The organism is Janthinobacterium sp. EB271-G4-3-2, assembly GCF_020858035.1.
Lineage (GTDB): Bacteria > Pseudomonadota > Gammaproteobacteria > Burkholderiales > Burkholderiaceae_D > Janthinobacterium > Janthinobacterium aestuarii.
Genome location: NZ_JACYMG010000020.1, coordinates 1 through 57,671, shown reverse-complemented (window position 1 = coordinate 57,671; position 57,671 = coordinate 1). Strand labels below are relative to the sequence as shown.

General features: G+C 62.6%; 41 protein-coding genes, 1 tRNA gene, 1 pseudogene and 1 riboswitch (1 of these 44 running past the window's edge). Of the genes and pseudogenes, 20 read left to right on the top strand and 23 right to left on the bottom strand.

Annotated elements, in window-relative coordinates:
- Positions 1-380 carry the end of a phosphoethanolamine transferase gene (locus tag IGS55_RS27240; RefSeq protein ID WP_230519321.1) on the top strand. 1,546 nt of this gene lie to the left of the window's left edge, so 380 of the gene's 1,926 nt are visible here — the last part of the coding sequence; its start codon lies beyond the left edge, outside the window; the stop codon is at positions 378-380.
- A gap of 9 nt (positions 381-389) precedes the next feature.
- On the opposite strand, the gene IGS55_RS27235 is transcribed toward IGS55_RS27240, so the two are convergent.
- The gene (locus tag IGS55_RS27235; protein ID WP_230519320.1) at positions 390-1,973 is read right to left on the bottom strand and encodes a MutS-related protein; all 1,584 of its coding nucleotides are present in this window, start codon (positions 1,971-1,973) and stop codon (positions 390-392) included.
- Positions 1,974-2,220: 247 nt separating this feature from the next.
- On the opposite strand from IGS55_RS27235, the gene IGS55_RS27230 reads away from it, so the two are divergent.
- The 8 genes from IGS55_RS27230 to IGS55_RS27195 all read left to right on the top strand — a co-directional run bounded on the left by IGS55_RS27230 (position 2,221) and on the right by IGS55_RS27195 (position 11,150).
- Positions 2,221-3,486, top strand: a complete 1,266-nt coding sequence (locus tag IGS55_RS27230) for an efflux RND transporter periplasmic adaptor subunit (RefSeq protein ID WP_230519319.1) — start codon at positions 2,221-2,223, stop codon at positions 3,484-3,486.
- A gap of 34 nt (positions 3,487-3,520) precedes the next feature.
- On the top strand, positions 3,521-4,237 hold the full coding sequence (locus IGS55_RS27225; protein WP_230519318.1) for an ABC transporter ATP-binding protein: 717 nt from the start codon (positions 3,521-3,523) through the stop codon (positions 4,235-4,237).
- Positions 4,238-4,246: 9 nt separating this feature from the next.
- Positions 4,247-5,569, top strand: a complete 1,323-nt coding sequence (locus tag IGS55_RS27220) for an ABC transporter permease (protein WP_230519317.1) — start codon at positions 4,247-4,249, stop codon at positions 5,567-5,569.
- 28 nt (positions 5,570-5,597) lie between these two features.
- Positions 5,598-6,836 (top strand): ABC transporter permease, encoded by a 1,239-nt coding sequence (locus tag IGS55_RS27215; RefSeq protein WP_230519316.1) that lies wholly within the window; start codon positions 5,598-5,600, stop codon positions 6,834-6,836.
- Between the two features lie 28 nt (positions 6,837-6,864).
- A complete protein-coding gene (locus IGS55_RS27210) occupies positions 6,865-8,217 on the top strand; it encodes a sigma-54-dependent transcriptional regulator (RefSeq protein WP_230519315.1) in 1,353 nt (450 codons plus the stop codon).
- A gap of 14 nt (positions 8,218-8,231) precedes the next feature.
- Positions 8,232-9,548 carry a sensor histidine kinase gene (locus tag IGS55_RS27205; protein ID WP_230519314.1) on the top strand — a complete coding sequence of 439 codons (1,317 nt, stop codon included), beginning with the start codon at positions 8,232-8,234 and terminating at the stop codon, positions 9,546-9,548.
- 238 nt (positions 9,549-9,786) lie between these two features.
- The gene (locus IGS55_RS27200) at positions 9,787-10,311 is read left to right on the top strand and encodes an FxDxF family PEP-CTERM protein (protein WP_128141064.1); all 525 of its coding nucleotides are present in this window, start codon (positions 9,787-9,789) and stop codon (positions 10,309-10,311) included.
- 59 nt (positions 10,312-10,370) lie between these two features.
- Positions 10,371-11,150, top strand: coding sequence for a spermidine synthase (locus IGS55_RS27195; RefSeq protein ID WP_230519313.1), 780 nt, complete (start codon positions 10,371-10,373; stop codon positions 11,148-11,150).
- A gap of 29 nt (positions 11,151-11,179) precedes the next feature.
- Here the strand turns inward: IGS55_RS27195 and IGS55_RS27190 are convergent, their stop codons facing one another.
- Complete coding sequence (locus IGS55_RS27190) at positions 11,180-11,785, bottom strand: hypothetical protein (RefSeq protein ID WP_230519312.1); 606 nt, start codon at positions 11,783-11,785, stop codon at positions 11,180-11,182.
- 31 nt (positions 11,786-11,816) lie between these two features.
- A complete protein-coding gene (pdxR, locus tag IGS55_RS27185) occupies positions 11,817-13,337 on the bottom strand; it encodes a MocR-like pyridoxine biosynthesis transcription factor PdxR (protein WP_230519311.1) in 1,521 nt (506 codons plus the stop codon).
- Positions 13,338-13,442: 105 nt separating this feature from the next.
- Here pdxR and IGS55_RS27180 point away from each other — a divergent pair, with 105 nt between their 5' ends.
- Positions 13,443-14,099, top strand: a complete 657-nt coding sequence (locus IGS55_RS27180; RefSeq protein WP_230519310.1) for a pyridoxamine 5'-phosphate oxidase family protein — start codon at positions 13,443-13,445, stop codon at positions 14,097-14,099.
- 88 nt (positions 14,100-14,187) lie between these two features.
- Positions 14,188-15,015, top strand: a complete 828-nt coding sequence (locus tag IGS55_RS27175; RefSeq protein ID WP_230519309.1) for a class I SAM-dependent methyltransferase — start codon at positions 14,188-14,190, stop codon at positions 15,013-15,015.
- 68 nt (positions 15,016-15,083) lie between these two features.
- Here IGS55_RS27175 and IGS55_RS27170 read toward each other — a convergent pair whose 3' ends face one another.
- From IGS55_RS27170 to IGS55_RS27150, 5 genes are all read right to left on the bottom strand, one after another.
- The gene (locus tag IGS55_RS27170) at positions 15,084-15,275 is read right to left on the bottom strand and encodes a hypothetical protein (RefSeq protein WP_230519308.1); all 192 of its coding nucleotides are present in this window, start codon (positions 15,273-15,275) and stop codon (positions 15,084-15,086) included.
- Between the two features lie 88 nt (positions 15,276-15,363).
- Entirely contained in the window at positions 15,364-15,558 is a 195-nt protein-coding gene (locus IGS55_RS27165; RefSeq protein ID WP_230519307.1) for a hypothetical protein, read from the bottom strand.
- Positions 15,559-15,827: 269 nt separating this feature from the next.
- Positions 15,828-17,465 carry a serine hydrolase gene (locus IGS55_RS27160; protein WP_230519306.1) on the bottom strand — a complete coding sequence of 546 codons (1,638 nt, stop codon included), beginning with the start codon at positions 17,463-17,465 and terminating at the stop codon, positions 15,828-15,830.
- A 22-nt stretch (positions 17,466-17,487) separates the two neighbouring features.
- A complete protein-coding gene (locus tag IGS55_RS27155) occupies positions 17,488-19,347 on the bottom strand; it encodes a M1 family metallopeptidase (protein ID WP_230519305.1) in 1,860 nt (619 codons plus the stop codon).
- Positions 19,348-19,465: 118 nt separating this feature from the next.
- Positions 19,466-21,859, bottom strand: a complete 2,394-nt coding sequence (locus IGS55_RS27150) for a M1 family aminopeptidase (RefSeq protein WP_230519304.1) — start codon at positions 21,857-21,859, stop codon at positions 19,466-19,468.
- 145 nt (positions 21,860-22,004) lie between these two features.
- A riboswitch (yybP-ykoY riboswitch) is annotated at positions 22,005-22,174 on the top strand.
- Positions 22,175-22,195: 21 nt separating this feature from the next.
- On the opposite strand from IGS55_RS27150, the gene IGS55_RS27145 reads away from it, so the two are divergent.
- The gene (locus IGS55_RS27145; protein WP_230519303.1) at positions 22,196-22,771 is read left to right on the top strand and encodes a TMEM165/GDT1 family protein; all 576 of its coding nucleotides are present in this window, start codon (positions 22,196-22,198) and stop codon (positions 22,769-22,771) included.
- 113 nt (positions 22,772-22,884) lie between these two features.
- Positions 22,885-23,106: a hypothetical protein gene (locus tag IGS55_RS27140; RefSeq protein WP_230519302.1), complete on the top strand. Its 222-nt coding sequence runs from the start codon at positions 22,885-22,887 to the stop codon at positions 23,104-23,106.
- Here IGS55_RS27140 and IGS55_RS27135 read toward each other — a convergent pair.
- Together IGS55_RS27135 and IGS55_RS27130 are read right to left on the bottom strand one after the other, a co-directional pair.
- Positions 23,103-31,730, bottom strand: coding sequence for a GH36-type glycosyl hydrolase domain-containing protein (locus tag IGS55_RS27135; protein WP_442908220.1), 8,628 nt, complete (start codon positions 31,728-31,730; stop codon positions 23,103-23,105). The two genes, IGS55_RS27140 and IGS55_RS27135, sit on opposite strands and share 4 nt — an antisense overlap.
- Positions 31,731-32,123: 393 nt before the next feature.
- Positions 32,124-34,151, bottom strand: a complete 2,028-nt coding sequence (locus tag IGS55_RS27130) for an aminotransferase class V-fold PLP-dependent enzyme (protein WP_230519301.1) — start codon at positions 34,149-34,151, stop codon at positions 32,124-32,126.
- Positions 34,152-34,302: 151 nt separating this feature from the next.
- On the opposite strand from IGS55_RS27130, the gene IGS55_RS27125 reads away from it, so the two are divergent.
- Positions 34,303-34,800 carry an Lrp/AsnC family transcriptional regulator gene (locus IGS55_RS27125; RefSeq protein WP_230519300.1) on the top strand — a complete coding sequence of 166 codons (498 nt, stop codon included), beginning with the start codon at positions 34,303-34,305 and terminating at the stop codon, positions 34,798-34,800.
- Between the two features lie 15 nt (positions 34,801-34,815).
- Here IGS55_RS27125 and IGS55_RS27120 read toward each other — a convergent pair whose 3' ends face one another.
- The gene (locus tag IGS55_RS27120; protein ID WP_230519299.1) at positions 34,816-35,328 is read right to left on the bottom strand and encodes a thioredoxin family protein; all 513 of its coding nucleotides are present in this window, start codon (positions 35,326-35,328) and stop codon (positions 34,816-34,818) included.
- Positions 35,329-35,477: 149 nt separating this feature from the next.
- Between IGS55_RS27120 and IGS55_RS27115 the strand changes: the two genes are divergently transcribed.
- From IGS55_RS27115 to IGS55_RS27090, 6 genes are all read left to right on the top strand, one after another.
- A complete protein-coding gene (locus IGS55_RS27115) occupies positions 35,478-35,774 on the top strand; it encodes a DUF3349 domain-containing protein (RefSeq protein ID WP_230519298.1) in 297 nt (98 codons plus the stop codon).
- A gap of 79 nt (positions 35,775-35,853) precedes the next feature.
- Positions 35,854-37,020: an HPP family protein gene (locus tag IGS55_RS27110; RefSeq protein WP_230519297.1), complete on the top strand. Its 1,167-nt coding sequence runs from the start codon at positions 35,854-35,856 to the stop codon at positions 37,018-37,020.
- Positions 37,017-38,114 (top strand): M48 family metallopeptidase, encoded by a 1,098-nt coding sequence (locus IGS55_RS27105; RefSeq protein WP_230519296.1) that lies wholly within the window; start codon positions 37,017-37,019, stop codon positions 38,112-38,114. The genes IGS55_RS27110 and IGS55_RS27105 overlap by 4 nt, the downstream gene beginning before the upstream one ends.
- Before the next feature lie 134 nt (positions 38,115-38,248).
- A complete protein-coding gene (locus tag IGS55_RS27100) occupies positions 38,249-40,069 on the top strand; it encodes a DUF885 domain-containing protein (RefSeq protein WP_230519295.1) in 1,821 nt (606 codons plus the stop codon).
- A gap of 158 nt (positions 40,070-40,227) precedes the next feature.
- Positions 40,228-41,328 carry an SRPBCC family protein gene (locus tag IGS55_RS27095; RefSeq protein ID WP_230519294.1) on the top strand — a complete coding sequence of 367 codons (1,101 nt, stop codon included), beginning with the start codon at positions 40,228-40,230 and terminating at the stop codon, positions 41,326-41,328.
- Positions 41,325-42,500 (top strand): zinc-dependent alcohol dehydrogenase, encoded by a 1,176-nt coding sequence (locus tag IGS55_RS27090; protein ID WP_230519293.1) that lies wholly within the window; start codon positions 41,325-41,327, stop codon positions 42,498-42,500. The genes IGS55_RS27095 and IGS55_RS27090 overlap by 4 nt, the downstream gene beginning before the upstream one ends.
- A gap of 58 nt (positions 42,501-42,558) precedes the next feature.
- On the opposite strand, the gene IGS55_RS27085 is transcribed toward IGS55_RS27090, so the two are convergent.
- The 12 genes and pseudogenes from IGS55_RS27085 to IGS55_RS27030 all read right to left on the bottom strand — a co-directional run.
- The gene (locus tag IGS55_RS27085; protein ID WP_230519322.1) at positions 42,559-43,398 is read right to left on the bottom strand and encodes an HDOD domain-containing protein; all 840 of its coding nucleotides are present in this window, start codon (positions 43,396-43,398) and stop codon (positions 42,559-42,561) included.
- Between the two features lie 76 nt (positions 43,399-43,474).
- Positions 43,475-44,107 (bottom strand): ArsR family transcriptional regulator, encoded by a 633-nt coding sequence (locus IGS55_RS27080; protein ID WP_230537309.1) that lies wholly within the window; start codon positions 44,105-44,107, stop codon positions 43,475-43,477.
- A 1,028-nt stretch (positions 44,108-45,135) separates the two neighbouring features.
- Positions 45,136-49,377 (bottom strand): DNA-directed RNA polymerase subunit beta', encoded by a 4,242-nt coding sequence (gene rpoC, locus IGS55_RS27075; protein ID WP_034753138.1) that lies wholly within the window; start codon positions 49,375-49,377, stop codon positions 45,136-45,138.
- A 109-nt stretch (positions 49,378-49,486) separates the two neighbouring features.
- Positions 49,487-53,593, bottom strand: coding sequence for a DNA-directed RNA polymerase subunit beta (gene rpoB, locus IGS55_RS27070; RefSeq protein ID WP_230519291.1), 4,107 nt, complete (start codon positions 53,591-53,593; stop codon positions 49,487-49,489).
- Between the two features lie 244 nt (positions 53,594-53,837).
- Entirely contained in the window at positions 53,838-54,209 is a 372-nt protein-coding gene (gene rplL / locus IGS55_RS27065; protein WP_128141044.1) for a 50S ribosomal protein L7/L12, read from the bottom strand.
- Positions 54,210-54,276: 67 nt separating this feature from the next.
- Complete coding sequence (rplJ, locus tag IGS55_RS27060) at positions 54,277-54,816, bottom strand: 50S ribosomal protein L10 (RefSeq protein WP_034753621.1); 540 nt, start codon at positions 54,814-54,816, stop codon at positions 54,277-54,279.
- A 320-nt stretch (positions 54,817-55,136) separates the two neighbouring features.
- Complete coding sequence (gene rplA, locus IGS55_RS27055) at positions 55,137-55,832, bottom strand: 50S ribosomal protein L1 (RefSeq protein WP_034753134.1); 696 nt, start codon at positions 55,830-55,832, stop codon at positions 55,137-55,139.
- A complete protein-coding gene (gene rplK / locus IGS55_RS27050) occupies positions 55,832-56,266 on the bottom strand; it encodes a 50S ribosomal protein L11 (protein WP_034783246.1) in 435 nt (144 codons plus the stop codon). Before rplK ends, rplA begins: the two co-directional genes overlap by 1 nt.
- A 116-nt stretch (positions 56,267-56,382) precedes the next feature.
- Positions 56,383-57,009, bottom strand: coding sequence for a transcription termination/antitermination protein NusG (gene nusG / locus IGS55_RS27045; protein ID WP_034753130.1), 627 nt, complete (start codon positions 57,007-57,009; stop codon positions 56,383-56,385).
- On the bottom strand, positions 57,009-57,392 hold the full coding sequence (gene secE / locus IGS55_RS27040; protein WP_010394308.1) for a preprotein translocase subunit SecE: 384 nt from the start codon (positions 57,390-57,392) through the stop codon (positions 57,009-57,011). The genes nusG and secE overlap by 1 nt, the downstream gene beginning before the upstream one ends.
- Positions 57,393-57,424: 32 nt before the next feature.
- A tRNA-Trp gene (locus IGS55_RS27035) sits at positions 57,425-57,500 on the bottom strand.
- Positions 57,501-57,566: 66 nt separating this feature from the next.
- Positions 57,567-57,671, bottom strand: a pseudogene (locus tag IGS55_RS27030) (elongation factor Tu); the annotation flags it as partial.

The following is a 57,671-nucleotide window of genomic DNA, read 5'->3' as shown; positions in this document are numbered from 1 at the left end:
TGGCCGACCATGGCCAGACCCTGTACGACGGCACCTGCCGCCTGGCCTTCCATGGCCACAACACGCAGTTCGAATTCCACGTGCCCGCCTTCGTCTGGTATTCGCCGCAATTCAAGCAGCACTATCCGGACAAGGTAACGCAGCTGCGGCGCCATCAAAAGGCGCGCCTGTCGACGGAAAACATGTTTCATACGCTGCTCGACCTGGGCGACATCCGCTTCGCCGGCGAACAACCCGAATGGAGCATCGCCAGCGCCCGCTTCAAGCAGCACAAGCGCTACGTCGACAGCTACGGCTGGACCAACTACGACAACGCCATCATCCGCGGCGATTGCCGCGAAGTGATCGACAAGAGCACGCCGGAGAAGCAGGACAAATAAGGGCGGCCATCACGCCCGTTCCAGCACGCCGCCGCAATCGGCCGGCTGCGCCATGTGCGTGCTGAGCCAGTCAAACACGCGCCCCGCCTTGTCCGCGATACCGGCGTCAAAACCGCGCTGCGCGAGCAGCGCGATGCCATTCGTGGCCTGCAGCACGCCGGGCGCCAGCAGCAGCGCGTCCCCGTCATCGCGGCGCACGCACCACGGCGCCAGACAGTCTTCCAGCAGCGGCCCCAATACCAGGTTGTGCGACGAGACGATCACCAGGTGATCTGCAGCCAGGCTGTGCAGCACGGCGGCGGCCGCCGCCACCGACTCGAGGTGGTTGGTGCCGCGGAAAATCTCGTCGATCAGGAACAGGGCCGGCGCGCCCTCTTCGGCCAGCGCCAGCAATTCGCGCGCGCGCCGCAATTCGGCGATATACAAACTTTCACCGCCATCGAGCGAATCCTCGTTCTGCATGCTCGAATACAGGGGCAGCATGGGCACCCGGGCCGCCTGCGCATAGCAAAAGCCAAACGCGCGCGCGCTGATCAGATTGAGGCCCACGCCGCGCAGCAGGGTACTTTTTCCCACCGCATTCTGCCCCGAAATAAAGGCGCCGCGGCCATCGAGCCGCAGCGACAGGGGCATGGCGCCTGCCAGCAGCGGATGCACCATGGCATCGAGCGACAACTGCCGCGCATCGCTAGCCTGCGCCCAGCAAAACTCTGCGCGGCCGCGCAGGTGGCGCGCCAGGGCCAGGTCCGCTTCCAGGTCCGCCAGCAGCAGGAAACTCTGGCGCAGGAAGGCGCGTTCGCGCCGCACCACGCGCAGGCTGTGAAAATAGCGCCGGATATTGCCCAGCATGAGCCAGTCGTCATATTCGCTCAGCAGGGGAATCATCTTGATCCAGCGCACCGGCGTGATCTGGCGGTTGATCACGCCGGCGGCCCGCCCGCCTTCTCGCAGCGCCGCCGTGAACGCGGTATCGAGCGCGCCCAGGCGGCCATGCACCAGCAGCATCTGCTGCAAGGTAAAGACGCTGCGCTCCCACGGTTTGCAACGGTCGTGAAAACGCATCTGCAAGGCCATCAGCCAGAGCCAGACGGGCACCGCGACGGCCCACGCCAGCGGCGCGACCAGCCAGGCGGCCAGAAGCGAGATCAGTAGTGCCAGGGTCGGCAGCAGCAGCCAGCGGCTCCACCACGGCGGCGCTGGCTGCGGTGCGCCGCACAGCAGCGCCGCCACTTCCATGTCTGCCGTGCGCAGCGGCTGCATCGCCTGCTCGATCGCCGCCTGCTGTGCCGGCGCGGCCAGCAAGGAAGCGATGCGCGCCCGCGAGGCGGCCCCCGCCGTGCCGCTTGCCAGGCGCTGATGCAATCGCTGCTGGCCAAGAATGCTGGTCTGCGTGGCCAGCTGCGCATGGTAGGCGTCGAGCAACATTTCATCCCACGTCTGGCTATCGAGCTGGGGCAAGCCACCGTCGATGCGCTGCAACATGGCGATGTCGCTGGCGACAAACGGATAATCGAGTTCCGGCGGCTCGGGCAGGCTGGCAAACTGGCGCAGCCAGGGACGCAAGCGGGCAACAAGGGAGGGTGAAGGCGACATCATGCTCCATAGAAGGGGACCGGCATGGCGCCACGCGCCATCACTGCCTGTGCCGCAGATCAGGTCGATTGCCAGAATATCAAGAACCATGCAAAGACGCCGCGGCAATGCGGCGCGCGCGGACACCGCCTGGACAGCGCGGACACGGCGGACAGCCGGACGCCCGAACTTTTTTCCATTCAAATCAATGACTTGAATACTGGCATGGATCGTGCATTGGAAAAGTCATCCTTCACGAGACATGACCATGATCCGCGATACCTCTTCCCAAGACGCCGTACTGTCCGCCCCGCCGGGTCAGCGCCACAAGCAACGCGCCCTGCTGCTCACTGGCGCCGTCATCGTCATCGGCGCCGCCATCGCTGCCGTTGCCGGCTGGCGCAACAGCGAGCATTCCGTCAACAGCAGCCGCCTGCGCATCGCCGACGTCACGCGCGGCACCCTGATCCGCGACGCGGCCGTCACGGGCCGCATCGTCGCCGCCATCAGCCCGACCCTGTATTCGACCACGGTGGCCACCGTCACGCTGAAAGCGAAGGCGGGCGACACGGTGAAAAAGGGCGACATCCTGGCCGTGCTGGAATCGCCGGACCTGTCCGACGCGCTCAAGCGCGAACAATCGAGCGTGCAGCAGCTGGAGGCGGAAGTGGCGCGCCAGCAGATCCTGGCCAAGAAGCAGAAACTGCTGGCGCGCCGTGAAGCCGACACGGCCGAGATCGACCGCCTGTCCGCGCAGCGCACCTTGGAGCGCTATGAAAGCGTGGCGCAGGTGGGCATCATCGCCAAGATCGATTACCAGAAGGCCAAGGACGCCTTGAATTCGGCCGATATCCGCAGCAAGCACGCCTCGCAGGCGGCGGGCCTGGAAAGCGAAGACGTGACCCTGGCGCTCAAGACCAGGGTCAACGAACTGGAACGCCAGCGCCTGGTGCGCGACAACGCCCAGCGCAGGGTTGACGAGCTGACCGTGCGCGCGCCCGTCAACGGCTTCATCGGCACCCTGTCGGTGGCCAACCGCAGCGTGGTGCAAGCCAATACCGCCCTGATGACCCTGGTCGACCTGTCGCAGCTGGAAGTCGAGCTCGAGGTGCCGGAAACGTATGTGGCCGACATCGGCCTGGGCATGCGCGCCGAGATCGAAACGGGTGCCATCCGGGCGACCGGCAAGCTGTCGGCGCTGTCGCCCGAAGTGGTGAAAAACCAGGTGCTGGCGCGCGTACGTTTCGACGGCGAGCAGCCGGCCGGCCTGCGCCAGAACCAGCGCGTGGCGGCGCGCCTGCTGATCGATGAAAAACCGAATGTGCTGATGCTGGCGCGCGGCTCCTTCGTCGAAGCGGAAGGCGGCCGTTTCGCCTACGTCGTACGCGACGGCGTGGCGATGCGCACGCCGATCAAGCTGGGCGCGACCAGCGTGTCGGCCGTGGAAATTCTCGACGGCTTGAAGCTGGGCGACAAGGTCGTCGTCGCCGGCACGGAAAACTTCGAGAACGCGGCCCGCGTCTCGCTCAACTGACACATCATTCAACTTATACCCTGAGAGGCCCTCCATGCTGCGCATGCAAAACCTGAGCAAAGTCTACCGCACCCACATGATCGAAACCCACGCGCTGCGCGGCTTCGACATCCATGTGCGACAAGGTGAATTCGTCACCGTCACGGGGCCGTCCGGCTCGGGCAAGACGAGCTTTCTGAACATCGCCGGCCTGCTCGAGGAATTCACCGACGGCGAATACATACTCGACGGCGTCAACGTCAGGGGCATGGACGACAATGCCCGCTCGCGCCTGCGCAATGAAAAGCTCGGTTTCATCTTCCAGGGCTTCAACCTGATTCCCGACCTGTCGCTGTTCGACAACGTCGACGTGCCGCTGCGCTACCGGGGCTTCAACCGCGCCGAACGCAAGGAACGCATCGAAGACGCGCTGGCCAAGGTCGGCCTGGCGTCGCGCATGAAACACTATCCGGCCGAACTGTCGGGCGGCCAGCAGCAGCGCGTGGCGATCGCGCGCGCGCTGGCAGGCTCGCCCAAGCTGCTGCTGGCCGATGAACCGACGGGCAACCTGGACACGCAGATGGCGCGCGGCGTGATGGAACTGCTGGAAGAAATCAACGCGCAAGGCACCACCATCCTGATGGTCACCCACGATCCGGAACTGGCGCTGCGCAGCCAGCGCAACGTGCACATCATCGACGGCCAGGTGTCGGACCTGGTGCAGCACCGCGCAACGCTGTCGGCCAAGCCGCAGCACGCGGCGACGGCGTAAGGAGAGCCCATGTTCCGCTACTATTTCACCTTGGGCTTGCGCAGCCTGCGCCGCAATCGCGCCCTGACCGCGCTGATGGTGCTGACCCTGGCCGTCGGCGTGGCCGCCAGCGTGTCCACCGTCACCATCCTGCACGCCATGTCGGGCGATCCGCTGCCGCACAAGAGCGACCGCATGTTCGTGCCGATGATCGATATCTTGCCCGTCAAAGGTTACGTGCCCGGCGACAAGCCCGGCTTCTCGCAAGCCCAGATGAGCTATATCGACGCGCGCAATTTCATGGCCAGCAAAGTGGGCGTGCGTCGCACCGTCATGTACGGCGTGGCCGGTCCGGTCGAGCCGGCGCGCAAGGATATCGGTTCCTTCCAGGCCCAGGGCATGGCGCCCACACGCGATTTTTTCAGCATGTTCGACGCCCCCTTCCTGTATGGCCAGCCATGGAGCGAAGCCGACGACGCCAGCGGCGCGGACGTGATCGTGCTGAGCCGCGCGCTGGCCGAAAAGCTGGTCGGCAGCAGCAATCCGGTCGGCCAGCGCGTCACGGTGCTGGGCCGGCCCTACATGGTGACGGGCGTGCTGGCCACCTGGGACGTGGTGCCACGCCCGCACCGCATCATCGGCAGCAAGGGCGCTTTCGGCGCGGAAGACGAATTCTTCATCCCGTTTGCCAGCGCGATTCGCCACGAGACCGAACACGACGGCGGCATGAGCTGCAATGGCGAGCAGACCGCCCCCGGCTTCCAGGGCCGGCTCGGCTCCGGCTGCACTTGGCTGCAGTTCTGGTTCGAAATGGCCGGCAGCGGCGAGCGTGGCCAGTTGCAGCAGTATCTGGATGCCTATGCGGGCGAGCAGCGCAAGCTGGGACGCATGATGCGCAATGCGCCGAACAAGCTGTACGACCTGAACGAATGGATGGCCCATCTGAAGGTGGTCGACAACGACAACAAACTGGCGGCCTGGCTGGCCTTCGGCTTTCTGTTGCTGTGCCTGGTCAACACCATCGGCCTGCTGCTGGCGAAGTTTTCCGTGCGCGCCAGCGAAGTGGGCATCCGCCGCGCACTGGGCGCCACGCGGCGCGACATCTTCCGCCAGTTCCTGATCGAAAGCGGCGTGATCGGCCTGGCTGGCGGCGTACTGGGCTTGCTGCTGGCGTTTGGCGCGCTGGCCGTGGTCAGCAAGCAGTCGGAGGAACTGGGCACCGTCGCGCACATGGACATACCGATGCTGCTGCTGACGTTTGCCATGTCGGTGCTGGCCGCCTTGCTGGCCGGCCTGCTGCCCACCTGGCGCGCGTGCCAGGTGACGCCGGCGATCCAGCTCAAGTCCCAATGACATCCACTTATCCACTATGAGGTCCAGCATGGAAATCCGTCCCATCCTGTCGGCGCTGATGCGCAGCAAAACCGGCGCCATCCTGGTGGCCGTGCAGATCGCGATCAGCCTGGCCATCCTGGCCAATGCCCTGCACATCGTCAACCTGCGCCAGGCCGTCGCCGCGCGGCCCACCGGCGTGGCCGCTGAAAACGACATTTTTTATGTCCATATCCAGAACATGGACCGCGGCAGCCATGAGCGCCAGCTGTCCGAGCAGAAGCGCCAGGCGGCCCTGCTGCGCGCCTTGCCGGGCGTGCTGTCGGTGGCGCAAACGTCGCAGGCGGTGCTGTCGCGCTCCGGCAACTCCACCAGCGTGTCGGCCAAGCGCAGCCAGGTCACGCCCAGCGCCAACATCTCGACCTACGTCACCCCCGATGCCCTGGTCAAGACCTATGGCTTGAAGCTGGTGGAAGGACGCGACTTCCTGCCTGAGGAGGTACCCGAGATCGATGAAGATGTCGACGACCGCTACCCCACGGTGGCCATCGTGACGCTCCCTGCGGCGCAAAAAATCTGGCCCGGCGAAACCAGCTTTGTCGGCAAGACGCTGTACAGGGGCAACGGCGCCGATGATCCCGAACTGCGCGTGGTCGGCGTCGTCGAAAAGCTGCAGACGCAGATGGGCCAGGTCAGGGCCGAAGGTGAGTACTCGATCCTGCTGCCGGCGCGCCTGACGGGCGGGCGCGATTCGCTGCTGTATGCGGTGCGCGCCGAGCCGGGCCAGCGCGACCGCCTGATCAAGGAGGCGGAACAGGCCATCCGCAGCGCCACCAGCGACCGCCTGCTGGTGCGCACCGATACCTTGGAAAAGCACCGCACGTCACGCTACCGGGCCGACCGCGGCCTGTCATGGATGCTGATCGCCGTCTCGACCCTGCTGCTGCTGGTCACCGCCAGCGGCATCGTCGGCATCGCCAGCCTGTGGGTGACGCAGCGCCGCAAACAGATCGGAGTACGCCGTGCACTCGGTGCGCGCCGCATCGACATCCTGCGCTACTTCCTGACCGAGAATTTCATGATCACCAGCGTCGGCGTGGCGTGCGGCGTGCTGCTGGGATTGGGCTTGAACCAGCTGCTGGTCAGCCAGCTGGAAATGGCGCGCCTGCCGCCCGGCTATCTGCTGGCCGGCGCGCTCGTGTTCTGGCTGCTGGGCGTGGGCGCCGTGTACGGCCCGGCATGGCGCGCGGCCAGCATTTCTCCGGCCACTGCCACCCGCAGTACCTGAGCCGGCACCTGAGTGATATGCTGCGCGCATGCCTACCGTACTGATTATTGACGACAATGCCGCCGTGGCCATCGCGCTGGACGTGCTGTTCTCCCTGCACGAGATCGACGCCGTGCGCGCGGCCTCGCCCGAGGAGGGCTTGCAGCTGCTCGAGCGCCACGCCATCGACCTGGTGGTGCAGGACATGAACTTCACGGCCGACACCACGTCGGGCGAGGAAGGCGGCGCGCTGTTCCACGCGATCCGCGCACGCTACCCGGATCTGCCCGTGATCCTGCTGACGGCATGGACCCAGCTCGACGCGGCCGTCGACCTGATCAAGTCCGGCGCGGCCGACTACCTGGCCAAGCCATGGGATGACCGGCGCCTGATCGCCAGCGTGCAGAACCTGCTGGAACTGGGACAAGCCAACCGCGCGCTGCGCCAGCGCGTGGTGGCCGAGCAGCGCCAGCGCCACACCCTGGAACACGACTTCGACCTGCGCGGCATGGTATGGCAAGACCCGGCCACGGAACGAGTCGTGCACCTGGCGTGCCAGGTGGCGCGCGCCGACGTGCCCGTGCTCATCTCGGGGCCGAACGGCAGCGGCAAGGAACGCATCGCCGCCATCGTGCAAGCCAATTCCCAGGTCGCCAGCGGCCCCTTCGTCGTGCTCAATTGCGGCGCCGTGCCCGTGGAGCTGATCGAGGCGGAACTGTTCGGCGCCGAAGCGGGCGCCTACACGGGCATCACGCGCGCGCGCGACGGCAAGTTCGACGCGGCCGACGGCGGCACCCTGTTCCTCGACGAGATCGGCAACCTGCCGCTGGCCGGACAAATGAAACTGCTGCGCGTGCTCGAAACGGGACGCTTCGAGCGCCTCGGCTCGAACCGCGAGCGGCAAGTGAAAGTGCGCGTCATCAGCGCCAGCAACGCGGACCTGCCGGCGATGATCAAGGCCGGCACGTTTCGCGAAGACCTGTTCTACCGCCTGAACGTGATCGAACTGCGCCTGCCGCCGCTGGCCCAGCGCCCGCTGGACATCCTGGTACTGGCGCGGCATTTCCTGGGCGGCGAAAAGACGCTGGACGCGCAGGCGCAGGCGACCTTGCTGGCGCATGGCTGGCCGGGCAATGTGCGTGAACTGAAAAACGTCATGCAGCGCGCCAACCTGCTGACGGCCGGCCCGGTGATCGGCGCGCTGGAAACGGGCTTGCCGCTGGCCGGTGTGGCATCGCCGCGCGCGCCGCAGGATGCCGCCGCGACGGAACCGGACCGCGACAGCGTCACCGCGGCGCTCGCGCGCGCGCACGGCGTGGTGGCGCAGGCGGCGCAGGAACTGGGGCTGTCGCGCCAGGCCCTGTACCGGCGCATGGAACGCCTGGGCATCGCGCGCGGCTGATGGCCTACCGTCCCATGCGCCTCTCCCTGCTCACGCGCTGGACGGCGCTGATCGTCACCTTGCTCGTGCTGGGCATCGTCATCGCCCTGCTGCTCGCGCATTTTTTACCGGGCCAGCCGCTGCTGGTGCTGGCCGGTACCCTGCTATGCGTGCTGCCGGTGGCCGTCATTACCATCCGTGCCCAGCTGCAGGCGATGCTGTCGCTGTTTCGCGCCTTGAGCGGCACGGTGACAAGCTACCAGGACGGCGACTTCGGCTTCAGCCTGCGCTGGCCGCAGGACGATGAACTGGCCGACCTGGTGGCGGCCCACAATGCGCTGGGCGACGTGCTGCGCAAGCAGCGCCTGGACCTGGTGCAGCGCGAACTGCTGCTCGACACCATGGTCCAGAACACGCCGGTGGCCATGCTGCTGGTGGCCGAGGGCAGCGCCATCGTCTACGCCAACCTGGCCGCGCGCCAGTTGCTGCACCAGGGACGCCGGCTCGAAGGGCATCACCTGGCCGACATCGTGCGGCAGGCGGCGCCGGCCCTGGCCGAAGCGCTGGCGCGCCGCAACGACGGCTTGTTTACCAGCGGCGAAGGGGAACAGGAAGAGGTGTATCACCTGGCGCGCCGCAGCTTCAGCCTGAACGGACGCAAGCACGAACTGCTGCTGTTGCGCCAGCTGACCCTGGAACTGCGCCGACAGGAAGTGCAGACCTGGAAAAAAGTCATCCGTGTCATCAGCCATGAACTCAACAACTCGCTGGCGCCACTGGCCTCGCTGGCCCATTCCGGCGCCGAGCTGGTGCGCCGCGGCCAGAGCGAGCGACTGCCGCAAATCCTCGCCACCATCGAGGAGCGCACGCGTCACCTGGAAACCTTCATCCTCGGCTATGCGCGCTTTGCCAAGCTGCCCGCGCCGCGCCTGGCGCCATGCGAATGGCCCTTCTTCCTCGACAGCCTGGCTTCGCAAGCGGCCTTCACGCTCGACGCCTCGCCGCCCGCGCAAGCGGCCTTGTTCGATGCGGCGCAAATGCAGCAAGCGCTGCTGAACCTGCTCAAGAATGCGCTGGAATCGGGCTCGCGGGAAGAGCATATCGGCCTGCACGTCAGCCAGGCGCATGGCCAGCTGCGCATCGAAGTGCGCGACCGCGGGCCGGGCATGAGCGGCGCCGTGCTGGAAAACGCGCTGGTGCCGTTTTATTCCACCAAGCGCAGCGGCACGGGGCTGGGCCTGGCCCTGGCGCGCGAAATCGCCGAAGCCCATGGCGGACGCATCACCCTGGCCAACCGCGAGGGCGGCGGCCTGGCGGTGACCTTGATTCTGCCCTTACTGGACAGCAATTAGTTCCTCGTGTAACGATTTTTAAATCACACCATCCGCGATTATTTTTTGGTGCACCATTGATAATTATATTTTTTAATATTGCAACTTCATGGGTGCCATGCCCGTGTGTTAGAAATAAGCTATTTGAGTTTGCATAATGATATTGAAATAACTAATTGACAACTTGATGCCCCAGCGATAATTTATCAGCGCGGTACGGTTTTTTTGAAACATCAATCGTCTTTTCGCGGGGATCAACATGAAATTAAAATCACTCATCGCAGCGGCAGTACTGAGCGCTGCCTCCATCGGCAGCGCCAGCGCCGCCGACTACATCGTCAACCTCGTCAATACCACGGGCAATCTGTGGACCAGCGGCTTCAACGCGGTACCCAGTCCGCTCGGCGACTTCACCGATACCTTCACGTTCACACCCGATGCGACCTTCGGTTCCACCGCGCAAGCCTTCCTGGCCAACCTGTCCGTCACCGGTTCGGACAGTTCCTCCATCAGCTTCACCAGCGCCAACCTGAATGGCATCGGCCTGACCGGCTTTGGCGGCCCCACCGTCTTTGGCTATGCCCAGGGCGAAATACTGGCGCCTACGACCCTCCTGTTCAATGGCCCGCTGGTCCTCACCGTCATCGGCAACACCAAGGGCGGCAGCTATGGCGGCGTCTTCAACCTGAACCTGGCTCCCGTTCCTGAACCGGAAACCTATGGCATGCTGCTGGCCGGCCTGGGCATACTCGGCTTCCTGGCGCGGCGCCGCAAACAATCTTGAGCGCTCCCCCCAAAAGACGCCACGGCGTCTTTTTCTTTGGCGGCTGCTAAACTGGCGCCATGACGACCGACTTTACCTCCACCAGCCACACCGCTTTCAGCCACCCGGGCCACCCGCCCGCCACTACCACCGAACACCGCGGCATCCGCTACCTGCACCTGGGCACCAAGTGGGTGCAGGGCGCCATGCGCCTCGACAAACCCGATGCCATCGAGCTCGAATACGTGCAGATGATGATGATGTGGATGCTGTTCAAGACGCAGCCCAAACGCATCGTGCAGCTGGGCCTGGGCAGCGCCGCGCTGACCAAGTTCAGCTACCGCCGCTTCGCCGACGCCACGGTCACGGCCATCGAACTCAATCCGAACGTGATCGCCATCTGCGGCGCCCAGTTCGCGCTGCCGCCGAACGACGCACGCCTCGATGTGCGCGAAATGAATGCGCTCGACTTCGTGCTCGACCCGGCCAACCATGGCACCGTCGACGCGCTGCAAGTGGACCTGTACGATGAAGACGCGCGCGGGCCCGTGCTCGACACGCCCGAGTTCTACCAGGCCTGCTTCGACTGTCTGACGGACGACGGTATCATGTGCACGAATGTCTTCGGCGATTTCCCCAACTACGACAAGAATTTGCAGGCGATGGAACTGGTCTTCGACGCCGTCGTGTGGGTACCGGAAATGGAAGATGAAAACATTGTCGTGCTGGCCTTCAAAAAATCGCCATCGCTCGACTTCAGCGATTTATACGAACGCGCCGCCACCATCAAGAAGCAGTTCAACCTGCCCGCCAAGAACTGGGTCAACGGCTTGAAGCAGTGGATGCAGGACCAGCAGTAAGCCCCATCGGGCGCGATGCCCGTGCGATATCATTCAAGAGCCTCTTCCCATCGCCCTTCGGCGCGATAAAACCCCAGCTTCTTGTCGCCCTTGAAGCGCGCGGCCTTCATCAGGCCAGCAAGCTCGCTGGAGAGCAACAGGTCGCCCGATTGCGTATCCCTGGCGATCTGCCTGGGCGCCATGGCATCGTCGCGGAAAAACCTGCTCGTGAAATAGATGATGTTGCCCTTGTCATCTTTTTCCGCGATTGAACGCTCGAGGTCCACCGTCTGTACTTGTTGCGCCGCATTGACGATGTAAAACGGCTGCTCCACCGGTTCACCGCCCGCCATGATGCAGGCGGGGGCGAGCAATTCCACGTCCTGGCCGGCGGCGCCGGCGAGGAACTCGGCCAGGCGGGCCGAGACCAGCGGCACCTCACCGAGCAGCCACAGGCAGTCATATTTCAGCAGCCGTTCCCTGGGACAGACAAAATGCACGGGTGGCTTGTCCATACCAGGCGGGAAAGGCACACCCTGCAGCAGGTCCAGATAGTCGAAGTTCGATCCGGCCGTCTCATACGACCCACGTTCCTTGTCGTAGGAACCGGTGAGTTTGTCATTGTAATAAATCGGGGCTTTCCAGCTCAGTATCATGGGCAGTACTCTTCCGCAGCCTGGCAAAAGCCTATTGTGCCAGCCTCGCCTGTCCAGCCGCGCCAGCTTGCGCAAGCAATGCGCCCAGGCGGCGCGCCAGGCCATCCATGTTCTCGGCCGGCACCTGCGCATAGCCGAGCAGGAAACCGTTCCAGCCTGGCTCTTCTCCCGTCCCCTCGGCCGTGCCATGCGCGGACAGCGCCAGCGCCACGATGCCGTCCTGCGCGGCACGGCGGCTCAGTGCCAGATCGTCCCATGCGTGATCGTGAAAACGCAGCGCCAGGTGCATGCCGGCCGTGCCGCCATGGATGGCCGCGCCCCCACACGCATGGCGCTGCAGTGCCTCGCTCAAGGCGTCGCGCCGCTGGCGGTACAGGCGGCGCATGCGGCGCACGTGGCGCGCGAACAGGCCGCTGCGCAGGAACTCGGCCAGCGCCAGCTGTTCGGCCACGCGGCCCCGCGCGGCGCCCTGCGCCTGCATCTGCGCGAAGGCCCCGGCCAGCACGGCCGGCACGACGATAAAAGCCAGGCGCAAGGCGGGGAACATGGTCTTGCTGAAGGTACCCAGATATACGATGGGCGCGTCGGCCACCAGTCCCTGCATGGCCGCCAGGGGCGGGCCGCCATGGCGAAATTCGCTGTCGTAATCGTCTTCGATGATCAGGGCGCCGGCCGCGCGCGCGCGTTCGAGCAGCGCCATGCGGCGCGCGGGACTGAGCACGCTGCCCGTCGGATACTGGTGCGACGGCGTCGTGTAGATCAGCCGCGGCGGCGTATCGCGCCAGTCCTCGTCCGTCGGCGCGATGCCATCGATGTCGACGGCGATACCCGTCACCTGCAAGCCGGCGCCACGGCCCGCCGCCAGCGCGCCGCCATAGCCAGGATGCTCGATCCACAAGGTATCGCCCTGGTCGGCAAAGGCGCGCAGGCAGACATCGAGGCCGCTTTGCGTGCCGTCCGTGATGAACACCTGGCCCGCATCGCAGACGACGCCGCGCGCGGCGCGCAAATGGTCGGCGATGGCCATGCGCAGCTGCGGCTCGCCGGCCGGGTCGCCGTAATTGAGCTGGCGCGGCGTCAGCGCGCGCCACGCGCGGTCCAGCATGCGGCGCCACTGCGCCAGCGGAAATTCGTCGAGCGCCGGCACGCCGGGCGCGAACGCACCCATCGCGTCGGCGGGAAACACCACCGCCGCGCTGGCATCCTGCCCCGCCACGCCGCGCAAACGCCGGGCGCGGCGCGACAAGCCGTCATTGCTGCCGCCAGCAGCAGGTGCCGCTTCCGGCACGCCAACGCTGCCGGCGACGACGGTGCCGCGCCGGTCCGGCAAGACAAACCCTTCGCTGGCCAATTGCTCGTAGGCGTACAACACGGTATTGCGCGCCAGTCCCAGTTCGGCCGCCAGCACGCGCGTGGCGGCCAGGCGCGTTCCCGGCGCCAGCTGGCCGCCGCGGATTGCCGCGCGCAGGCATTCATGCAGCAGGCGCTGGCGCGGCCAGCCCCGCTCGCGGTGCGTGCGTTCGAATGCATCAAGCAGCAAAGCGAAATCCATGCGCCTCCTTCGTGGCTCTAAATTATTTATCAGTTCTGGATCTTTTTTCAGGGCCAGATGCCGATTATAGTGCGGCCTTCCTCTTCAACCAACGGGACTTCCGCCATGACCGCTACCGCCCTGCCTCCCAGCCCCCGTACCCGCGTGCGCCGCCTCGCCGAACTGGCCAGCTACGAGCAAGCCGCCCTGTACGCCATCGTCGATGCCGCCTACCTGTGCCATATCGCCTTCCACGACGACAAGGGCAGCCATTGCATCCCGACCGCCTGCTGGCGCATCGACGGCCACTTGTACATCCATGGCTCGAACGGCAGCCGCATGCTCAAGCTCTTGCAAGATAGCGACGTTTGCGTGACGGTCACCCATCTCGACGGCCTGGTACTGGCGCGCTCCGCCTTCAACCACACGATGAACTACCGTTCGGCGATGGTGTACGGGCGATTTGAAAAAGTCAGCGATATCGGCCAGCAGCATGCGGCCATGGATGCGCTGATGGAAAAGCTGGTGCCGGGACGCCTGGCGCACGTGCGCGGCGGCAACACCAAGGAATACGCGGCCACCACTGTGCTGCGCATCGCGCTCGACGAATACGCCGTCAAGCAGCGCAAGGGCGGCCCGCTCGACGACGCGGGCGACATGGCGCATGCCGTCTGGACGGGCGAACTGCCGTTTACGCACGGCCGTGGCGCGGCCATCGCCGATGCGCTCAATACCAGCGACATGCCCGCGTATGCCGCCGCATGGAGTACGGAATCCGCTTGACCGGCCAGCGTGCTTGGCCGATGATCGGCGTTGATGGCGATCGCCACCAAGATAGCAACCGATCCAATCACGCATGGAGCATATGATGATGAAGCGAGTATCCCTGGCCGCGGCCCTGACGGTCATGCTGGCCTGTGGCGGCAGCGGCGCGGCGCTGGCCGCCGATGCGGGCGACGCGGCCCTGAAGGCGGCCATCGCCGGCAATGCGCGCACGCCGGCCAATGTGCTGCGCGACAGCGCCCGCCACCCGTATGAAACGCTGACGTTCTTCGGCATCAAGCCGAGCATGACGGTGGTGGAGCTGGCGCCCGGCGGCGGCTGGTACACGGAGATCCTGGCGCCCTACCTGCGCGACAACGGCAAGCTGATTGCCGCCGGCAACGACCCGCGGTCAAGCAGCGAAGGCGCACGCCGTGGCGCGGCGCGTTTCCAGCAAAAACTCGACGCCAATCCCACCGCGTTCGGCAAGGTGGACATCGGCGCCTTCGCGCCGCCCACCACCTACCGCATCGCGCCCAAGGGCACGGCCGACATGGTGCTCACCTTCCGCAATATCCACAACTGGATACCGATCGGCGAAGCAGGCATGCAGACCCTGTTCAAGGAAGTGTACGACAGCCTGAAACCGGGCGGCGTGTTCGGCGTCGTCGAGCACCGCCTGCCGGCGAACAAGGCGCAGGACGCCACGGCCAGCAGCGGCTACATGCACGAAGCGTATGTGATCAAGCTGGCCGAAGGCGCAGGCTTCAAACTGGCGGCCAAGTCGGAGATCAATGCCAATCCGAAAGACACGGCCGACCATCAGGGCGGCGTCTGGGCGCTGCCGCCCACCTACGCCAACAAGGACGTGGACCGGGCCAAATACACGGCCATCGGCGAGAGCGACCGCATGACCTTGAAGTTCGTCAAACCCTGAGTCACTAGAAAAGCCAATGGCGGCGGGCCGATACGGCGCGCCCCATTGCCTTGTGCGCGCAGCGCGCCTTAAAGGTAAATGCCGTACACGCCGCAAGAACGCGAGACAAGCATGCACTGGCTCGCCGTGCCATTTTCGGTGCAGTCAATCAGGGCCTGCATGCACTCCCGGCGTGTCGGCTGCGCATACGCGGTGCTCACGGCACCGGCCAAACCAACGGCGACGCAGAAGACAAATACCACCTTTTTCACATCGATCATTTTTATTTCACTCCCAAAGAGTTGAGCCGATCTAGAAACTAGTGAACTGGAAGATCACAACAGCGCGTGCACGCAGGCAGCAACACGCTTAGACGTGAATGCCGTACACGCCGCACAGGCGACGCACCAGCGCGCAGTCGTTTTCATTGCCATCGGCGAGACAGGAATCGCGGGCTTCCTCACACGTTTCACGCGACGGCAAGGCATATGCACTCGAACTGACGGCACCGGCGAAACCGACAGCGGCACAGAAGACAAATACGGCTTTCTTGAAATTGATCATTTTTATCCCGTTAGCAAAAAAAGTTCATCGTTATAAAAAACCACGGCAGAACGCCAGCCGCCAACTTCCATCTATCGATAGACGTATAGCGCATAAAAATAGTAGCACCAAAGAAAGTTATTAAATATTCAAACAAGAAAACAAGATAACGTTTTCATTTCATGCCCTTTCATGGAATAAAAATCGGCCCGCCGCTCTTGCGCCGCGCATTTGCATGGCGACAGGCGAAAAAAAACCGCAGCCTAGGCTGCGGTTTTTGTAGCGAGCCATTATTTCTTCACTTCCTTCGGCTTCACCGGCACCAGGCTCAGGTCCTGGAAGTCGTAGCTGAAATCCGTCTCGGTCGACACGGGCGCCATCTTCACCCGGTCGATGCTGCCATCGGGATTGAGCGAGAACGTCACGTAGGCGTCCGCGTTGAAGTTGCGCTCCTTCCAGCGCACGATGAAGGTGTCGTGCTGCCAGTGTTCCAGCTCGCCCGTCAGGTCCGGCGTGCGCGTGAAGCTGAGGATATGTTTTTTCCCTTCCGGCTTGATCAGGACCTTGCCGTACCAGGCGTCTTCATACTCGCCGTCGTACGATGCCAGCGGCAGCGACGGCTGCGATCTGGCCGCGCGCGCGCTCGACGCCTTGCCCTGCTTTTTCACCTCTTCCGCATGCTGCTCCTGCTCCACCTTGGCCACCAGCGCCAGCCAGTCCGACGGCGCCGCCTGCAGGTAATGGTCGAGAATGCGCCATTGCAGCGCCGTCATGGAACCGCCATTTTCCGCATTGGTGAGGATGGCCACGCCCAGTTTCGCTTCCGGCACCATCACCACGCGCGAATAGAATCCCTGCAGCGCGCCGCCGTGCATGGCGACCTTCATGCCCTTGTAGTCGCGCAGCTGGAAGCCCAGGCCGTACGCGCTGAAGTTCGGTTTCGTCGCGGCCAATGCCGGTTTCGGCTCGGCAATCTTGATCGGCGTTTGCGCCGTCCACATTTCGCGGCCCTGCTTTTCGCTGAACAGGCGCGCGTCCTTGCCGTCCTTGTCCTTCACGCCGGCGATCTTGCCGCCGTCGAGCAACACCATCATCCACTTGGCGATGTCTTCCGCATTCGTGTTGATGCCGACGGCGCCCACGGCATTCGGCACGGGCATCGATTTGACGGCGGCGATCTTGCCGTCGATCTTGCTGTGCGCATTGGCGACGTCGGGATTGCCCGCATTTTCAGCCAGGCTGGTGGTGGTGCCCGTCATGCCCAGCGGCGCCAGGATGCGCTCATGCATGGCCTCGCCCCAGCTTTTCCCCGCCTTGTCGGCGATGATCTTGCCGGCCACGATGTACAGCAGGTTATCGTAGGCATAGCTGTTGCGGAAACTCGTGGCCGGACGGATGTAGCGCAGCTTCTCGATGATCTCGTCGGTGCTGAAGGTCGTCGTCGGCCACCACAGCAAGTCGCCGGCGCCCAGGCCCAGGCCGCTGCGGTGCGTCAGCAAGTCGCGGATGGTCATGGCGCCAGTGACGTAAGAGTCGTGCATCTGGAAGCCGGGCAGGTGCTTGGTGACGGGATCGTCCCAGGCCAGCTTGCCCTCGTCGACCAGCATGGCCAGCGCGGCGGCCGTGAAGCCTTTCGAGTTCGATGCCACTTCGAACACGGTCTTCGCATCGACGGCGGCCGGTTCGCCCAGCTTGCGTACGCCGAAACCCCTGGCGGTGACGACCTTGCCATCCTTGACGATGGCGATCGCCATGCCGGGCACGTCGAACACTTTCAGGGCGGTGGCGACGTCGCGGTCAAGATCGAAGGCCGGCGCGGGCGCCGGTGCGGCAGTGACAACGGGGGCGGCGTCAACAGCCAGCGCGGGCACGGCGATGGCGGAAAACGCCAGCACGATGGCGGCGGCAAGACGGTTCATGGTATGCATGGTCGGGATATCCAAAGAAGGTTCAATGCGCTTGCGCGGCCATCAATTTGTCGACGCTTTCCTGCGTCACCGGGTGGTAGCGTTCGCGCGCCTTCGCATACACGTCCTTGGCCCAGGCGTGGCCTTGCGGCGTCTTCATCAGGGCGCTGTACAGGGGCACGACAAACTTCTGGCGGCCCACGCTCATGAGGAATGCCTGCAAGGGCTGCTGCACGTCGTAGCCGGCGTTCACGGAGGCCAGGTAGAAACGGTACGCCACTTCATTGTTGCCGCTCTTGCCCACGCCGTAGACCTGGTCCAGCTCACGCAATTGCGCCGCGCTGGCCTTGTTGTTGATGTCGTTCAGGAAGTGCATCGATTCGATGGCGATCCACTTGTCCATGCCCAGGTCTTTCGTCGGCAATGTGCCTTTCAACCAGGCGTCGCGGTGCTGGTCGAGCAGCGCCAGGCGCGGCGAGACGACGCGCTGCGCGCTGGCCGGCACGCCCGTGCCATACAGCCATTCATCGAGTTCCGCTTCCGGCATCACGGCCGGATGCTGCGCCAGCAGGTTCTTGCGCAGGTAGGCGATGAACTGTTCCGTCGTCACGCTCTGGAACGCGTGCTGGTCGAACCAGCCGCGCAGGAAGGGGTCGAACACGGCGCGGCCGGCACGGCGCTCCATGGTGGCCAGGAACCAGGCGCCTTTCGGGTAGATGATGCCGTCGTCCGTGTACGTTTCGGCCGGATTGGCGTCCGCATCGCGCGTGATCAGCGCCGTTTTCGCGGCAGGCAGTTCGCGGATCGCAGCGGCCAGTTCTTCCTGGTCGACCTGCACGCCCATCTGCGCCACGTCGCTGCCATACAGCTGCTCGACGATGCGCGTGGTGACGTAGGTGGTGAAGCCTTCGTTGAGCCACATGTGCTTCCACGAGGCGTTGGTGACCAGGTTGCCCGACCACGAGTGGGCCAGTTCATGCGCGATCAGATCGACCAGGCTGCGGTCGCCCGCGATCATGGTCGGCGTGAGGAAGGTCAGGCGCGGGTTTTCCATTCCGCCGTAGGGGAACGATGGCGGCAGCACGATCATGTCGTAGCGTCCCCAGCCATATGGGCCATACAGCGCTTCGGCTGCCTGGATCATCTTTTCCGTGTCGGCCAGCTCGTATTCGGCCGCCTTGATGCGCGGCGGTTCCGCATATACGGCGGAGCGGGGACCGAGTTTGCGCACTTCCAGTTCGCCGATGGCAATGGCCAGCAGGTACGATGGAATCGGCTGCGGCATCCTGAATTTCCAGCCGCCCTTGCCCGTCGCTTTTTCATCGTTCTCGGCGCTCATCACGACGCGCATGCCCGCTGGCGCATCGATGCGCGCGCTATACGTAAAACGCACGGCCGGCGTATCTTGCGACGGCACCCAGGAGCGGGCGTTGATGCTTTGCGACTGGCTGAACATGAAAGGCAGCTTGCCCGACATGGTCTGCTGCGGCGTGAGCCACTGCAGCGCGATGGCGTTGGGCGCCGTGTGATAGTAGACGCGCACCTTGCCCGGCTGGCCCGTGGTGGTGATGCGCAGCGCCTGGCCCTTTTCCGGGTCGGCCTTGTCCAGCTGGTACGGCGCCATCTGCCAGGCGCCGCGCTTGTCCTGTACCTGCACTTTCGCGATCGACAAATCGCGCGTATCGAGCACCAGGGTGCGCGCCGCCGGATCGATCCAGTTCAAGGACAGCTCGGCATAGCCGGAGAGGGTCTTTTGCTTGAAGTCCGCTTTCAGGTCCAGCTGCAGGTCGCGCGTGCGCACCTGGTCGTAACGCGCGTAGCTGAGGGGGTCGGCGTGCGCGGCCAGGGTTACCTGGCAAAGGAGCGCACAGCCCAGCGCGCGCAGGAAGGTCAAAGTTTGCATGGTCGTCTTTTGAATGATTTGCGAAAGCCCCGGTCCGTGTGCGCCGGGGCGTCGCGCAGAATAGCACTTCCGGCGCAGGCCGGCAGAAAAAAGCGCCGGACCGGCCGGCGCTGTTTCCCTATTTTGCTTCCGGCTTGGCCTCGGCCTTGGCCTCGGGCGCCTTCAGCGGCGTATTAAAATCCTTCATCAGGTTGTTCTTGTCGCGATCGAGCTTGAACAGCTCCAGGCGCGATGGCGTGATTTTTCTCGGCCAGGCGTTGTTGCTGTTGTCGATATCGGCCGTCTCCCAATACGGGTCCTGCACCAGCCCCACCATCGGTTCGTCGGTGACGATCACCTTGCTGATCTTGTGCGGCGCATAGCGCCACACTTCGGCCGGCACGCGCTCGATGATCTTCTTGCCGCTTTTCAGTTCGATCTCCAGGATCAGCGGCATCACCAGGCCCCCGATATTCGAAAAGTCGACCAGGTACAGATGCTTGCCCATGTTGCGCTGTTCCAGCAACTTCCTCTCCCACGGTTCCAGCGTTTCCTGCTCTTCCGCATAGCTGTTGCGGTCCTTGTTGGTGACCGTGAAGTCATCGTGCCGGTTATAGAAATCCTTCAGTGCGGGATCGATGTCGACCTTCTTCGGCAGCGCCTTGTTGCGCTGGTCCGAAATCGAGATGGGCTGCGCGTCCTTCTGCGCCTTCTTCCACGCTTTCTCGACTTCTGGATTCTTCGTGCTCACGCCATATTCGCTGATGCCGTCGATGCTGATGTCGACCGCATCGGTGGTATAGAACCAGCCGCGCCAGAACCAGTCCAGGTCCGTGCCGGACGCGTCTTCCATGGTGCGGAAAAAGTCGGCCGGCGTCGGGCGCTTGAACTTCCAGCGCAGCGCGTACTGCTTGAAGGCGAAGTCGAACAGTTCGCGCCCGAGGATGGTCTCGCGCAGGATGTTGAGCGCCGTGGCCGGCTTGTCGTAGGCGTTCGCCGTGAACTGCAGCAAGGACTCGGAATTGGTCATGATGGGCACCTGGTTCTGGCTGCGCATATAGTCGACGATCTTGCGCGGCTCGCCATTCCAGGACGGGAAATGCTCTTCCCACGCCTGCTCGGCCAGGTACTGCAGGAAGGAATTGAGGCCCTCGTCCATCCACGTCCACTGGCGCTCGTCGGAGTTGACGATCATGGGAAAATAATTGTGGCCCACCTCATGGATGATCACGCCGATCAGATCGTACTTCGCCGTCTTCGAGTACGTGAGTTCGCCCGTCTTCTTGTCCTTCACGGGGCGCCCGCCATTGAACGCAATCATCGGATACTCCATGCCGCCCACGGCGCCGTTGACGGAAATCGCGTTCGGATACGGGTAGTCGAAACTGTACTTGTTGTACTGCTCGATCGCGTGCACGACGGCGCGCGTGCTGTACTGCTGCCACAGCGGATTGCCCTCGTTCGGATAATACGACATGGCCATCACGCGCTTGCCGCCGCTGTTCAAACCCTGCGCATCCCAGATGAACTTGCGGCTCGAGGCCCACGCCACGTCGCGCACATTGGCCGCTTTGAAGTGCCAGGTTTTCATCCCCGCAGCCTTGCCCTTTTCCGCCGCCAGCGCTTCCTGCGGCGTGATCACCAGCAGCGGCGTGTTGCTGTTTTTCGCCCGCGCCAGGCGCTCGCGCTGCGCCGCGCTCAATACGGCCGCAGGATTTTGCAGCTCGCCCGTGGCCGCCACCACGTGGTCGGACGGCACCGTCAGATACAGCTCGTAGTCGCCAAACTCCAGCGTGAATTCGCCGGAGCCGAGGAACTGCTTGTGCTGCCAGCCGGCGGCGTCGTAATACGCGGCCATGCGCGGGAACCACTGCGCGATCTGGAAGATCGTGTTCTTGTCGTCTTCAAAATACTCGTAGCCGGAACGCTCGACGAGCACCTTCTGGTCATTGATCCGATACGACCAGTCGATGTTGAACGTGACGCTCTGGCCGGGCGCCAGCGCCACCGGCAGGTCGATGCGCAGCATGGTCTGGTTGACCACATACGGCAGCGGCTTGCCGTTGGCCGCTTTCACGGCGGTGAGCTTGACGCCGCCGTCAAATTCGCGCCCGGCATGGATGGCGCGCAAGTCCTCGAATTTCAGCGCCTCGTCTTCGTTGCCACTGAGCCAGGCCTGGCGCGATGGTGCGCTTAGTACGCGGCGCTGGTCGGCATCCTGGCGCAAGCCATTCTGGTCCAGCTGCAGCCACAAATAGGCGAGGCTGTCCGGCGAGCGGTTGTGATAGGTGATCTGCTCGCTGGCCGTGATGGCGCGGCGTTCCTCATCGAGCGTGGCGCGGATCACGTAATCGGCGCGCTGCTGCCAGTAGGCGTGGCCGGGCGCGCCGGAGGCCGTACGGTAGCTGTTCGGCGTTGGCAGCAGCTCTTCCAGCTGGCGGAACTTGTCGTCGAAGGGCGCGGCGGCGCACCGGCCGGGCAAGGGGACAGACAAGGTCAAACACAGGGCAAGCAAGCGGACGAGGACCGGCATGGCGCATTCCATCTGGGAGTCGTGGACAGAACTGCATTCTAAGTCGAGTCTGTTTGCAATCGGTCATTGTTGTCGAAGTCCCACACACCGGGCCGCGCCCCACCCCGGCGCTACTGGCGCCGGCACGGGCATTGGCGTATGATGCGCCTCGAACATTGGGGAGTAGTCGTCCTGCGGTCCTGCCGCGGGAACCTGTATCAACATGATTGGCCCGCAGGCCATGGTGCAGGTGGTTGCAGAACTTGACGAGACCATTGATCCAGGGCGGCCGCATGGGCCGGAGTCGCCTGTGGATCATTGGTTAATTCGTCCGGCCCGCGTACCTCTTGCAATCTCATGGAAGCATTCCTCATCTCCACCGGCATCGTCGGTCTCGCTGAAATCGGCGACAAAACCCAACTACTGGCCTTTCTGCTGGCCGCCAAATTCCGCAAGCCCCTGCCCATCGTGCTGGCCATTTTCGTCGCCACCATCGCCAACCACGCGTTTGCCGCCGCCGTCGGCGCCTGGATCACCAGCATGCTGGGCCCCGACGTGCTGCGCTGGGTGCTGGGCGTCTCTTTTCTGGCCATGGCCGCCTGGACCCTGATCCCCGACAAGCTCGATGAAGACGAGACGAAGCTGGCCAAATACGGCGTCTTCCTGACCACCCTGATCGCCTTCTTCATGGCGGAAATGGGCGACAAGACGCAGGTGGCGACCGTGGCGCTGGCGGCGCGCTATGACGATATTGTTTCCGTCGTGCTGGGCACCACCTTCGGCATGATGCTGGCCAACGTGCCGGCCGTCTACCTGGGCGACAGGATCGCCAACCGCGTCCCGCTGCGCCTCGTGCACGGCATCGCGGCGCTGGTGTTTGCCGTGCTGGGCGTGGCCACCCTGCTGGGCGCGGGCGCCGCCCTGGGGTTCTGAGGCCGCCTTATATAATTTCTCATTTACAATATTCATGCTCATAATTACAATGTCGGCAACATGAATACCGGCGCGCCTATCCCGAACGGCCGGCGCGCTTTCTTGAGGAATGTATGCAGTTAAATAGAAATGTGGCGGTGCTGTGCCTGGCCGCTTGCGCCAGCCAGCCTGCCGCCGCCACGGCGGCACCCGTGACCTACCACCGTCAGACGGCAACGCAGTCCGCGCCCGAAGTACGCACGCGCGACCTGCTGCTGTTCGGCGCCGGCTTGATCCTGCTGGCCGGCCGGCGCCGTCCCGAACACGATACGTGGCAAGTACGCGGACAAGACTAGAGCAGCAGTAGCACCGCGTACTCGCGGCCCTCGTCGCGCAGGGTGATGCTGTTGCCGCCCTGCGCGACGCCATCGAGCGACAATCCCGCCGGCCGCCCCTGCGCCCGCTCCACCGTGATGGCATAGCTGCTGGCGCCGAAGCGGTAATGCAGCTTGAAGCTGCCCCACTCGGCCGGCATGGTCGGCGCCATGCGCAGCACGTTCGCTTCGCGCGTCAAGCCCAGCAGGGATTCGACGATCAGGCGATACAGCCAGCCCGACGATCCCGTGTACCAGCTCCAGCCGCCCCGTCCCACGTGCGGCGCCACGGCATACACGTCGGCCGTCACCACGTACGGTTCCACCTTGTAGCGCGCCACCGCCTGCGCGTCTGCGCCATGGCGCACGGGACTGATCATGCGCAGCAATTCCCACGCCTTTTCGCCATCGCCCATGCGGGCAAACGCCATCGCCGTCCAGATGGCCGCATGCGTGTATTGGCCGCCGTTTTCGCGCACGCCCGGCACATAGCCGCGGATGTAGCCGGGATTGAGGTCGGCCTTGTCGAACGGCGGATCGAGCAGCTGGATCACGCCGGAATCGCGGCGCACGAGGCGCGCATCGACCTGGCGCATGGCGCCGGCGACCCGCTCCTTGTTGGCGGCGCCCGAGAGCACGCCCCAGCTTTGTGAAATCGAATCGATCTGGCATTCCTCGTTCGTATGCGAACCCAGTGGCGTGCCGTCGTCGAAATACGCGCGCCGGTACCACTCGCCATCCCACGCATGTTCCTCGACGTTGGCGGCCAGTTTCACGGCTTCGTCGCGGCAGAACTGGGCGAACGCAGCGTCGCCGCGCAGCATGGCCACTTCGGCGAAACGCTGCAGCACTTCGTACAGGAAGAAGGCCAGCCACACGCTCTCGCCCTTGCCATGTTCGCCCACCTTGTCCATGCCGTCGTTCCAGTCGCAGGAACCGATCAGCGGCAAGCCGTGCACGCCCAGGCGCAGGCCATGGCGGATGGCGCGCACGCAGTGCTCGTACAGGTCGGCCGACTCGCCCGAGCGCACGGGCAGGTCGTAATACGAATCCTCTTCCGGCTTGACGGCGCGGCCCTCGATGAAGGGCGCCACTTCCGACAGCACGTTGACGTCGCCCGTGGCGATCACATAGCGGCAGGCGGCCAGCGGCAGCCACAGGTAATCGTCGGAGCAGTGCGTGCGCACGCCGCGGTCCGACGGCGGATGCCACCAGTGCTGCACGTCGCCCTCGACAAACTGGTGCGCCGCGCACAGCAGCAAGTGCTTGCGCAGCAGCTGCGGCGCCGTGTGTATCATCGCCATCGCGTCTTGCAGCTGGTCGCGGAAACCGTAGGCGCCGCCCGACTGGTAATAGCCGCTGCGCGCCCACAGGCGGCAGGCGATAGTCTGGTACATCAGCCAGCCGTTGGCGATCACGTCGAGCGACGGATCGGGCGTTTCGATGCGCACGGCGCCCAGGGTGCTGTCCCAGTGCGCGCGTACCGCGTCGAGCGCACTACGTGCAGCGTCCTTGCCCGCATGGCGCTGCACCATGGTGCTGGCGTCGGCATTGCGGCGCCCGCCCACGCCGAGGATAAAGACGATTTCGCGCTCCTGTCCCGGCTGCAGCTCGAACGGCACCTGGATGGCGGCACACTGGTCCAGCCCCGTACCCGCCTTGCCGGACAGGCGCACGCGCCGGAGCGCCGCCGGCTGCGCCAGGCTGCCGTTGCGGCCGATGAATTCATTGCGGTCGCAAGTGATGGAGCGGATGCTGGCGTCCGTATTGAAGAAGCCGACCCGGCCCGAAAACTCCGTGTTGTAGTTATTGCGCGCAAACAGGGCGCCGCTGATCGTGTCGACCTCGGTGGCCACATGCATGCCGGACTTGGCGCGCAGGTCGGCCATCACCCATTCCACATAACCGGTGACGGACAGGCGGCGCGGCACGCCGCTGTCGTTGCGCACCTTGATCACCGAATATTTGACGGCCGCGTCGAGCGCCACATAGGTGCACAATTCCGTGGCGATACCGCCTTCGCTGTGTTCAAAAATACTGTAGCCGAAACCGTGGCGCGTCACGTAGTCGCCGCTGCCGCGCGCGGGCAGTGACGTAGGCGACCAGAACTGGCCGCTTTGCTCGTCGCGCACATAAAACGCTTCGCCGGACAGGTCGGAGACAGGGTCGTTCTGCCACGGCGTGAGGCGGAATTCATGCGCGTTCTCGCTCCACGTGTAGGCCTGGCCCGCTTCCGACACCACCGTGCCGAATTGCGCGTTGGCCAGCACGTTCGACCACGGCGCCGGCGTCTGCTTGCCTTCCGCCGTGGTGATCACGTATTCGCGGCCGTCGGGTGTAAAACCGCCGAGGCCATTTTCCAGGATCAGCGCGCGCTCTGGCGCCCGGTGCGGCATGCCGCCCTGTTCGCGGCCCGGGTCCTGAAGCAGCGGCGGCATGCGCAGCACGGGGCTCGGCGGGCGCTTGACCTGCTCGGCCAGGGTGCCGCGCAAATCGCTGATGATGGCGCGCGCCACCGATTGCAGCAAGATGCGGTCTTCGTTCGCGATCTGCTCGGCCAGGCGCACGAAGATGCCGCCCGGGCGGTCGATCGCCTGCGCATCGATGCCCGAGGCGATCAGGCCCATGATCTGGTCGTGCAGCAGCTGGCGGTAACCCGACTGCTCTTCGTACCAGATCACCAGATCGACGATCAATCCTTTCAGGCGCCAGTAGGCATGCGCCTGCACCATCTGGCGCGCCAGTTCGATATTGGCCGCGTCGCGTATCTGCAGCAGCACGATGGGCAGGTCGCCGGAAATGGCATACGCCCACAGGCCGGACTGGCCGCGCTGGTTCTTGATCAGGATGCTGGCCTCGGCGCGCAGGGCCGCATTCGGGTAGATCACGGCATTGGCCAGGCGCGCATACAGCTGCGCGTCCGCTTCGCTGGCGTTCAACTGGCGCAGCACCACCTGGCTGTGCGTCCAGGCCAGCTCGAAGACGCGGTCGGCCAGATGGCGGTCCTGGTATTTGTCGATCAGGTGCAGCGCCGCCTCGCGCTGCTCCACCATGCCGGTGACGCTGTCGACGGTGACGGCCTGGTCGGGTTCGAGCGTGATGACGTAGCGGATGGCCACGATGGGATCGAGCACGGAGCCGTGGCCGCCGCTGAGCGGCCCGTCGTCCTGCAGCGCCTGCGGCAGCTGCGCCGTGTTGCCGCGGCCGATGAAGCGCGCGCGGTCCGTCTCGAACGATACTTCGTAGCGCTCGATATCGTGCACGGTCATCACATGCAGCAGCCACGGCATCTGTTCCTCTTTGGAGCGGGGCCGGCGCGTGCATAAAATCGCCTTTTCATGCGCGAGGATTTCCGTCTGCACGAACAGTTTGCTGAACGCGGGATGGGCCGCATCGGCCGCCGCCGGCGCCATCACCACTTCGGCAAAGCTGGTGATCTCGATGCGCCGCTGGCGGTTCGAATTATTGCTGATGCGCGTGCGCCTAATTTCGATGTCGTCCTCGGGCGAGACGACGATTTCCGTGTACAGGTCCAGGCCATGGTCGGCGCGGCGGAACTCGGCCCGCCCCTCGGAAAAAATCACTTCGTATTTCTTCGGTTCGGCCAGGGTCGGCTGGTACATGGTGGACCAGACTTCACCGTCGTCGAGGTCGCGCAGATAGCAGAAATTGCCCCAGTTGTCGCGCGTGCTGTCTTCGCGCCAGCGCGTCACGGACAGGTCTTTCCAGCGGCTGTAGCTGCCGCCCGCATTGCTCACCATGACGTGGTAGCGGCCGTTCGACAGCAGCTGCGTTTCCGGCACGGCGCTGTTGGCTTGCGTGAGAATGCGCATCGGCATGGCCTGCTCGGGCGCGCCGCTGCGCAGCACCGCCAGTTCGGCCGTGTTCGAGTAAAACGCGCCCGCCTGCGGCGTGCGTTCCTGCAGCACCAGCAAGGCCGATTGCAGCAGCGGATCGGACTCGAAACGGCGCTGCATCGGACGGTCGTGCAGCAGGTAGCTGAGGGCCAGAAAGCCCATGCCCTGGTGGTGCACCATGAAGGAGCGGATGACGGCGCTACCCTGCCCGCGCGGCAGGCGCGCCGTGGTGAAATCGATCGCTTCAAAAAAGCCGTAGCGGCCCATATAGCCGGCCGCCTGCATGCGCTGCAGGTTCTGGCACGACGCTTCCGGCTGCACCATCAGCCCCATCATGCTGGCGTACGGCGCCACCACCAGGTCGTCGGCCAGGCCCCGCTTCAAGCCCAGTCCCGGCACGCCGAAGGCGCGGTATTGATAGTTCAAACTGGCGTCGACCGTGTTGTAGCCAGACTCGGAAATCCCCCATGGCACATCGCGCTGGCGCCCGTAATCGATCTGCGCCTCGATGACGGAGTGGTAGGTCTGGTCGAGCAAGGTGTTCGGGTAGTTCGGCATCACCAGGAGCGGCATCAGGTACTCGAACATCGAGCCGCTCCATGACAGCAGCACGGGCTGGCCCGCCACCATGCACAGCTGGCGGCCCAGGGCGAACCAGTGCTCCTGCGGCAGCTGGCCCTGGGCGATGGCGACGAAGCTGGCCAGGCGCACTTCGGAAGCGAGCAAATCGTAGTAGCTGGGGTCCAGGCGCCGCTCGCTCACGTTGTAGCCGATGGCCAGCAGTTTTGTCGACGGGTTGTACAGGAAGCCGTATTCGATCTGCGCGAAGTCGCGCGCCTGGCCTGCCGCGTGGGCGATCTCGCGCATGTGGCGGCCCGCCTGTTCGCGGCCCTGCGCCAGCAAGGCGGCCAGCTCCGGCTGCGTGCCTTCCGGCGTTTCCAGGTTGGCCAGTTCGCGCAGGGTCGGCACGCGCATAAGCGCCACATCGACACCCGTGTGCGCCGCCCAGGGCGCCAGTTGCAGCAATTCGGCCAGCGCCGCGCGGCACTGGCGCGCCAGCGCGCCCGCCCACATGGACAGCTCGCCATCCTCGCTTTGCAGGGTCAGCGACAGCAGCGCATCGGCCGCGCCATTCGCGGCGGCGAGATAAGCATGCCATTCGGCCAGGCTGGCGGGTGCGGCCTGCGCCTGCAGCAAGTGCAGGCCGTCGCGCATGGCCTTGCCCTCGCCTTCGGCGGCGATGAATTCCTGCAGTACCTGCGCCGTCGTGCGGATGCCCTGCACCACCTGTGCGCCGATGATCGGGGCGTCGTACAGCTCCACCAGTCCCGGCTGCAAGGTCAGCAGATGGCCGGCCAGGTTGCCGCTGTCGACCGTCGAGATGTACATGGGCTGCAGCGCCTTCAGGGTCTGCGTGTCGTACCAGTTATAGAAATGGCCCTGGAAGCGTTCCAGCTCGCCCATGCTGTGCAGGGTGGCGCGGCTGCGCTCGATCAACTGGCCCAGGGTGATGTAGCCGAAATCGTAGGCCGTCAGGTTGGCCAGCAGCGCCAGGCCGATATTCGTCGGCGAAGTGCGGTGCGCCACCACCAGGTTCGGATGCTCCTGCATGTTATCGGGCGGCAGCCAGTGGTCGTCCGGCCCGACAAAGGTGTCGAAATACGCCCAGGTCTTGCGCGCCACGCCGTGCAGGAAACGTCCCTGCTCGGCCGACAGGCGCGCCACGGCCCGCTCGATGGGGCGGCTGATCCACCAGGCGATGGCGGGTGCGGCCAGCCACAAGAGCAGCACCACGGCGGCGGCGGGCAAGGCTTCCGGACGCCAGTACAGCAAGGCACCGAAGGTGGCAAGCGCCAGCGCGGGCGAGCACCACATGGCCCGCCAGCTGTCGGCCTGCGAACCTGACGATACATGCAGGTTCGAGGCGCGCCAGTCGAGCAAATGCTTGTGCGACACGCCCAGGCGCCACAGGGTGCGCACGATGGCGTCCAGGCTGATCCACGCTTCGTACGGCAGGAAGACGAGGGTCAGCATGGCGTGCGAAAACTGCACGCCGCAGCGCCGCTCGAAGGCGGCCAGGTGCTGGCGCCACAGGGTGTCGCGCGGTTTGCGCAGCAGATCATATAGCGCCGAAAAGACGGGCGGCAGGAAGATGATGGCCAGCACGGCCGCGCTCCAGAAGGCCACGTGCGGCAGGAAGCCCCACACCAGCAACAGCGACACGGTGGTCGCGGGCGCGACGACGCTGCGGCGCAGGTTGTCGAACAGCTTCCAGCGCGACAGCATCGACAAAGGGTTGCGTTCGCGCTTGCCGGCGCGGCCCGGCACACGGCCCAGCAGCCAGCCGATCAGTTGCCAGTCGCCGCGGATCCAGCGCTGGCGGCGGCTCACGTCGGCGTCGTAGCGGGCCGGATATTCCTCGTACAGCTGCGAGTCGCTCAGGAGGCCGGCGCGCAGATAACAGCCTTCCAGCAGATCGTGGCTGAGGATTTTATTGTCGGGCAGGCGCTGGCCCAGCACGCGCTCGAACATGTCGAGGTCATAGATGCCCTTGCCGATGAACGAGCCTTCATAAAACACGTCCTGGTACAGGTCGGAGACGGTGCGCGTGTAGGGGTCGATGCCCGGTTCGCCGCCGCACAGCAGCTCGTAGCGCGAGGCATTCGCGCTGGGCAGCGCCACGGCTACGCGCGGCTGCAGGATGCCGTAGCCGGCCACCACGCGCGTGCCGGCCGCGTCGAGCACGGGACGGTTCAGCGGGTGCATCATGGTGGCGATGAATTCGCGCGCCGCGTCGCGCGGCAGTTGCGTATCCGTGTCGAGCGTGATCACGTATTTGATCGTGCGCAGGCCGCGCAACTCGCCTTCCACCAGCGAGAATTTGTCGCGCGCGCCGCCGCGCAAGAACGCGTGCAGGTCGGACAATTTGCCGCGCTTGCGCTCCTGCCCCATCCACGCATTCTGCTGCGAATTCCACAGGCGCGGACGGTGCAGCAGCAGGAACGGTCCCACATGGCCCCGCTCCTCGGGATCGGCCGGGTCGCCATTTTCCTTGAATTCGGCGCCCTCCACGCGGTATTTCTCGTTCAGGATGCGGATGGTCTCCTGCGCCTGGCGCAGCAAGGCGTCGTCGCCGGGCATCGTTTGCGCCCCGGCGTCGACGAAGTCCGTCAGCAGGCAGAAACGCAGGTTCGGGTCACGGTTGGCGAGATAACGCACTTCCAGCGCCTCGCACAGGGCCGCCACGTTTTCCTTGCTGTAGATCAAGGTCGGCACGACGACGATGCCGCGCGCGTCCGACGGAATGCCGGCCTCGTAATCCATGCGCGGCAGCGGGTGCGGCGACGTCATCAGGGTCGCCAGCCAGTTCACCACGGCCACGGCCAGCTGGCTGCTGCCCAGCAGCGCCAGCGCGCCCAGCGCCGCCAGGGGCCAGCCCTGCACGCCATGGCGCACGGCGCGCTCGAGCAGCAAGGCGCTCGTCGCCAGGGTCAGGAACGAGATGGCGCCCAGATAGACGGCCAGCGGCGCGGCGCGTGCCGTATGCTGCAGCGCCTCGATGAAAGGCAGCTTGGCGCCGGCCTGTTTTTCCAGCACCAGCACGCCGCGCCCCACCAGATAAAAGCCGATGTGGCCGCGGCGCGCGTCATTGCCGTTGCCGTGCGTGTGCGCCAGCTGCACCACCATCTCGGCCACTTCCACTTCGCTGCGCGCGCTGCGCCTGGCGATGCGTTCGATGGCGTGGCGGTAGCTGTCGCGCGTGGCGAAATCCATCAAGCCATAGGTGCCGGCCGGGTCGAGGCGCAAAGTCTGCTCGACCACGCTCATGGTCTCGACGAATTCCTGCCAATCCATGGTGCCGAGAAAACGCAGGCTGCCGATGCTGTTGGCGATCGACACCTGGTCGGCCGCCTGCTGCCCGATTTCGGACTGGATCTGCTGCTCGATGGTGAGGCCCGACTCGGCCAGCTTGTGCGTCAGCCACGACAGCGCCAGGGTCAGCGAGGAGCTTTGTCCCTGCAGGCGGCGCGACAATTCGGCCACGAAGGCGCTGGTCATCGGCGGATTCGAACGGGCCATGTCGGCCACCAGCAGGATCAAGCCGCTGGGATTGCGCTCGGCGATCTCCGTCATCTGGTCGGCCCAGGTATTGGCCAGGTCGCGCTGCATGCGGTCGTCAGCCACGCGCACGGCCACGCGGCGCAGGTTTTCGATCAGGGCCAGGCGCAGCATGATGGGCACGGCCCACAGTTCACCCAGGGTCAGGGTGGCCACATCCTGGTAAGCCTCGACGAAGTGGCACAGGTTTTCCAGGTCGACCCGGCCATCGCCGTGCGAGATGATTTCCAGCGCAATTTTATAGACGCGCGGGCAGCCGGCGTCGGGGCCCGACGCCAAGCGCGGCAGCTCCTTGCTGTAGTTCTTCGGCAGGTGGCGCCGCGTGGTGCGGATCTGCTCTTCGATCAGATAAAAATTATCGAGCAGCCACTCCGAGGCGGGCGTGACCTGGCGTCCGCTTTTGACGGTCGCCGTCAGCTCGTTGACGGTGGCCGTGATCAGGGCCGCATTGTCGGCCAGGCGCGCCAACAGGCGGTCGCGACCGTGATGCTTGCCCACCGCATGGCCGGTGGCCACGTGCTTGCCGTGGGCGGCCATCTGCATGGCGCTGAATAATTCGGAACGCAGGGGCAAGGCATCGTCGCGCGCGGCGTCGAAGGTGTCCGGTGCAAGGGAATGGTCGCGGAAGATTTCTTTAACTTTGGAAATCTGTTCCTTGATCTGCTGCGTGACAACTGCTGTGTACTCTTTCAACTTGGGCCTCGCTAGGTGCGCGCACGCAGCCAGCGGCCACCGTCACGCGGGCCCAGTCTGGAAGAACACGATCGGACACTGGCGAAGACGGAAAGCGAAGCGCCGGAGCGTTGCGACGAATCTCAGGGTATAGGGAGATTTTCTGAACTTCATCGTAGGAGGGCGACGCAGGCAAGACCGTGCGCTAGCGTACATAGCTGGCGCTTTGGCAGCGTGTCGGCAAAGAAATTTGCGGACTGGACAGCAAAAAAATGCCGCAAGGAAACGAACGGCTTGCTCCGTGCCGATAATGGCACGGAGCAATGTTTCAAAGAGGAAACTTCAATCCGCTCAGGCAGCGATGGCCAGCGGGTGGCGCGTCGCCTCCGCCATCGCCATGCCGCCATTGAGTTGCCATGCCGCGCCGTGACCGAGGCGGCGCAAACAGGCGCTAGCGCGCGCGCTGCGGTTGCCGCTGCGGCAGAAAAAGACCAGTGGATGCTGCGGCTGCCGCAGCCACGCGGCCACCTGTCCCGCCAGGCGGCTCAGCGGTACGCTGCGCACTTCGCAGCCCTCGAATACCGTGCCGGCGCACGCCGCGTGTTCATACGCTTCGCGCACATCGACGAGGATGGCGCCGGGATGTTGGCGCAGGAAACCGGGCAAGGCGGCCGCATCGAGCTGCAGTTCGGCGGCCGGCACGCTACCGTCCAGCACCGTGCGCACGGTAGCGCAAATGCTGCCGTCGTCACCTGACGCGCACAGCACGGTGTCCTGCGTCAGCAGTGCCGCATCCAGCAAGGGCACCAGCGCTTCGGGCGCCAGGGCGCCGATGAAGGCGAAGCGCTGCTCCAGCAGGTACACATGGGTTTCGCCACACTCGATGCGGCGCAAACGCTGCTGGCCCAGCGCCAGCTCACCGTCGATATCGACGCGACCGACTTGTTCGATCTCGAGTTCCTGCAGCAGCGCCAGGCGCGCCACGCCATGATCGGTCGGCGCCGTCGTGTGCACGATGGCGCGCAAGGCCAGGTGCTGGCAGCGGATGAAGGCGGCCAGGCGCGGCACGAGCGCGGCGACGGGATCGATGACGACGCAACTGGCGCTGGCAGCGTCGCTGAGCAGCCAGGTGCACTGGCCATCGACGCTCAGCTGGATCACGCCGTCCTGCGGCGATGGCGCCAGCGCCGACGGCAACAGGCAGCTGCCGCGCAGCGCTTCGCCGCAGCGCTCGATGCGCGCGCAGGCGGCCGCAATGGTCGCCGCGTCGATCAGAGGGCCGAACGACAAACGGATGGCCGAACTGGCACGCCATTGCGGCACGTGCATCGCTTCCAGCACATAGCTGGGGAGCGCCTTGGCGGCGGAACAGGCGCTGCCCGAGCTGACGCGCACGCGCGCCGCGTCGAACAGGTCCAGCAATTCCTTCGACGACAGGCCGGGCACGGAAAAATTGAGCGTCGTCGACAAGGACAAGTCGAACGGCATATTGAACACGATGCCGGGGAAGGCGCGTTCCAGGCTGGCCACCAGCTGCGCGCGGAAAGCGGCCAGGTCGGCGTGGCTGCGGAAAGTCTTGCCATCGTCGAGCGCGGCCAGCACGGCGCCCAGCGCGGCGATGCCGGCCATGTTTTCCGTGCCCGAGCGCAGGCCCGCTTCCTGGCCGCCGCCCATCATCAACGGCGTAAACGGGGCGCCGGCGCGCACGTAGAGCATGCCGATGCCCTTGGGCGCATACAGCTTGTGGCCGGAAAACGGCGCGTAATCGATGCGCGTGGCGGCCAGGTTCAGTTTCAGCTTGCCCAGCGCCTGCACGCAATCGACCATCCAGTAGGCATCGGCGCCGCGTTCCTGCAGCAGCTGCGCGATGGCGGACAAATCGCTGACGACACCCGTTTCATTATTCGCCGCCATCGTGCACAGCATGGCCGCGTCGCCGATCAGCGCATCGAGCGCCTGCAAATCGTGGCGCCCTTGCGCATCGACGGGCAGCTTGCGCACTTCCAGATTCAAACCCAATAGCCGGTTCCAGTGCGCCAGGCTTTCCGGCACGGCCTTGTGCTCGGTCGCGCCATACAGCAGCAGGCCGCCGATGCGCTTGCCCGCATCGCGCCGTTCGCGCAGCGCGCACAGGGCCGACAGCACGGCCGTCTGGATGCCTTCGGTGGCGCCGCTGTTGAACATCAGGCGGCCATCGCCCACGCCCAGCAAGCCGCTGGCGCGCCGGCGCACGCCATCCATCATGGCCTTGGCCTGCAATCCCGTGGCATGAGTGCTGCTGGGATTGCCATAGCCGTGCTCCATCGCTTGCCGGGCGGCGGCAACGGCGGCGGGCAGCACGCAAGTGGTGGCATTGCTGTCGAGGTAGATTTCTTTCATGATGGCAGTCTGAGTATTCGATAAAAGGGGCAGCGCAGGTGGCTGAAACATATCGATAGTCTACCGGCCTGCCCCCGTGAAGATATGCCAAAAGACACTGCAACTACGGTATTATGCAGCATGTTCATGCTATAAAAACTGGAACGGTAAAATGAATTCACCAAACTCTTCGCTCGACAAATTCGACTGCGCCATCCTGGCGGCCCTGCAGCAGGATGGCACCTTGTCGATCGCCGCCCTCAGCGAGAAGATCGGTTTGTCCAGCACGCCGTGCTGGAAGCGGGTCAAGCGTCTGGAGGAAGAGGGCTATATCGAGAGCCGCGTGGCCATCGTGAACCGGCAAAAAGTGGGCTTGCCCGTGACCGTGTTCGTCAGCGTACGCACGGGCCAGCACGATGAAAAATGGCTGCGCCGCTTCGCCGCCGCCGTCATCGTCTTGCCCGAGGTACAGGAATTTCACCGCATGAGCGGCGACATCGATTACCTGCTGAAAGTCGTCACCACCGACATCAAGGGGTATGACACCTTCTACAAAAAGCTCATCAAGGCCGTGCAATTGACGGGCGTGTCGTCCGCCTTTTCCATGGAGCAAATTAAGTGCAGCACGGAATTACCGCTGGAATTGATCGCCCACGGCTTGCCGGCCTGAAGCGTTGTAAGGGGCTCAAATGGCCGGCGCTTTCACGCTCGCCGCTTGCTTGAAGAAATCATAAATGCCGCTTTCGCTCATGCGGCGTGCATTCGCCAGCTCGCCGCCCTTGGTGGCGTACAGCACCTGGTTGTTGTCGCTCGAAACGAGCACGGCAGCGGGGATGCCTTTCTTGAGCGGATTGCCATAGGCTTGCGCCACGTCGAGGTTATGGTCGAAGTTGCCCACGTCGACCTTGACGACCTTGAACTGCTGTTGCATCAGCTCCGCGTTCTTGCCTTGCTTCAAGGCCTTGTCGAGCGCGCGGCAATCCTCGCACCAGTTGGCGCCGAAGATCAGCAAGACAGGCACGTGCGCCGCCTTGGCTTCGGCCAGCGCGCGGGCCACGTCGGCCTTGGCGTCGGCCGCCGCGTTGTACGGCAGATGCGGCGTGGCGGCCGGGTTGGCCGGTGTGGGGGCGGCGGCAACGGCGGTACCGGCAAGCAGCAGGCTGGCAAAGAATGGGGCGACGAAACGGGAAAGGCGCATGCGGGGCTCCTGAGAGAAATCGTGAAGCCAACTGAACAGCTGCCAGCGGGCGTGACTGTCTAGAATATGCCTGCTTATAGGAAATATCCACCATTTAATTGCACTGTGCTTATACGGAAAACGTATAAGTACCGCGAAGGAGTACCTGCTTGACCATGCCAGAGACCCTGCACCCAACGCTGTCCGGCGCCGCGCGCATGTTGCGCAGCGCCTATCCCGGCGGCATGCCCGATACGGCGTATTTTCACGTATTGGCCCTGCTGTATGAACACTTTTCCGACCGCAACCTGGCCGAGCTGATGGCCGCCGTCACGGGCAAAGATGCGGCGACGATCCTCAATGACATCTATGCCTGCGCCAGCAGCAAGCCGGCGCCGTCCGCCAGCGCAGCCACCAGGAACTTGCTGGCGCAACATGGCTTGCAAGCCGTCTGCGCCGAGGATTAATACCCACAGGCAGCGAAATGCAACGCATGGGATAATATCGGGCTCACACTGAGCAACGCGGCCCGAACGCGCCCTCCCCATGACGACTTCTTTCCTGGCACGCTGGCTGCCGCAACCGAACAACGGCAGCCGCCGCGAACAATTGCGCGCCTGCGCGGGCGCCATCTGCGGCTTGCTGCTGACGGGCCTGATCTGCCATTTCCTGCTGGCCCCGGACAGCGCCAGCGTCTACCTGATCGCGCCCATGGGCGCCTCGGCCGTGCTGCTGTTCTGCCTGCCGGCCAGCCCGCTGGCGCAACCGTGGTCCGTGGTGGGCGGCAACGTCGTCTCCGGCCTGGTGGGCATGGCCTGCGTCAAATGGTTCGGATCCAGCGTGGGCGTGGCGGCGCTGGCCGCCTGCCTGGCCATCGGCGCCATGTTTGCCCTGCGCTGTTTGCATCCGCCGGGCGGCGCCGTGGCGCTCACCACGGTGGTTGGCGGCGCCAGCGTGCATGCGGCCGGCTTTGAATTCGTCTTCATCACCGTGCTGTTCAATTCCGCCGTGCTGGTCGCTTGCGCCGTGCTGTACAACAACCTGACGGGGCGCCGCTACCCGCACATCCAGCAACTGGTGGCGCCGCATCCGCACGATACCAAGGATGACGTGCCCAGCAACCGGCTGGGCTTTTCGCCCGATGACCTGGACGCCGTGTTGCGCCAGCACAGCGAAGTGCTCGATATCAGCCGCGACGATTTGCAAGCGATCTTCCTGCAAACGGAAATGCGCGCCTACCAGCGCCGCTTCGGCGTCGTCACCTGCGCCGACATCATGTCGAAAGACGTGCTCAGCGTGGAATTCGGCACGCCGCTCGATGTTGCCTGGCGCACCATGCGCGAGCACCAGGTGGGCGCCCTGCCCGTGCTGAACCGGGCGCGCCGCGTCATCGGCATCATCACGCAGACGGATTTCCTGCGCCATGGCGGCCTCGACGATTACCAGGGCATGCGCCAGCGACTGCGCGGCTTGCTGCAACGCAGCGGCCTGTCCCACGGCGACAAGCCGGAAGTGGTGGGCCAGCTGATGACGCCGTCGCCGCACACTGCCCGTCTGGGCACGCCCATCATCGATTTGGTTCCCCTGATGGCCGACGCCGGCTACCACCATATTCCCATCCTCGACGATGAAGAGCGCCTGGCCGGCATCATCAGCCAGTCCGACCTGATGGCGGCCCTGTACGAAACTCGCTTCGCAGAGGCCGCAGCATGACGCCATTCCAGGCACTGCTGACCGGCCCCGACGGCGGCCCGGCGGGTACGGCCGTCAGCGCGCATTTTTTCGGCAGCCAGCTGGCCATCGATGCGCCCGGCCATAGTGTCGATGTGGCGCAGCTGGTCGTCAGCGTGGGCGGTGTCGACGGGCCGGAGCTGTTCCTGAACTGGCTCGACGATCAGGGCCGGCAAGCGTCGCTCAAGCCGCTGACCGCGAGCGACATCGCCATCGTCTTGCGCGAAGCGCCGGCCGCGCTGCAGCCGCAACTGCAGCGTTTGTGGGGCGAGCGCCAGCGCAACCGGCGGCAGGTGTCGGGCTGGCTGGCCGGTTTGACGGGCGCGGCCGTCGTCGCGGCCGCCCTGCTGTGGTGGCAAGGCGGCCATGCCGTCGGCGCGCTGGCGGGATTGATCCCTTTGTCGACGGAAAAACAGCTGGGCGAACTGGCCCTGTCGCAAGTGCGCACACAAGGCGGCATCAGCGAAAGCGGCGTGGCGCAGCAAACGGTGCAGGAGATCGGCCGCAAGCTGACGGCCGGTTCGCGCTACCAGTACCGCTGGCTGGTCAAGCAGGACGACACGGTCAACGCGTTTGCCATGCCAGGCGGCATCATCGTCGTGCATACGGGCTTGCTGCGCCAGGCAGCCGACCCGGGCGAGCTGGCCGGCGTACTCGCGCATGAAGTGCAGCACGTGGAGCAGCGTCATTCGCTGCGGCAAATGATCAGCAGCCTGGGCTGGGGCGCCCTCGTGGGCGTGACCATCGGCGACATCAGCGCCGTGGCCGCCATGCTGGCGCACCAGGCCGGCACCTTGTATTTCAGCCGCGACATGGAAGAAGAGGCGGACCGTCTCGGTCTGCTCGCCTTGCAGCGCGCGCGCATCCGACCCGACGGAATGCTGCGCTTTTTCCAGAAGCTCGATCACCAGGACAAGGCCAAGGTGCCAGGCTGGATTTCCTCGCACCCGCAAACGGCGGCGCGCGCGCAGCAGATCCGCAGCCTGATCGCCGCCACGCCCTGCCCTGCCTGTCTTCCCTTGACCAGCAGCCACTGGCAAGCCATGAAAGCGGCCCTGCCGCCTACGGCAAAATAGCAACATTCCCCTCGTACAATTTATCCAAACGTACTGGGCAATGGCGTATGCTTACGCCCCGGCTGCTCCATCGTGACCGGCCACCCCGACCCACAACGCCTCCGTTCATTCCCTCCTTACAAAGGACATCGCGCATGAAGCATCGTTTTGCCGCCGGCACCCTCGGCACCCTGGCCATCTCCCTGTTGCTCGCCTACGCGCCCATGGCGCAAGCGGCCCAGCCCGCTGCCAAAACAGCCGTCGCGCCCGCCGTCAGCGCGCCGAAAGCAAAGCAGCAGCTGCAAGTGCTGGCCGACACATACTATGACGCGCTGGCCCGTTTCGAACCGATCAATGCCACCGAGAGCGGCGACAACCGTTTTGACGACCAGCTCGGTTCAGCCATCGTGCCCGCCGCGCGCGCAAAACAGTTCGCGCTGTACCGCCAGTACCAGAAGACGCTGCGCGGCATTGCCCGCGCACAGCTGTCGCACCAGGACCAGATCAACTATGACATCCTCGACTATGAACTGGCCACGGCGCTGAGCTTCGAACACTTCCCGGAATACCTGCTGCCGCTGAACCAGATGGACAGCATGCCCGTCACCCTCGCCAATTATGCGGGCGGCGAGGCATCGCAGCCTTTGACCACGGTCAAGGAGTATGACGCTTACCTGAGCCGTATCGGCCAGTTGCCGGGCTGGATAGACCAGGCCATCGCCAACATGAAAGTCGGTATGCAAAAGGGCATCGTGCTGCCGAAGGCGCTGACGGAATCGGCCCTGCCGCAATTCAAGAAGCTCGTCAGCGCCACGCCGCAGGACAGCGTCTATTACACGCCGATCAAGAACTTGCCGGCCAGCTTTTCCGATGCGGACAAGGCGCGCCTGACGCAAACCTATACCGTCATCATCGAAGCCAAGCTGATGCCCGCGCTGCAGCGCCTGTCGACCTTCATGGAACGCGATTACCTGCCGTCCGGCCGCACGAGCAGCGGCTGGAGCGCCCTGCCCGATGGCGCCGCGTGGTACCAGGCGCGCGTGGCCAGCAGCACCACCACGGATTTGAAACCGGAGCAGATCCACGCCATCGGCTTGAAGGAAGTGGCGCGCATCCAGGAGCAATATGCGATCGTGGGTCCGAAGATGGGCTACAACGGCCCGGCCGCCGGCTTGCCCGTATGGGTATCGGAACAGGCGAAATACCGCCCGTTCAAGACGGAGCAGGAAGTGCTCGACGTCTACCGCAAGCTGAACGTGCTGCTCGACAGCAAATTGCCCGCCCTGTTCACCCTGGTGCCGAAGGCGCCGCTGGACTTGCGCCTGGAACCTGAACTGAGCCGCGACACGGCCGCCGACCATTACACGGCGCCGGCCGCCGACGGTTCGCGCCCCGGCGTGTTCTGGTCCGTCGTCACGGATCCGAAACTGTATGGCGACACGGGCATGACCACCCTGTTCCTGCACGAAGGCAAACCGGGCCACCATTTCCACCTGGCGCTGGTGCAAGAGATGGACTTGCCGAACTTCCGCCGTTTCGGCGGCAACAATGCCTTCACGGAAGGCTGGGCCCTGTATGCGGAAACCCTGGGCAAGGAAATGGGCCTGTTCGAGGATCCGGCCCAGTATTTCGGCCATTTGAACGACGAGATGCTGCGCGCCGTGCGCCTGGTGGTCGACACGGGCTTGCACACCAAGGGCTGGACGCGCGAGCAGACCATCAAGTACATGCGCGATACCCTCGGCTATGACGCCGTGGCGAAAAGCGAGACGGAACGCTACATGGCCTGGCCGGGCCAGGCGCTGGGCTACAAGATCGGTTCGCTGAAAATCGTCGAACTGCGCCAGCGCGCGCAGCAGGCGCTGGGCGACAAATTCAGCCTGCCGAAGTTCCATGAAGTGGTGCTTGGCGACGGCACCCTGCCCCTGAAACTGCTGGAAGCCAAGGTCGACCGGTGGATCGCGCAGCAGAAGTAAGCTAACCGCGTCTCGCAACAACGGCAGCGCCAACCGGGGCTGCCGTTTTTTTTCGCGCCGGTATTTGATCTGGCGCAGATCCGGCGCATTTCGCGCGCGCCTGCCGGAACGCGTACAGGTCGATGCTGCCTAATTCCCATACTCAGAAGGGAGGCAGCATGCAAAACGAAGACATCAGCGATGGCGCCACGGCGCGTCCGCCAACATGGCGGCAGCAGTCAGAAATGCCAGCGGAAACATCCGGCTCGTCCGGGAATGGGCACGACGCCATTCTTCACTACACGAGCGCGCGCGGCCAGGCCGATGGACGGCTGCAACGGCATATTCCCGACGATACCGCGCACGGCAACCATGGCCTGATCACGGCACTTGGCTGGCTCAGCATCGGCCTGGGCCTGGCCCAGCTGGTGGCGCCGCGCGGACTGGCGCGGGCCAGCGGCCTGCGCGGCGTCTCGTCTGTCTGGATACGCGCCATCGGCCTGCGCGAAATGGCTTGCGGCGTGGCCTTGCTGCGCGGAGAAACCCGGCCGGCATGGCGCTGGTCGCGCATCGCCGGCGACGCCATGGACCTGTCGCTGCTGGGCGTGGCCATGGCCAGCCGGCGCAATGCGCGCACACGCCTGGCGGCGACGGCAGCCGTGGTGGCAGGCGTGACGGCCATCGACTATATCGCCAGCGCACAACTGGCGCCGCGCAAGCTGAGCGAATTGCCCGCGCCCGGCGAAGAGGGGCTGGCGCTGCAAAAGAGCGTCATCGTCAACCGTTCCGCCGACGATTGCTACCGCGCCTGGCGCGACCTGGAAAACCTGCCCCGCTTCATGCCGGGCTTGCAGTCGGTGCAGATAATCGACGCGCGCCGCTCGCGCTGGCACAGCGTCGAAGGCGTGTGGATAGGCGAACTGACGCAAGAGCGTCCGGGCCAGGGCATGCGCTGGCGCGCGGCGGAAAACCATGCGGAAACGGGGGCGCTGGAACTGTCGCCCGCACCGGACGGGCGCGGCACCGTGGTCACCATGCAACTGCACATGCAGGCGCCGGCCGGCAAGGTGGGCACGGCCGTGACCGGCCTGTTCAGCCAGGCGCCCGCCTACAAGATCGAGACCACCTTGCGCCGCTTCAAGCAGTGGATGGAAACGGGCGAGGTCAGCACCACCGAGGGCCAGCCGTCGGGCAAGCGCAGCTTCAAGACGCGCTTGCTGCACAAGGCTGGCGGCACGGCATCTTCCCCTCGACCGCAAGCAAACGGAGGTGTGTCATGAAGGCCAATTGCTGGCACGGCAAGCGCGACGTACGAATCGAACAGGTGCCCGATCCGGCCATCCTCAATCCCGGCGACGCCATCATCAAAGTCACTTCCACGGCCATCTGCGGCTCCGACTTGCACCTCTACAATGGCGTCGTGCCCACCATGGAGCAAGGCGATATCCTCGGCCATGAGTTCATGGGCGAGGTGGTGGAGGTGGGTTCCGCTGTGCGCAAGCGCAAGGTGGGAGAACGGGTGGTGGTGCCATTTCCCATTGCCTGCGGACGCTGCTTCTTTTGCGAGCAGCAGCTGTACTCGGTGTGCGAGAACTCCAATCCCAACGCCTATATGGCGGAAAAGATGTGGGGCCATTCGGGCGCGGGCATCTTTGGCTATTCCCATCTGACGGGCGGCTACGCGGGCGGCCAGGCCGAATATGTGCGCGTGCCGTTTGCCGACGTCGGCCCCATCAAGGTACCGGACGAGCTCAAGGATGAACAGGTACTATTCCTTTCGGACATACTGCCGACCGGCTACATGGCGGCCGAAGCCTGCGCCATCACGCCAGGCCAGGTGGTGGCCGTATGGGGCTGCGGCCCCGTGGGGCAATTCGCCATCCAGAGCGCCTTCCTGCTCGGCGCCGAGCGCGTCATCGCCATCGACCATTACCCGGAACGCCTGCGCATGGCGCGCGAACTGTCCGGTGCGGAAACCCTGCATTTCGATGCCGTGGACGTGCCCGACGCCCTGCGGGAAATGACGGGAGGACGGGGTCCCGATGCCTGCATCGATGCCGTCGGCATGGAAGCCCACGGTTCCGGCGTCAGCTATATCTACGACCGCCTCAAGCAGACCATGAAACTGGAATCGGACCGTCCCACGGCCCTGCGCGAAGCCTTGATGGCGTGCCGCAACGGCGGCGTCGTTTCGGTACCGGGCGCGTATGGCGGCTTCAGCGACAAGATCCCGTTCGGCTCCATCATGAACCGTTCATTGACCATCAAGACGGGGCAAACGCACGTGCAGCGCTACATGCAGCCGCTGCTGGAAAGGATACAACGGGGCGAACTCGATCCCGGCGCCATCATTTCCCACCACTTGACCCTGGACGAAGCGCCGCACGGCTACGAAATCTTCCAAAAGAAACAGGAGCAATGCATCAAGGTCGTGCTGCATCCAGGCCCCTGACGGCGCTGGCAGGCAGCGCGGCAGGGCCAGACGAACAATGCGCTGATCTCGGACGAGCTCAGACGAGCAGCGCGGCACTCATCGAGCGCACTTCCTCGGCCGATTCGGCGAGGATGCTTTGCAGGGTCTCGTTATCGATAATGAAATCGATGACGGAATCGGAAGGCGTGAGCATTTCCACATAGGTCACCTGCAACGGCGACTGCACGGGCGACAGCTGCTTGGCCAACAACAAGGTGTCGAGCAGGGAGTCGGGCGGAATCGACAGCAAGCCATCGCGCAAGCCTTCGATGGCTTCGCTCACGGCCAGCGGGATCAAGAGCTTCTTCATGACTTCACGGGAAATGATTTCTTCGGCGGATTCCATCCAGTGATCCGCATCGTCGTCGAGCAGGCCGGGAAATTCGTCGGCGCGCGACAACAGGTAAAAACCACCCACCTCGTGCACGATGCCGGCGAACAGCGCCGTGTCGGCATCGACGTGCGTCACGCGGCGGGCAAGCACGTGCGCCAGCGCCGCCACGTGGGCAGTATGTTCCCACAGCTGGGCCGCCTTCTGGCGCAGGACGGGATCGATGATCTTGCTGCCGAACTGGCGCACCACCATGGCCGCCACCAGCGCGTACAGATTGCGGTAGCCCATGCGCATGACGGCGGCGCGCACGCTGGTCACGGGCGCCGCATCGCCGCGGCTGTAAACGGCCGAGTTGGCCAGCGCGACCGTGCGCGCCGCCAGCAAGGGCTCGCCCAATACCAGCTTGATCGCATGGTCGATATGGCAGTCCGGTTCAGCCAGAGCCAATTGCAATTGCAGTGCGGAATTAACGCTCGTGGGAAACGTTAATTCACCGCGCACCGCCTGGGAAACAATTAAACCGAAAGCCTGTAGTTTATTCATCATACGATCAATCCGCCTCAGATATTATTCTGGCCAACAATTTCATGCATCAGAAATTGAATGCCAGGCCCGGCCTTTAGAATACAGATGGCATGTCATTCGTTTGTAATGAAGAATCCGGCAATGCCAGCGCATGCAATAGCGATTCATCACCGATGACAAACAACTTCGGCTGCTGTAATACCTGCAGCAGAAATGGCTGACCTTCACGTAGCCGCCGGCGATAATCGGCCAGCGTATATAGGTTGGGATTGATTTTACGCCGTAAGGTTCGCTCGGCCGGGGCCAATCCCGTCAACAGATCGCCATAATTGGCTTCTTCACCCACCAGCAGCAAGTCGATGGCGCTGCCGGGCATATCCTGTCCCTTCGCCGTGGCGCCCGACACGAATGCCAGGTGCAGCTGGGCACGCAAGGGCGCCAAGGTCATGCTGAGCACGCCGACGATGCCGAAGGTTTTCTGCACCAGCCCGCTTAACTCCGGATACACGAGGCTTTCCTTGTTGGGCCAGAAGCGCCGCACATTGCCGATCCGCTCCGCCGTGATCAGGCCGGCCTCATGCAGCCGGCGCAGTTCCCGCTGCGCCGACGCGCTGCCCAGACCCGTCAAGCGCATGATCTCGTTCAAGTGAAAGCCTTCATTCACGCGGACAAAGAGCAAACCCAGCAGTTTCTGCTGGGCGGGAGTAAACAGGGCTTGGGCAATCATGCGCCAAATCTTAGCATGAATAAACTGGAAACTGGCGTGGCGTAGACAATAGGGCTTGCCCCCACAACAACGCCGTGTTGCGCCGTCACCGGTAATTGGACGAGCCCATGCGCAACGAATGACAATGACACAGCGGCAGGCAGTTCGCAGCCACATTCTTTGTGAGCGCTCACTTCAGATTCGCTGGCGCGCCGGCTGGATATCGCGGTCCACCGCAACCACCGGTCTGACGCAACGGTATCTCCTGGTTTAGCCCATCAATTCAAGCATGCCCGACATAACAGTAACTCGGCCATATTTATTCACAAACCAAGCGGGATCAAATACCTGCATATGGATCTGATTTTCAATCTCAGCTGTCAATAGCAACATGGCTCTGCAGGAGTTTCAATACTTAATTCATTCTCCATTTACTTATCCTGCCAATAGAAATACCAAGCACGAATAGGCAACATCCGATGATCGCGCCCTTTTCAATGCATCGCATAAATGATGACGATTTTTCGCACTCCAATCTGTTTGCATGCGAGCGTGTATTCATTAATGTGCAAAGCATAAAAAAACGGCACCCGAAGGTGCCGTTCTTGCAGTTAGCAGCGCAGATTACGCTTCGTCGCCGTGGTGTTACCGGGTTACGATGGTCAGCAAATCTTCGGTAGTTTCACCGGCCAAGGGGGCTTTATCGGTCAGCAGCAGCGCTTGGCGCTCTTCCACTTCCCACACTGCCTTCTCCTTGCCTGTGCGGTGGACGGCCGCAGTAACGGCCATAAAAAAACGGCACCCGAAGGTGCCGTTCTTGTCAGCTAGCAGCGCAGATTACGCTTCGTCGCCGTGGTGTTACCGGGTTACGATGGTCAGCAAATCTTCGGTAGTTTCACCGGCCAAGGGGGCTTTATCGGTCAGCAGCAGCGCTTGGCGCTCTTCCACTTCCCACACTGCCTTCTCCTTGCCTGTGCGGTGGAAGGCCGCAGTAACGGCCATAAAAAACGGCACCCGAAGGTGCCGTTCTTGTCAGCTAGCAGCGCAGATTACGCTTCGTCGCCGTGGTGTTGCTGAGTCTCGATATCCTGCAACGCTTCTGCAGCTTCGCCAGCCATCGAGGCTTTCTCGGCCAGCAGCAGCGCTTGACGCTCTTCCACTTCCCACGCTTCTTTCTCTTTGCGTGCGCGGTGGAAGGCCAGGCCCGTACCGCCAGGAATCAGGCGGCCGACGATGACGTTCTCTTTCAGGCCGCGCAGACCATCGCGCTTGCCCATGATCGCCGCTTCGGTCAGCACGCGGGTGGTTTCCTGGAACGATGCGGCCGAGATGAACGAATCGGTCGACAGCGATGCCTTGGTAATACCCAGCAAGACGTTTTCGTAGGTCGCTGGAATCTTGTTCTCAACGGCCATGCGATCGTTCTCGTCCAGCAGTTCCGAACGCTCTACCTGCTCGCCAACGATGTAGTTGGTGTCGCCGGCATTGACGATCTGAACACGGCGCAGCATCTGACGCACGATCACTTCGATGTGCTTGTCATTGATCTTCACGCCTTGCAGACGGTACACGTCTTGCACTTCGTCAACGATGTAACGTGCCAGCGCTTCGATACCCAGCAGGCGCAGGATGTCTTGCGGATCGGCCGGGCCGTCCACGATCATCTCGCCCTTGTTCACGACTTGGCCGTCATGCACCAGCACTTGTTTGTCCTTGGTGATCAAGAACTCATGCTTGTTGCCGTCCATGTCCGTGATTTCCAGACGCTGCTTGCCCTTGGTTTCTTTACCGAACGCAACCGTACCCGTGACTTCCGCCAGCATACCGGCATCTTTCGGCGAGCGCGCTTCGAACAGTTCGGCAACGCGTGGCAGACCACCGGTAATATCGCGCGTTTTTTGCGATTCGGTAGGAATACGTGCCAGCACTTCACCAACCGATACCTGTTGACCGTCCTTGACCATGATCAGCGCGCCGACCTGGAAGCCGATCGCCACCGAGTGTTCGGTGCCGGCGATCTTGACTTCTTCGTTCGCGTCGTTGATCAGCTTGACTTGCGGACGCAACGTTTTGGTCAACGAACCGCGACGCTTCGCATCGATCGCCACCAGGGTGGACAGACCGGTCACTTCGTCGACCTGACGGGCAACGGTAACGCCTTCTTCGACGTTCTCGAAACGCACTTGACCGGCGTATTCGGTAATGATCGGACGGGTCAGCGGATCCCACGTTGCCAGGGCCGTACCGGCCTTGATGACCATGCCGTCCTTGACGATCAGGGTCGCACCGTACGGTACTTTATGACGCTCACGCTCACGGCCATGGTCGTCGGTAATCAGCACTTCGCCGGAACGGGAAATGACGATTTGCGCGCCCTTGCCGTTCGTCACGTAACGCATGGTTGCCGTGAAGCGGATGGTACCGTTCGACTTGGCTTCCACCGACGATGCCACTGCCGCACGCGATGCCGCACCACCAATGTGGAACGTACGCATGGTCAGCTGGGTACCAGGCTCACCAATCGACTGCGCTGCCACGACACCGACGGCTTCGCCGGCGTTGACCAGCATGCCGCGGCCCAGGTCGCGGCCATAGCACTTGGCGCACAGGCCGAAGCGCGTGTCGCAAGTCAGTGGCGTACGGACCTTGACTTCATCGATGGACAGACGCTCGATCTCTTCGACCATGTCTTCATCCATCAAGGTGCCGGCTTCGTACAGCGTTTCCTGGGTTTCAGGATTGACGACGTCATGCACCACCACGCGGCCGAGGATACGGTCACGCAACGGTTCGATGACTTCACCACCTTCGACCAGTGCCTTCATGACGGCGCCGTTCATGGTGCCGCAATCGTCTTCGATCACCACCAAGTCTTGCGTCACGTCAACCAGACGACGCGTCAGGTAACCGGAGTTAGCCGTTTTCAGCGCCGTATCGGCCAGACCTTTACGCGCGCCGTGGGTCGAAATGAAGTACTGCAAAACGTTCAGACCTTCGCGGAAGTTCGCGGTAATCGGCGTTTCGATAATCGAGCCATCCGGTTTGGCCATCAGACCACGCATACCGGCCAACTGGCGAATCTGGGCTGCGGAACCGCGCGCGCCGGAGTCGGCCATCATGTAAATGGCGTTGAACGATTCTTGCGTCGACTTGGTGCCGTCGCGGCGGATCACGTCTTCGACTTTGAGCTGGTCCATCATGGCCTTGCCGACTTCATCCGAGGTTTTGCCCCAGATATCGACTACCTTGTTGTAACGCTCGCCGGCGGTCACGAGACCCGAGGCGTATTGCTGTTCGATCTGCTTGACTTCCGATTCGGCCGTCGCGATCAAAGTGACTTTTTGAGGCGGTACCAGCATGTCGTCGACGCAGATCGAGATACCGGCGCGTGTCGCCAGGCGGAAACCCGATTGCATCAGTTTGTCTGCGAACACCACGGTGGCGCGCAGGCCGCACTTGCGGAACGACGTGTTGATCAGCTTGGAAATTTCTTTCTTTTTCAGCGCGCGGTTCAGGACGGAGAACGGCAGGCCTTTTGGCAGAATTTCCGACAGGATCGCACGGCCGATCGTCGTTTCGTAACGCGTTACCGTTTTCTCGAATTCGCCCGTTTCGGCGTTTTTCGGGTATTCGGTAATACGCACGGTGACGCGGGTCGTCAGTTCGACTTCCTTGTTGTCGTAGGCGCGGATCACTTCCGACACGTCAGGGAACATCATCCCTTCGTTCTTCGCATTGATCGCTTCGCGGGTCGCGTAGTACAGACCCAACACGATATCCTGGGAAGGAACGATCGATGGTTCGCCGTTCGATGGGAACAGGATGTTGTTCGATGCCAGCATCAGGGTGCGTGCTTCCATCTGCGCTTCGATCGACAGAGGAACGTGGACCGCCATTTGGTCACCGTCAAAGTCGGCGTTGAATGCGGCGCAGACGAGCGGGTGCAGCTGGATGGCCTTGCCTTCAATCAGGACTGGCTCGAACGCCTGGATACCCAGACGGTGCAAGGTCGGTGCGCGGTTCAACATGATCGGATGTTCACGGATCACGTCTTCCAGGATGTCCCACACGACCGGCTCTTGAATCTCGACCAGCTTTTTGGCGGCCTTGATCGTGGTAGCCAGACCCATCAGTTCCAGTTTATTGAAAATGAATGGCTTGAACAGTTCCAGCGCCATCAGTTTCGGCAAGCCGCACTGATGCAGTTTCAATTGCGGACCCACGACGATGACCGAACGACCGGAATAATCGACGCGTTTGCCCAGCAAGTTTTGACGGAAACGGCCGCCCTTGCCCTTGATCATCTCTGCCAGCGATTTCAGCGGACGCTTGTTGGCGCCGGTCATCGCTTTGCCGCGACGGCCGTTGTCCAGCAGCGAATCGACCGCTTCTTGCAGCATGCGCTTTTCGTTGCGCGTGATGATCTCTGGAGCGCGCAGCTCCATCAGGCGTTTCAGACGGTTGTTACGGTTGATGACGCGGCGATACAGATCGTTCAGATCCGAGGTCGCGAAACGGCCACCGTCCAGCGGTACCAGCGGACGCAGTTCCGGCGGCAGCACTGGCAGCACTTCCATGATCATCCAGTCAGGCTTGATGCCCGAACGTTGGAACGCTTCCAGCACTTTCAGGCGCTTCGCGTATTTCTTGATCTTGGCTTCGGATTTCGATTCCTTCAGTTCCACGCGCAGGGTTTCGGCATCGCGGTGGATGTCGATCGAGCGCAGCAGTTCACGGATACCTTCGGCGCCCATGAAGGCGGTGAAGTCGTCGCCGTACTCTTCGTACTTGGCGGCGTAGTCGTCTTCCGACATGATCTGGCACTTTTTCAGCGGGGTCATGCCTGGATCGGTCACGACGTATGCTTCAAAGTACAGCACGCGTTCGATGTCCCGCAGGGTCATGTCCAGGACCATGCCCAGACGCGACGGCAGCGATTTCAGGAACCAGATGTGCGCGGTCGGCGAGGCCAGCTCGATGTGGCCCATGCGCTCGCGGCGCACTTTGGCCAGGGTAACTTCGACGCCGCACTTTTCGCAGATCACGCCGCGGTGTTTCAGGCGCTTGTACTTGCCGCACAGGCATTCGTAATCCTTGATCGGGCCAAAGATCTTGGCGCAGAACAGGCCGTCGCGCTCAGGCTTGAAGGTACGGTAGTTGATGGTTTCCGGCTTCTTGACTTCGCCGTAGGACCACGAACGGATTTTCTCAGGCGAAGCGAGACCGATCTTGATTGCATCGAAGGTCTCGTTGGTCTGTACTTGCTTGAATAGATCGAGCAGTGCTTTCATGTATCACTCCAGAGGTGATTAAATTTCTATATTCCTGAGACTACATTGCCCGGCGTGGTTTCCCAGCCGGGCTTTGTGTTTCCCAAACCAAATGACAGGGTGCTGTCGTTTAGTTGCGTTCGAGGTCGATATCGATACCGAGCGAACGGATTTCCTTGACCAGCACGTTGAACGATTCCGGCATGCCGGCGTCGATCACGTGGTCGCCCTTGACGAGGTTCTCGTACACTTTGGTACGGCCATTCACGTCATCGGACTTGACCGTCAACATCTCTTGCAAGACATACGACGCGCCATACGCTTCCAGTGCCCAGACTTCCATCTCACCGAAACGCTGACCACCGAACTGGGCTTTACCACCCAGCGGCTGTTGCGTGACCAGCGAGTAAGGACCGGTCGAACGCGCATGCATCTTGTCATCGACCAAGTGATGCAGTTTCAGCATGTGCATGACGCCGACAGTGACCTTGCGCTCGAACGCTTCACCGGTGCGACCGTCATACATGGTCACCTGGTTTTTCGAAGCGGTCATGCCCAGGTTCTTGGCGATGTCGTCCGGATACGCCAGGTCCAGCATGCGGCGGATCTCTTCTTCATTGGCGCCGTCGAACACTGGCGTGGCGAATGGAACACCTTTTTTCAGGTTTTCCGCCAGCTTCATGATCTCTTCGTCGTCGAAGTCGTTCAGATCTTCCGCGCGGCCGTTGTCGTTGTAGATCGTCGTCAGGTACTTGCGCACTTGATCGACCTTGGTTTGCGCCTTCAGCATTTCGCCGATGCGGATACCCAGACCCTTGGCAGCCCAGCCCAAGTGCGTCTCGAGAATCTGACCAACGTTCATCCGCGAAGGAACGCCCAGCGGGTTCAGCACAACGTCGGCTGGCGTGCCGTCGGCCATGTATGGCATGTCTTCCACAGGAACAATACGGGAAACCACACCCTTGTTACCGTGGCGACCTGCCATCTTGTCGCCCGACTGCAGGCGGCGTTTCACGGCCAGGTACACCTTGACCATTTTTTGCACGCCTGGTTGCAGCTCATCGCCTTGCGTCAGTTTCTTGCGCTTCTCTTCGAAGGCCAGATCGAACTGGTGACGCTTCTCGTTGATCGATTCCTTGATCGCTTCCAGCGCTACCGCTGCATCGTCGTCCGCAGGGCGGATGTCGAACCAGTGGTATTTGTCCAGATCGGCCAGGTAGTCCTTGGTGATCTTGGCGCCTTTGGCCAGCTTTTTAGGGCCGCCGTTGACAACTTTGCCGATCAGCATTTTTTCCAGACGCTGGAAGGCATCGCCTTCGACGATACGCATCTGGTCGTTCAGATCCAGACGGAAGCGTTTCAGTTCGTCATCGATAATTTGCTGGGCACGCTTGTCGCGCACGATGCCTTCACGGGTGAAGACTTGCACGTCGATCACGGTACCGATCATGCCCGAAGGCACGCGCAACGACGTATCTTTCACGTCCGAGGCTTTTTCGCCGAAAATCGCGCGCAACAGCTTCTCTTCCGGGGTCAGCTGGGTTTCGCCCTTCGGCGTCACTTTACCAACCAGGGTGTCGCCCGCTTGGACTTCAGCGCCGATGTAGACGATACCGGACTCATCCAGACGTGCCAGCTGGTTTTCAGCCAGGTTCGAGATGTCGCGCGTAATTTCTTCCGCGCCCAGTTTCGTGTCACGGGCCACCACCGACAACTCTTCGATGTGAATCGAGGTGTAGCGGTCGTCCTTGACGACGTTTTCCGAGATCAGGATCGAATCTTCGAAGTTCAGACCATTCCATGGCATGAAGGCCACGGTCATGTTCTGGCCCAGCGCCAATTCACCCAGGTCGGTCGATGCGCCGTCGGCGATCACGTCGCGCTTGGCAACACGGTCGCCCACTTGCACGATAGGACGCTGGTTGATGTTGGTGTTCTGGTTCGAACGGGTGTACTTGATCAGGTTGTAGATGTCGACGCCCACTTCACCAGCGGTCGCTTCGTCATCATTGACGCGAATCACGACACGGCCCGCATCGATGTAATCGACGATACCGCCACGCAGCGCTTGCACGGTGGTGCCCGAGTCGACCGCAACGGTGCGTTCGATACCGGTACCGACCAGCGCTTTTTCCGGACGCAAGCAAGGCACGGCCTGGCGTTGCATGTTGGCGCCCATCAATGCACGGTTCGCATCATCGTGTTCGAGGAACGGAATCAGCGAGGCAGCGACGGAAACGATCTGGCCTGGCGCCACGTCCATGTACTGGATGCGCTCCGGGGAGACCAGGATGGTTTCGCCGGCTTCACGGGCCGAAACCAGTTCATCGGACAGCATGCCGGCGTCGTTGATGGTCGCATTCGCCTGAGCGATGATGTAGCGGCCTTCTTCGATGGCGGACAGGTAGTCGATCTGATCGGTAATCTTGGAGCCTTCGACCTTGCGGTACGGGGTTTCCAGGAAGCCGTATTCATTCAGGCGGGCATACAACGCCAGCGAGTTGATCAGACCAATGTTCGGACCTTCCGGTGTCTCGATCGGGCAGACGCGGCCGTAGTGGGTCGGATGCACGTCGCGCACTTCAAAGCCGGCGCGTTCGCGTGTCAGACCGCCGGGTCCCAGAGCCGATACGCGGCGCTTGTGGGTAATTTCCGACAGAGGATTGGTTTGGTCCATGAACTGCGACAGCTGGGACGAACCGAAAAACTCGCGAATCGCAGCCGAAATCGGCTTCGAGTTGATCAGGTCGTGCGGCATCAGGTTGTCCGCTTCGGCTTGGCCGAGGCGTTCCTTGACGGCGCGCTCAACACGCACCAGACCGGCGCGGAATTGATTCTCGGCCAGTTCGCCCACGCAACGCACGCGACGGTTACCCAGGTGATCGATATCGTCGACTTCGCCGCGGCCATTGCGCAGTTCCACCAGGATCTTGATCACGGCCAGCACGTCTTCGTTCGACAGGGTCATGGCGCCGGTCAGTTCATCGCGGCCAATGCGGCGGTTGAACTTCATGCGGCCCACGGCCGACAGGTCGTAGCGGTCCGAGTTGTAGAACAGGCCATTGAACAGCGCTTCAACGGAGTCTTCCGTTGGCGGCTCGCCTGGACGCATCATGCGGTAGATCGCCACTTTCGCAGCCATCTGGTCGGCGGTGTCGTCGATACGCAGGGTTTGCGAGATGTAGGCGCCCTGATCCAGGTCGTTCGTGTACAAGGTCTGGATTTCGGAAATGTTGGCATCGCGCAGGCGGCCCAACAGATCTTCGGTCAGCTCATCGTTCGCGGAAGCGACGACTTCACCGGTGTCGCCATCGACGATATTTTTCGCCAATACGCGGCCCAGCAGGTAGTCTTCCGGTACGGAAATGTGCTTGATGCCGGCAGCTTCGATATCACGCACGTGTTTCGCGTTGATACGCTTGTCTTTCAGCACCAGGGTCTTGCCCGACTTGTCGACGATGTCGAAACGCGCCACTTCGCCGCGCAGACGCTCGGAGACGAATTCCATCTCCGCGCCTTCGGAGCGCAGATTGAAGTTGTCGAAGACGAAGAAGTTCGCCAGGATTTGCTCGTGCGACATGCCGATGGCTTTGAGCAGGATCGTTACTGGCATCTTGCGGCGGCGGTCGACGCGGAAGAACAGGATGTCTTTCGGGTCGAACTCGAAGTCCAGCCACGAACCGCGGTAAGGAATGATACGTGCGGAGAACAGCAGTTTACCGGACGAGTGGGTCTTGCCGCGGTCATGCTCGAAGAACACGCCAGGCGAACGGTGCAGCTGGGAAACGATAACCCGCTCCGTGCCGTTGATGACGAACGAACCGGTGGTCGTCATGAGCGGCAATTCGCCCATGTAGACCTCCTGTTCCTTCATCTCTTTGACGACGGGCTTGGTTGGCGATTCCTTGTCCAGGATCACCAGGCGCACTTTCGCGCGCAGCGGCGACGCGAACGTCAGGCCACGTTGTTGACATTCTTTGACGTCAAAGGCAGGATCGCCCAGAACGTACGACAAGAATTCGAGACGCGCAAAACCATTGTGCGAAACGATAGGGAAAATCGAAGTGAAAGCCGACTGCAGGCCATCATTCTTGCGGCCGGACGGTGCTATGTCCTCTTGCAAGAAGCTATGATAAGACTCGAGCTGGGTCGCCAGCAGGAACGGAACGTGGTGAACGTTGGCGCGCTTCGCGAATGATTTGCGAATGCGTTTCTTCTCAGTAAATGAGTAGTGCATGGACACTCCGTGAGTGACAGAAAGGATAGAAAATTCAGGTTTTGCAAGTGTTCGTTTGCACCGCTGCGTGTGACACAGACGAAACCTCAAGGCTCTGCTTTCCGGCTTGAATCGAATAAAAACTGCTGCTACAACTACGTGACAAATACGATGCAGACGACAAAGGAGCCAAAGTCGGATTTCCCCCCTTGCGAGGGGAAACCTCAGACTTTGACTCGGGCGCTAACTGCCGCCGGTACAGATATTACTTCATCGAAGCGGTTGCGCCGGCTTCAATCAGTTTCTTCACTGCAGCTTCAGCGTCAGCTTTCGACACTGCTTCTTTCACAGTTTTTGGTGCGCCATCGACCAGGTCTTTAGCTTCTTTCAAGCCCAGGCCGGTGATTTCGCGAACTGCTTTAATGACGCCAACTTTGTTTGCGCCGAAGGTGTCCAGCACAACGTTGAACTCGGTTTGCTCTTCAGCAGCTGCTGCTGGGCCTGCTGCAGGACCGGCCGAAGCCATCGCTGCTGCGGACACGCCGAATTTTTCTTCGAATGCTTTAACCAGGTCGTTCAGGTCCATTACGGACATGGCGCTAACTGCTTCCAGGATATCGTCTTTGCTAATTGCCATTTTGAAACTCCTAAATTTATTACGTTAGTTACATCAGATTGGTACTGAGAGAAAAAAGCGCGCGCAATTAAGCGGCTGCTGGGGCTTCTTCTGCTGCTGCTTCTGCAGGAGCTTCGGCGCCTTCGCCTTTTTTCGCTGCCAGGGCAGCCAGACCACGTGCAAAGCCCGAAACCGGAGCCAGCATAACGCCCAACAACTGCGAAATGAGGACTTCACGGCTAGGAATGCTCGCCAACGCGGTGACAGCAGCTGTATCCAGCGGCTTGCCTGCGTAGTTACCTGCTTTGATGACCAGTTTGTCGTTGGTTTTAGCGAAGTCAGCGATGACTTTAGCTGCTGCAACGGCATCGGCCGAGATCGAGTAGATCAACGGGCCGGTCATGGCATCTGCCAGGCTGGCGAATGCGGTACCTTCAACGGAGCGACGAGCCAGAGTGTTTTTCAACACACGCAGGTACACGCCTTGGGCACGCGCTTTAGCACGCAGTTGCGTCAAGTGACCAACCTGGATGCCACGATATTCGGCCACGACGATCGTTTGCGCATTAGCTACTTGTGCGGAAACTTCGGCGACGACGGCCTTTTTGTCATTCAGATTGAGACTCACGGTCAACCTCCTTAAATGATGTTCAGCGATCACAACCGAGTGGTTGAGCGCCTTGCATCGGTTCGAACACGGCGTCCGAAGTCAAGAAGTACTAAACTGAGCGGATGAATTCACGCAGCATGAGGACTACAAAACTTGTTCGGGTACACCATCTGCGTTGGGCACTTGTCGTTGCCGGCAAGCCTATTAACCTTCTGCATGTGCGATCGCAGTCGGCCCAACGGTCTTTGATTGTCTGCCTGCCTGGTGCGAACACCGGGCAGACAGCCCAAAGATGCGCCCGCAGCGCCCGAAGGCGCTACAGGACTTGATTCTGTTACTTAAGCTGCCAGGCTAGCCTGGTCAACACGGACGCCAGCGCCCATGGTCGACGACAGCGAAACTTTGCGCAGGTACACGCCTTTGCTCGATGCTGGCTTGGCTTTGTTCAGTGCGTCGATCAGTGCGACCAGATTCGATTTCAGATCTGCGTCAGCGAACGATTTACGGCCGATGGTAGCGTGGATGATACCGGATTTGTCGGTACGGTACTGAACTTGACCGGCTTTCGCGTTTTTCACGGCGGTAGCGACGTCAGGAGTAACAGTGCCAACTTTCGGGTTAGGCATCATGCCGCGTGGGCCCAGGATCTGACCCAGGGTACCAACGATACGCATGGTATCTGGCGAAGCGATAACGATGTCGAAAGGCATGTCGCCAGCTTTGATCTGCTCAGCCAGGTCTTCCATACCAACGATGTCGGCGCCAGCTGCTTTGGCAGCTTCCGCTTTTTCGCCCGACGCGAATACTGCCACGCGTACGGTTTTGCCGGTACCAGCTGGCAGCACGACGGAGCCGCGCACCACTTGGTCGGATTTCTTAGGATCAACACCCAGTTGTACCGATACGTCGATCGATTCATTGAACTTGGCCGTTGCGCACTCTTTGATCAGAGCGACAGCGTTGTCGAAAGCGTACACTTTGGTACGGTCGACTTTGGCTTTCAAAGCCTTGATACGTTTGGATAACTTAGCCATTATACAACACCTTCCACCGTGATACCAATCGAACGAGCGGAACCAGCGATGGTGCGTACAGCAGCATCCATGTCGGCAGCGGTCAGATCAGGGGTTTTCAATTTAGCGATTTCTTCAGCTTGTGCGCGGGTCAGCGTACCGACTTTGTCGGTATGTGGCTTCGGCGAACCTTTGGTGATCGCAGCAGCTTTTTTGATCAGGTAGGTTGCTGGAGGCGTCTTCATCACGAACGTGAAGGACTTGTCCGCAAACGCGGTGATCACGACTGGAATCGGCATGCCTGGCTCCATACCTTGGGTCTGCGCGTTGAACGCTTTGCAGAATTCCATGATGTTCAGACCGCGTTGACCCAGAGCTGGACCGATTGGTGGGGATGGGTTTGCTTTACCAGCTGGCACTTGCAGCTTGATAAAACCAATGATTTTCTTTGCCATGATGGCTCCTATCTTGGATTGAGTAGTAGCGCCCCGCCGATCCTACCCTGGCGGGGCTCCTCTGACCGGATTTTGCTGTTACTACCGCAACGCTCCTGGTGGCGCTTGAGACAGACTTAAACTTTTTCGACCTGGCCGAATTCGAGTTCCACCGGGGTAGCGCGGCCGAAAATGGTGACCGAGACGCGTACTTTGGATTTCTCGTAGTTGACTTCTTCGACATTGCCGTTGAAGTCGGTGAACGGGCCATCCTTGATGCGGACTTGCTCGCCCACTTCGTACAAGGTTTTTGGACGGGGCTTTTCAACACCTTCCTGCATCTGCTTCATGATGCCATCGATTTCGCGCGCGGAGATCGGCGTCGGCTTGTTCGACTTGCCACCAATGAAACCGGTAACCTTGCTGGTGTTCTTGACCAAATGCCAGCTCTCGTCCGTCATTTCCATTTCAACCAGCACATAGCCAGGATAGAAACGACGTTCGGTGACGGACTTCACACCATTCTTGACTTCGACAACTTCTTCGATCGGCACCAGGATCTGGCCGAACTGGTCTTGCATGCCCGCGCGCTCGATGCGCTCGGTCAGTGCGCGCATGACGCTTTTTTCCATGCCGGAATAAGCATGCACGACATACCAGCGCTTGCTGCTCACTGGCACGCTCAGCGCTGCACCAGTGTCCGCTACCGGAGCGTCGCCCGGAACGGACTCGTCCGCCGCTTCATCATGCACATTTTCGCTCATTATTTTTTCCAACCCAGAATTACGTCATACAACAAAAACTCGAGCAATTTATCCGTGCCCCACAGGAAAATCGCCATGACCAGCACAAAGGCAAACACGATCGCGGTAATCTGCGTGGCTTCTTTGCGGGTAGGCCAAACGACTTTCTTGGTTTCGCGCACAGCTTCTTTGGCGAAATTGAGAAATTCACGGCCGGTCGTCGAGACATACAAGAGCGCAACAGCAATAACCAAACCAGCCACAAGCGCGCTTGCACGCACCAGAGCTGGTTGGCCTGCCAGGTAATAAAACCCGACTACTCCTGCAATCGCAGCTACTATTGCCAGCGCGACTTTTATCTTGTCACTCGACGTGCTAACGGTTTGCACGGATTGATTTGACATTTTTCTACTTTCGGTGCCCTGCACCTTGACGGTGGCAGGGACGGAGGGCATCGAACCCCCAACCTTCGGTTTTGGAGACCGACGCTCTGCCAATTGAGCTACGTCCCTACGTAAAACTTTCGAGGAGTGCTATTCTACCACCCAGGACGCCCCGGGTGGAAGCATAACATTTCCTTATGCGAGGATTTTTGCAACCACGCCGGCGCCGACGGTACGGCCGCCTTCACGGATAGCGAAGCGCAGACCTTCTTCCATCGCGATCGGGTTGATCAGCTTGAC

Coding starts and splice junctions, on each gene's coding strand:
- IGS55_RS27235 (WP_230519320.1), bottom strand. CDS start 1,973: ATGTCGCCTTCACCCTCCCTTGTTGCCCGCTTGCGTCCCTGGCTGCGC.
- IGS55_RS27230 (WP_230519319.1), top strand. CDS start 2,221: ATGATCCGCGATACCTCTTCCCAAGACGCCGTACTGTCCGCCCCGCCG.
- IGS55_RS27225 (WP_230519318.1), top strand. CDS start 3,521: ATGCTGCGCATGCAAAACCTGAGCAAAGTCTACCGCACCCACATGATC.
- IGS55_RS27220 (WP_230519317.1), top strand. CDS start 4,247: ATGTTCCGCTACTATTTCACCTTGGGCTTGCGCAGCCTGCGCCGCAAT.
- IGS55_RS27215 (WP_230519316.1), top strand. CDS start 5,598: ATGGAAATCCGTCCCATCCTGTCGGCGCTGATGCGCAGCAAAACCGGC.
- IGS55_RS27210 (WP_230519315.1), top strand. CDS start 6,865: ATGCCTACCGTACTGATTATTGACGACAATGCCGCCGTGGCCATCGCG.
- IGS55_RS27205 (WP_230519314.1), top strand. CDS start 8,232: ATGCGCCTCTCCCTGCTCACGCGCTGGACGGCGCTGATCGTCACCTTG.
- IGS55_RS27200 (WP_128141064.1), top strand. CDS start 9,787: ATGAAATTAAAATCACTCATCGCAGCGGCAGTACTGAGCGCTGCCTCC.
- IGS55_RS27195 (WP_230519313.1), top strand. CDS start 10,371: ATGACGACCGACTTTACCTCCACCAGCCACACCGCTTTCAGCCACCCG.
- IGS55_RS27190 (WP_230519312.1), bottom strand. CDS start 11,785: ATGATACTGAGCTGGAAAGCCCCGATTTATTACAATGACAAACTCACC.
- pdxR (WP_230519311.1), bottom strand. CDS start 13,337: ATGGATTTCGCTTTGCTGCTTGATGCATTCGAACGCACGCACCGCGAG.
- IGS55_RS27180 (WP_230519310.1), top strand. CDS start 13,443: ATGACCGCTACCGCCCTGCCTCCCAGCCCCCGTACCCGCGTGCGCCGC.
- IGS55_RS27175 (WP_230519309.1), top strand. CDS start 14,188: ATGAAGCGAGTATCCCTGGCCGCGGCCCTGACGGTCATGCTGGCCTGT.
- IGS55_RS27170 (WP_230519308.1), bottom strand. CDS start 15,275: ATGATCGATGTGAAAAAGGTGGTATTTGTCTTCTGCGTCGCCGTTGGT.
- IGS55_RS27165 (WP_230519307.1), bottom strand. CDS start 15,558: ATGATCAATTTCAAGAAAGCCGTATTTGTCTTCTGTGCCGCTGTCGGT.
- IGS55_RS27160 (WP_230519306.1), bottom strand. CDS start 17,465: ATGCATACCATGAACCGTCTTGCCGCCGCCATCGTGCTGGCGTTTTCC.
- IGS55_RS27155 (WP_230519305.1), bottom strand. CDS start 19,347: ATGCAAACTTTGACCTTCCTGCGCGCGCTGGGCTGTGCGCTCCTTTGC.
- IGS55_RS27150 (WP_230519304.1), bottom strand. CDS start 21,859: ATGCCGGTCCTCGTCCGCTTGCTTGCCCTGTGTTTGACCTTGTCTGTC.
- IGS55_RS27145 (WP_230519303.1), top strand. CDS start 22,196: ATGGAAGCATTCCTCATCTCCACCGGCATCGTCGGTCTCGCTGAAATC.
- IGS55_RS27140 (WP_230519302.1), top strand. CDS start 22,885: ATGCAGTTAAATAGAAATGTGGCGGTGCTGTGCCTGGCCGCTTGCGCC.
- IGS55_RS27130 (WP_230519301.1), bottom strand. CDS start 34,151: ATGAAAGAAATCTACCTCGACAGCAATGCCACCACTTGCGTGCTGCCC.
- IGS55_RS27125 (WP_230519300.1), top strand. CDS start 34,303: ATGAATTCACCAAACTCTTCGCTCGACAAATTCGACTGCGCCATCCTG.
- IGS55_RS27120 (WP_230519299.1), bottom strand. CDS start 35,328: ATGCGCCTTTCCCGTTTCGTCGCCCCATTCTTTGCCAGCCTGCTGCTT.
- IGS55_RS27110 (WP_230519297.1), top strand. CDS start 35,854: ATGACGACTTCTTTCCTGGCACGCTGGCTGCCGCAACCGAACAACGGC.
- IGS55_RS27105 (WP_230519296.1), top strand. CDS start 37,017: ATGACGCCATTCCAGGCACTGCTGACCGGCCCCGACGGCGGCCCGGCG.
- IGS55_RS27100 (WP_230519295.1), top strand. CDS start 38,249: ATGAAGCATCGTTTTGCCGCCGGCACCCTCGGCACCCTGGCCATCTCC.
- IGS55_RS27095 (WP_230519294.1), top strand. CDS start 40,228: ATGCAAAACGAAGACATCAGCGATGGCGCCACGGCGCGTCCGCCAACA.
- IGS55_RS27090 (WP_230519293.1), top strand. CDS start 41,325: ATGAAGGCCAATTGCTGGCACGGCAAGCGCGACGTACGAATCGAACAG.
- IGS55_RS27085 (WP_230519322.1), bottom strand. CDS start 43,398: ATGAATAAACTACAGGCTTTCGGTTTAATTGTTTCCCAGGCGGTGCGC.
- IGS55_RS27080 (WP_230537309.1), bottom strand. CDS start 44,107: ATGATTGCCCAAGCCCTGTTTACTCCCGCCCAGCAGAAACTGCTGGGT.
- rpoC (WP_034753138.1), bottom strand. CDS start 49,377: ATGAAAGCACTGCTCGATCTATTCAAGCAAGTACAGACCAACGAGACC.
- rpoB (WP_230519291.1), bottom strand. CDS start 53,593: ATGCACTACTCATTTACTGAGAAGAAACGCATTCGCAAATCATTCGCG.
- rplL (WP_128141044.1), bottom strand. CDS start 54,209: ATGGCAATTAGCAAAGACGATATCCTGGAAGCAGTTAGCGCCATGTCC.
- rplA (WP_034753134.1), bottom strand. CDS start 55,832: ATGGCTAAGTTATCCAAACGTATCAAGGCTTTGAAAGCCAAAGTCGAC.
- rplK (WP_034783246.1), bottom strand. CDS start 56,266: ATGGCAAAGAAAATCATTGGTTTTATCAAGCTGCAAGTGCCAGCTGGT.
- nusG (WP_034753130.1), bottom strand. CDS start 57,009: ATGAGCGAAAATGTGCATGATGAAGCGGCGGACGAGTCCGTTCCGGGC.
- secE (WP_010394308.1), bottom strand. CDS start 57,392: ATGTCAAATCAATCCGTGCAAACCGTTAGCACGTCGAGTGACAAGATA.